The 55,440-nt window shown below is 70.2% G+C and carries 57 protein-coding genes and 2 pseudogenes (2 of these 59 only partly in view); 29 read left to right on the top strand and 30 right to left on the bottom strand.

Going from position 1 to position 55,440, the window contains the following annotated elements; genetic code table 11:
- Positions 1-164, top strand: partial view of an MMPL family transporter gene (locus KUM44_RS19410; RefSeq protein ID WP_217209383.1) — the end only. Its footprint begins 2,257 nt before the window's first position; only the last 164 of its 2,421 coding nucleotides appear in the window; its start codon lies beyond the left edge, outside the window; it ends in the stop codon at positions 162-164.
- A gap of 71 nt (positions 165-235) precedes the next feature.
- Here KUM44_RS19410 and KUM44_RS19405 read toward each other — a convergent pair whose 3' ends face one another.
- From KUM44_RS19405 to KUM44_RS19385, 5 genes are all read right to left on the bottom strand, one after another.
- Positions 236-1,027 (bottom strand): TetR/AcrR family transcriptional regulator, encoded by a 792-nt coding sequence (locus KUM44_RS19405; RefSeq protein WP_217209329.1) that lies wholly within the window; start codon positions 1,025-1,027, stop codon positions 236-238.
- 37 nt (positions 1,028-1,064) lie between these two features.
- A complete protein-coding gene (locus KUM44_RS19400; RefSeq protein WP_308402666.1) occupies positions 1,065-2,126 on the bottom strand; it encodes a peptidase in 1,062 nt (353 codons plus the stop codon).
- 216 nt (positions 2,127-2,342) lie between these two features.
- Positions 2,343-2,879: a DCC1-like thiol-disulfide oxidoreductase family protein gene (locus tag KUM44_RS19395; RefSeq protein WP_217209380.1), complete on the bottom strand. Its 537-nt coding sequence runs from the start codon at positions 2,877-2,879 to the stop codon at positions 2,343-2,345.
- Between the two features lie 121 nt (positions 2,880-3,000).
- The gene (locus KUM44_RS19390) at positions 3,001-3,408 is read right to left on the bottom strand and encodes a hypothetical protein (RefSeq protein WP_217209328.1); all 408 of its coding nucleotides are present in this window, start codon (positions 3,406-3,408) and stop codon (positions 3,001-3,003) included.
- A gap of 118 nt (positions 3,409-3,526) precedes the next feature.
- Positions 3,527-3,937 carry a VOC family protein gene (locus tag KUM44_RS19385; RefSeq protein ID WP_217209327.1) on the bottom strand — a complete coding sequence of 137 codons (411 nt, stop codon included), beginning with the start codon at positions 3,935-3,937 and terminating at the stop codon, positions 3,527-3,529.
- Between the two features lie 68 nt (positions 3,938-4,005).
- On the opposite strand from KUM44_RS19385, the gene KUM44_RS19380 reads away from it, so the two are divergent.
- Genes KUM44_RS19380 through KUM44_RS19370 form a run of 3 tightly spaced genes read left to right on the top strand, consistent with a single transcriptional unit; the run spans position 4,006 to position 7,378 of the window.
- Positions 4,006-4,398 carry a hypothetical protein gene (locus KUM44_RS19380; RefSeq protein ID WP_217209325.1) on the top strand — a complete coding sequence of 131 codons (393 nt, stop codon included), beginning with the start codon at positions 4,006-4,008 and terminating at the stop codon, positions 4,396-4,398.
- Positions 4,398-6,887: a DUF4132 domain-containing protein gene (locus KUM44_RS19375; protein WP_254389733.1), complete on the top strand. Its 2,490-nt coding sequence runs from the start codon at positions 4,398-4,400 to the stop codon at positions 6,885-6,887. The genes KUM44_RS19380 and KUM44_RS19375 overlap by 1 nt, the downstream gene beginning before the upstream one ends.
- The gene (locus tag KUM44_RS19370; RefSeq protein ID WP_217209323.1) at positions 6,884-7,378 is read left to right on the top strand and encodes a hypothetical protein; all 495 of its coding nucleotides are present in this window, start codon (positions 6,884-6,886) and stop codon (positions 7,376-7,378) included. The genes KUM44_RS19375 and KUM44_RS19370 overlap by 4 nt, the downstream gene beginning before the upstream one ends.
- Before the next feature lie 4 nt (positions 7,379-7,382).
- On the opposite strand, the pseudogene KUM44_RS19365 reads toward KUM44_RS19370, so the two are convergent.
- The 6 genes and pseudogenes from KUM44_RS19365 to KUM44_RS19340 all read right to left on the bottom strand — a co-directional run.
- Positions 7,383-7,654, bottom strand: a pseudogene (locus KUM44_RS19365) (hypothetical protein); the annotation flags it as partial.
- Between the two features lie 94 nt (positions 7,655-7,748).
- Positions 7,749-8,510 (bottom strand): succinate dehydrogenase iron-sulfur subunit, encoded by a 762-nt coding sequence (locus tag KUM44_RS19360; protein WP_062721897.1) that lies wholly within the window; start codon positions 8,508-8,510, stop codon positions 7,749-7,751.
- Positions 8,510-10,264, bottom strand: coding sequence for a succinate dehydrogenase flavoprotein subunit (sdhA, locus tag KUM44_RS19355; RefSeq protein WP_217209321.1), 1,755 nt, complete (start codon positions 10,262-10,264; stop codon positions 8,510-8,512). The genes KUM44_RS19360 and sdhA overlap by 1 nt, the downstream gene beginning before the upstream one ends.
- Positions 10,265-10,286: 22 nt before the next feature.
- Positions 10,287-10,781: a succinate dehydrogenase hydrophobic membrane anchor subunit gene (locus KUM44_RS19350; protein ID WP_217209319.1), complete on the bottom strand. Its 495-nt coding sequence runs from the start codon at positions 10,779-10,781 to the stop codon at positions 10,287-10,289.
- A 9-nt stretch (positions 10,782-10,790) separates the two neighbouring features.
- Positions 10,791-11,171 (bottom strand): succinate dehydrogenase, cytochrome b556 subunit, encoded by a 381-nt coding sequence (sdhC, locus tag KUM44_RS19345; protein WP_079056196.1) that lies wholly within the window; start codon positions 11,169-11,171, stop codon positions 10,791-10,793.
- 166 nt (positions 11,172-11,337) lie between these two features.
- Positions 11,338-11,907 carry a 2-oxo-4-hydroxy-4-carboxy-5-ureidoimidazoline decarboxylase gene (locus KUM44_RS19340; protein ID WP_217209317.1) on the bottom strand — a complete coding sequence of 190 codons (570 nt, stop codon included), beginning with the start codon at positions 11,905-11,907 and terminating at the stop codon, positions 11,338-11,340.
- Between the two features lie 190 nt (positions 11,908-12,097).
- On the opposite strand from KUM44_RS19340, the gene KUM44_RS19335 reads away from it, so the two are divergent.
- The 3 genes from KUM44_RS19335 to KUM44_RS19325 all read left to right on the top strand — a co-directional run bounded on the left by KUM44_RS19335 (position 12,098) and on the right by KUM44_RS19325 (position 15,059).
- Positions 12,098-13,735: a glycoside hydrolase family 20 protein gene (locus KUM44_RS19335; RefSeq protein WP_217209378.1), complete on the top strand. Its 1,638-nt coding sequence runs from the start codon at positions 12,098-12,100 to the stop codon at positions 13,733-13,735.
- Between the two features lie 88 nt (positions 13,736-13,823).
- The gene (locus KUM44_RS19330; RefSeq protein WP_217209315.1) at positions 13,824-14,327 is read left to right on the top strand and encodes a hypothetical protein; all 504 of its coding nucleotides are present in this window, start codon (positions 13,824-13,826) and stop codon (positions 14,325-14,327) included.
- A gap of 117 nt (positions 14,328-14,444) precedes the next feature.
- Positions 14,445-15,059: a hypothetical protein gene (locus KUM44_RS19325; protein ID WP_217209314.1), complete on the top strand. Its 615-nt coding sequence runs from the start codon at positions 14,445-14,447 to the stop codon at positions 15,057-15,059.
- Between the two features lie 29 nt (positions 15,060-15,088).
- Here KUM44_RS19325 and KUM44_RS19320 read toward each other — a convergent pair whose 3' ends face one another.
- Complete coding sequence (locus tag KUM44_RS19320; protein ID WP_217209312.1) at positions 15,089-15,583, bottom strand: DUF1877 family protein; 495 nt, start codon at positions 15,581-15,583, stop codon at positions 15,089-15,091.
- 166 nt (positions 15,584-15,749) lie between these two features.
- On the opposite strand from KUM44_RS19320, the gene KUM44_RS19315 reads away from it, so the two are divergent.
- Positions 15,750-16,145 (top strand): hypothetical protein, encoded by a 396-nt coding sequence (locus tag KUM44_RS19315; RefSeq protein WP_217209310.1) that lies wholly within the window; start codon positions 15,750-15,752, stop codon positions 16,143-16,145.
- A gap of 193 nt (positions 16,146-16,338) precedes the next feature.
- Here KUM44_RS19315 and KUM44_RS19310 read toward each other — a convergent pair whose 3' ends face one another.
- Positions 16,339-17,229, bottom strand: coding sequence for a septum formation family protein (locus tag KUM44_RS19310; RefSeq protein ID WP_217209309.1), 891 nt, complete (start codon positions 17,227-17,229; stop codon positions 16,339-16,341).
- A gap of 264 nt (positions 17,230-17,493) precedes the next feature.
- Here KUM44_RS19310 and KUM44_RS19305 point away from each other — a divergent pair, with 264 nt between their 5' ends.
- The gene (locus tag KUM44_RS19305; RefSeq protein WP_217209308.1) at positions 17,494-18,111 is read left to right on the top strand and encodes an RNA polymerase sigma factor; all 618 of its coding nucleotides are present in this window, start codon (positions 17,494-17,496) and stop codon (positions 18,109-18,111) included.
- 164 nt (positions 18,112-18,275) lie between these two features.
- Here KUM44_RS19305 and KUM44_RS47590 read toward each other — a convergent pair whose 3' ends face one another.
- Both KUM44_RS47590 and KUM44_RS47585 read right to left on the bottom strand, forming a co-directional pair.
- Positions 18,276-18,542 (bottom strand): hypothetical protein, encoded by a 267-nt coding sequence (locus tag KUM44_RS47590; protein ID WP_374202048.1) that lies wholly within the window; start codon positions 18,540-18,542, stop codon positions 18,276-18,278.
- A 296-nt stretch (positions 18,543-18,838) separates the two neighbouring features.
- Entirely contained in the window at positions 18,839-19,090 is a 252-nt protein-coding gene (locus tag KUM44_RS47585) for a pentapeptide repeat-containing protein (RefSeq protein ID WP_374202052.1), read from the bottom strand.
- A 519-nt stretch (positions 19,091-19,609) separates the two neighbouring features.
- On the opposite strand from KUM44_RS47585, the gene KUM44_RS19295 reads away from it, so the two are divergent.
- Positions 19,610-20,272: an RNA polymerase sigma factor gene (locus KUM44_RS19295; RefSeq protein ID WP_217209306.1), complete on the top strand. Its 663-nt coding sequence runs from the start codon at positions 19,610-19,612 to the stop codon at positions 20,270-20,272.
- The gene (locus KUM44_RS19290) at positions 20,272-21,339 is read left to right on the top strand and encodes a hypothetical protein (protein WP_217209305.1); all 1,068 of its coding nucleotides are present in this window, start codon (positions 20,272-20,274) and stop codon (positions 21,337-21,339) included. Before KUM44_RS19295 ends, KUM44_RS19290 begins: the two co-directional genes overlap by 1 nt.
- Positions 21,340-21,551: 212 nt before the next feature.
- Here the strand turns inward: KUM44_RS19290 and KUM44_RS19285 are convergent, their stop codons facing one another.
- Positions 21,552-22,448 (bottom strand): L,D-transpeptidase family protein, encoded by an 897-nt coding sequence (locus KUM44_RS19285; RefSeq protein WP_217209303.1) that lies wholly within the window; start codon positions 22,446-22,448, stop codon positions 21,552-21,554.
- 147 nt (positions 22,449-22,595) lie between these two features.
- On the opposite strand from KUM44_RS19285, the gene KUM44_RS19280 reads away from it, so the two are divergent.
- The gene (locus KUM44_RS19280) at positions 22,596-24,176 is read left to right on the top strand and encodes a methylmalonyl-CoA mutase (protein WP_217209301.1); all 1,581 of its coding nucleotides are present in this window, start codon (positions 22,596-22,598) and stop codon (positions 24,174-24,176) included.
- A 13-nt stretch (positions 24,177-24,189) separates the two neighbouring features.
- Here the strand turns inward: KUM44_RS19280 and KUM44_RS19275 are convergent, their stop codons facing one another.
- The 3 genes from KUM44_RS19275 to KUM44_RS19265 all read right to left on the bottom strand — a co-directional run bounded on the left by KUM44_RS19275 (position 24,190) and on the right by KUM44_RS19265 (position 27,882).
- A complete protein-coding gene (locus tag KUM44_RS19275) occupies positions 24,190-25,374 on the bottom strand; it encodes an acyltransferase (protein WP_217209300.1) in 1,185 nt (394 codons plus the stop codon).
- A 157-nt stretch (positions 25,375-25,531) separates the two neighbouring features.
- Positions 25,532-26,905 carry an alpha-2,8-polysialyltransferase family protein gene (locus tag KUM44_RS19270; RefSeq protein WP_217209299.1) on the bottom strand — a complete coding sequence of 458 codons (1,374 nt, stop codon included), beginning with the start codon at positions 26,903-26,905 and terminating at the stop codon, positions 25,532-25,534.
- On the bottom strand, positions 26,905-27,882 hold the full coding sequence (locus KUM44_RS19265; protein WP_217209377.1) for a glycosyltransferase family 2 protein: 978 nt from the start codon (positions 27,880-27,882) through the stop codon (positions 26,905-26,907). Before KUM44_RS19265 ends, KUM44_RS19270 begins: the two co-directional genes overlap by 1 nt.
- Before the next feature lie 198 nt (positions 27,883-28,080).
- On the opposite strand from KUM44_RS19265, the gene KUM44_RS19260 reads away from it, so the two are divergent.
- The 4 genes from KUM44_RS19260 (at position 28,081) to KUM44_RS19245 (ending at position 32,978) form a co-directional block, all read left to right on the top strand.
- Positions 28,081-29,394 (top strand): DUF6716 putative glycosyltransferase, encoded by a 1,314-nt coding sequence (locus tag KUM44_RS19260; RefSeq protein WP_217209298.1) that lies wholly within the window; start codon positions 28,081-28,083, stop codon positions 29,392-29,394.
- Positions 29,395-29,483: 89 nt separating this feature from the next.
- Positions 29,484-30,797, top strand: coding sequence for an N-acylneuraminate cytidylyltransferase (locus KUM44_RS19255; RefSeq protein WP_217209297.1), 1,314 nt, complete (start codon positions 29,484-29,486; stop codon positions 30,795-30,797).
- Positions 30,798-30,810: 13 nt separating this feature from the next.
- Positions 30,811-31,749 carry an N-acetylneuraminate synthase family protein gene (locus tag KUM44_RS19250; protein ID WP_217209296.1) on the top strand — a complete coding sequence of 313 codons (939 nt, stop codon included), beginning with the start codon at positions 30,811-30,813 and terminating at the stop codon, positions 31,747-31,749.
- Between the two features lie 158 nt (positions 31,750-31,907).
- On the top strand, positions 31,908-32,978 hold the full coding sequence (locus KUM44_RS19245; protein ID WP_217209376.1) for a hypothetical protein: 1,071 nt from the start codon (positions 31,908-31,910) through the stop codon (positions 32,976-32,978).
- Positions 32,979-33,053: 75 nt separating this feature from the next.
- Here KUM44_RS19245 and KUM44_RS19240 read toward each other — a convergent pair whose 3' ends face one another.
- Positions 33,054-33,797: a metallophosphoesterase gene (locus tag KUM44_RS19240; protein WP_217209295.1), complete on the bottom strand. Its 744-nt coding sequence runs from the start codon at positions 33,795-33,797 to the stop codon at positions 33,054-33,056.
- A 155-nt stretch (positions 33,798-33,952) separates the two neighbouring features.
- Here KUM44_RS19240 and KUM44_RS19235 point away from each other — a divergent pair, with 155 nt between their 5' ends.
- Positions 33,953-34,546: an ABATE domain-containing protein gene (locus KUM44_RS19235; RefSeq protein ID WP_217209294.1), complete on the top strand. Its 594-nt coding sequence runs from the start codon at positions 33,953-33,955 to the stop codon at positions 34,544-34,546.
- 115 nt (positions 34,547-34,661) lie between these two features.
- Here KUM44_RS19235 and KUM44_RS19230 read toward each other — a convergent pair whose 3' ends face one another.
- Positions 34,662-35,330 carry a class I SAM-dependent methyltransferase gene (locus KUM44_RS19230; RefSeq protein ID WP_217209292.1) on the bottom strand — a complete coding sequence of 223 codons (669 nt, stop codon included), beginning with the start codon at positions 35,328-35,330 and terminating at the stop codon, positions 34,662-34,664.
- Positions 35,331-35,346: 16 nt separating this feature from the next.
- Complete coding sequence (locus tag KUM44_RS19225) at positions 35,347-36,105, bottom strand: hypothetical protein (protein ID WP_217209290.1); 759 nt, start codon at positions 36,103-36,105, stop codon at positions 35,347-35,349.
- A gap of 410 nt (positions 36,106-36,515) precedes the next feature.
- Between KUM44_RS19225 and KUM44_RS19220 the strand changes: the two genes are divergently transcribed.
- The 9 genes from KUM44_RS19220 to KUM44_RS19180 all read left to right on the top strand — a co-directional run bounded on the left by KUM44_RS19220 (position 36,516) and on the right by KUM44_RS19180 (position 47,082).
- Positions 36,516-37,772, top strand: a complete 1,257-nt coding sequence (locus KUM44_RS19220; protein ID WP_217209375.1) for a M20 family metallopeptidase — start codon at positions 36,516-36,518, stop codon at positions 37,770-37,772.
- Positions 37,773-38,059: 287 nt separating this feature from the next.
- Positions 38,060-39,115: a BMP family protein gene (locus KUM44_RS19215; RefSeq protein WP_217209288.1), complete on the top strand. Its 1,056-nt coding sequence runs from the start codon at positions 38,060-38,062 to the stop codon at positions 39,113-39,115.
- Between the two features lie 251 nt (positions 39,116-39,366).
- On the top strand, positions 39,367-40,416 hold the full coding sequence (locus KUM44_RS19210; protein ID WP_217209286.1) for a BMP family protein: 1,050 nt from the start codon (positions 39,367-39,369) through the stop codon (positions 40,414-40,416).
- 171 nt (positions 40,417-40,587) lie between these two features.
- Complete coding sequence (locus tag KUM44_RS19205; RefSeq protein ID WP_217209374.1) at positions 40,588-42,222, top strand: ABC transporter ATP-binding protein; 1,635 nt, start codon at positions 40,588-40,590, stop codon at positions 42,220-42,222.
- On the top strand, positions 42,222-43,346 hold the full coding sequence (locus tag KUM44_RS19200; protein WP_217209284.1) for an ABC transporter permease: 1,125 nt from the start codon (positions 42,222-42,224) through the stop codon (positions 43,344-43,346). The genes KUM44_RS19205 and KUM44_RS19200 overlap by 1 nt, the downstream gene beginning before the upstream one ends.
- On the top strand, positions 43,343-44,620 hold the full coding sequence (locus KUM44_RS19195; protein WP_217209282.1) for an ABC transporter permease: 1,278 nt from the start codon (positions 43,343-43,345) through the stop codon (positions 44,618-44,620). Before KUM44_RS19200 ends, KUM44_RS19195 begins: the two co-directional genes overlap by 4 nt.
- Complete coding sequence (locus KUM44_RS19190) at positions 44,617-45,024, top strand: cytidine deaminase (RefSeq protein ID WP_217209280.1); 408 nt, start codon at positions 44,617-44,619, stop codon at positions 45,022-45,024. Before KUM44_RS19195 ends, KUM44_RS19190 begins: the two co-directional genes overlap by 4 nt.
- A gap of 98 nt (positions 45,025-45,122) precedes the next feature.
- Positions 45,123-46,400: a thymidine phosphorylase gene (locus KUM44_RS19185; RefSeq protein WP_217209373.1), complete on the top strand. Its 1,278-nt coding sequence runs from the start codon at positions 45,123-45,125 to the stop codon at positions 46,398-46,400.
- Between the two features lie 94 nt (positions 46,401-46,494).
- Complete coding sequence (locus tag KUM44_RS19180) at positions 46,495-47,082, top strand: Uma2 family endonuclease (RefSeq protein ID WP_217209372.1); 588 nt, start codon at positions 46,495-46,497, stop codon at positions 47,080-47,082.
- A gap of 67 nt (positions 47,083-47,149) precedes the next feature.
- On the opposite strand, the pseudogene KUM44_RS45530 reads toward KUM44_RS19180, so the two are convergent.
- A pseudogene (locus KUM44_RS45530) lies at positions 47,150-47,290 on the bottom strand (AEC family transporter); the annotation flags it as partial.
- Between the two features lie 217 nt (positions 47,291-47,507).
- On the opposite strand from KUM44_RS45530, the gene KUM44_RS19175 reads away from it, so the two are divergent.
- Positions 47,508-47,852, top strand: coding sequence for an STAS domain-containing protein (locus KUM44_RS19175; RefSeq protein ID WP_254389729.1), 345 nt, complete (start codon positions 47,508-47,510; stop codon positions 47,850-47,852).
- Here KUM44_RS19175 and KUM44_RS19170 read toward each other — a convergent pair.
- From KUM44_RS19170 to KUM44_RS19160, 3 genes are all read right to left on the bottom strand, one after another.
- Entirely contained in the window at positions 47,736-48,752 is a 1,017-nt protein-coding gene (locus KUM44_RS19170; protein WP_217209278.1) for a sigma-70 family RNA polymerase sigma factor, read from the bottom strand. The genes KUM44_RS19175 and KUM44_RS19170 overlap by 117 nt on opposite strands.
- Positions 48,753-48,954: 202 nt before the next feature.
- Positions 48,955-49,353 (bottom strand): ATP-binding protein, encoded by a 399-nt coding sequence (locus KUM44_RS19165; protein WP_217209276.1) that lies wholly within the window; start codon positions 49,351-49,353, stop codon positions 48,955-48,957.
- 138 nt (positions 49,354-49,491) lie between these two features.
- Positions 49,492-50,655 carry an adenosine deaminase gene (locus tag KUM44_RS19160; RefSeq protein WP_217209274.1) on the bottom strand — a complete coding sequence of 388 codons (1,164 nt, stop codon included), beginning with the start codon at positions 50,653-50,655 and terminating at the stop codon, positions 49,492-49,494.
- Positions 50,656-50,847: 192 nt separating this feature from the next.
- On the opposite strand from KUM44_RS19160, the gene KUM44_RS19155 reads away from it, so the two are divergent.
- Positions 50,848-51,603: an alpha/beta hydrolase gene (locus KUM44_RS19155; protein ID WP_217209272.1), complete on the top strand. Its 756-nt coding sequence runs from the start codon at positions 50,848-50,850 to the stop codon at positions 51,601-51,603.
- Positions 51,604-51,697: 94 nt separating this feature from the next.
- Here the strand turns inward: KUM44_RS19155 and KUM44_RS19150 are convergent, their stop codons facing one another.
- On the bottom strand, positions 51,698-52,648 hold the full coding sequence (locus KUM44_RS19150) for a LysR family transcriptional regulator (RefSeq protein WP_217209270.1): 951 nt from the start codon (positions 52,646-52,648) through the stop codon (positions 51,698-51,700).
- Between the two features lie 63 nt (positions 52,649-52,711).
- On the opposite strand from KUM44_RS19150, the gene KUM44_RS19145 reads away from it, so the two are divergent.
- Positions 52,712-53,986: an MFS transporter gene (locus tag KUM44_RS19145; protein WP_217209268.1), complete on the top strand. Its 1,275-nt coding sequence runs from the start codon at positions 52,712-52,714 to the stop codon at positions 53,984-53,986.
- Positions 53,987-54,044: 58 nt separating this feature from the next.
- Here the strand turns inward: KUM44_RS19145 and KUM44_RS19140 are convergent, their stop codons facing one another.
- The 3 genes from KUM44_RS19140 to KUM44_RS19130 form a co-directional block, all read right to left on the bottom strand.
- On the bottom strand, positions 54,045-54,251 hold the full coding sequence (locus KUM44_RS19140; RefSeq protein WP_217209266.1) for a PspC domain-containing protein: 207 nt from the start codon (positions 54,249-54,251) through the stop codon (positions 54,045-54,047).
- Between the two features lie 107 nt (positions 54,252-54,358).
- A complete protein-coding gene (locus KUM44_RS19135) occupies positions 54,359-54,910 on the bottom strand; it encodes a VanZ family protein (RefSeq protein WP_217209264.1) in 552 nt (183 codons plus the stop codon).
- A 351-nt stretch (positions 54,911-55,261) separates the two neighbouring features.
- Positions 55,262-55,440, bottom strand: the 3' portion of a protein-coding gene (locus KUM44_RS19130; RefSeq protein WP_217209262.1) for a hypothetical protein. The gene runs 418 nt beyond the window's last position; 179 of the gene's 597 nt are visible here — the last part of the coding sequence; the start codon falls outside the window, past its right edge; its stop codon occupies positions 55,262-55,264.

Raw genomic sequence — 55,440 nt, 5'->3', positions numbered from 1 at the left:
TGGCCGACGGCTCGTACATCGTCTCGGTGCCTGCGCCGGGGACGTATCTGCTGGCGGCCACCGCCGAGTCGTACGGGTCCAGGGCGGTGCAGGTGGTCGTGGCGGTCGGGCCGCTCGTGTACGACGTCGAGCTGGCCGACGGTGAGGTGGACGCTGTCAACTGACGGTCACTGGAGGCGTTTCAGGGGCACCCGCTCTCGGCGGGCGCCCCTTAGCCGTCCCCTTACTCGTCCCGTTACCCGTCCCCCCGAGCGCCCGTCTTCCCGCCTGACCTGCCGCTCGCCTTCTTGCTCGCCTTCTCCTTCGCCGGATCCGGCAACGCGTTCGTCATCCCGGGCAGGAAGTCCGTGAACAGCTCGTGCACCTCGCGCACCAGCGGCCGCAGCACCCGGAACCGCGCCAGCGCGACACCCCGCGCCGTCAGTCGGGCGCCCCGCTCGGCCAGCCGATAGCTGCGCTCGCGGCCCTCGGTACGGTCGAAGATCCAGTACAGGACGAGCCCCATCTGGGAGAGCCACATCAACTCCGGCAGCACATCCCGGAGTTCCTCGGGCACCTTCGTCTTCGTCGCGCCCGCCAGCACCTGCCGATGGACGTTGATGGCCTCCACGCGCGCGTGCTCGGACTCGGCCGAGAAGGGGCTGAGCGGGCTGTCGGGGTCGGCGGCGTTCTTGAAGAACTGCACGGCGAACTCGTGGTACGGAGTCGCGATGTCCAGCCACACCTTCAGCACGCCCGCGAGACGCGCCTCCAGGTCGGTCTCGCGGGCCAGGACCTCCCGGATCGCCGCCTGGTGCTCGGCGGCGATCCGGTCGTAGAAGCCCTGGATCAGGTGTTCCTTGCCCTCGAAGTAGTAGTACGCGTTTCCTACGGAGACCCCGGCCTCCTGGGCGATGGCCCGCATCGTCGTCTTGTCGTAGCCGCGCTCCTGGAAGAGCCGCATGGCGGTCTCCAGGATCAGCGCGCGGGTCTGCTCGGACTTGCTGGGCGCGTCGCCCTGCTCAGGGCTGTCGTTCTTCGAGGGCACGGAACGAGAGCCTAACGAGTGCTGATTCGGCCGACGGTCAGGAGGTCTGTGCCGTCTGGTACAGGTTCTGGGCGTCGGCGCCGAAGTACGGGCCGTACATCCGGTTCGGCAGGAAGTTGTACTTGAAGCTGTTCACCGAGGACAGCAGGCCCTTGCCGGAGGCCTCGTCGAACTGTGTGAACCAGGGGCCGCCGCTGGAGCCGCCGGTCATGTTGCAGTTCATGCCGTGGTCGTCGGACAGCAGGAAGTCCCGGTTGGTGGTGCCGGAGCAGTAGATGAACTTCTCGCCGTCGTACGGGGCGGCGGCCGGGAAGCCGAACGAGTACATGCGCAGGTTGTAGCCGGTGTTGAAGGCCAGCCCCTGCCCGCCCACGACGTCCGTCAGCAGTTTGCCGTCCAGCGGGGCGACGACCGCGGCGCCGACGTCGTAGTTAATGTCCTCGCTCGCCGTCCACTGCGGGGTGGACAGGGTCTTCGACGCGGTCCAGCGGCCGTAGGGGGCCTGTCCGTCGTGGTAGCCGGGCACGAAGACCCAGTCGGTGTGCCAGGCGCCCTCCAGTTTCACGCAGTGGCCCGCCGTGATGACGGTGCTCTTGTTGGAGCTGGTGACGGCGTTGCCGGAACAGGACGCCGTGCGCCCCTGGTAGGTGAAGAACACGCGGCCGGCCGTGGAGACGACCGCACCGCCGCCGGTCCACTGACCGCCGCTGTTCGGGAAGGCCAGCAGGCTGACGTCGGAGACGGCCTTTCCTGCCGCCCCGACGTCTCCGACGGCTCCGGCCGCCGGGGCGCTGGGCGCGACCTTGGTCGCGATGCCCTTGAGGGGTGCCGAACCGCCGTCGACGTGGCCGTCGACGGACACCAGGTCGAGCGGGGTCGCCGCGCGCATCCGTTCCGGTGTCCAGAACGCGCGGGCCTGCCGCTGTGCGTCGGCCGAGACCGAGCTGACGCCGGTCGAGGTGACGCCGGTCGAGGTGTCGGACCTCGGCGCGGCGCCCGCGGGTGTGGCGAGGGCGCCCGCGGTGAGCAGCGCGGTGACGCCGATCAGGGTGCCGAGGAGAGGGCGGGGTATGCGGATGACGCCGGGTATGCCTCTCACGCGTACTCCTTCTGCGATGGGGGGACCGGGCGACCATGCGTGCGCCGCCCGGCTGACGACAGACAGCCGATGCGAGTGCGGAGTGGAGAACCGGGAGGCAGCGTGCCAACCCGAGCACCGTTTTGGAAGGGCGCATGCCAAAACGCGGTTCCAAAGCGGGCTGTTCAGGGCGAATCGGCCGCCCCGGCTCCGCCCGGACGGCCGATTGACGCGGCCTCACTGTGTGGCGCAGGAACCGCTCTCGCAGCCCGGCGCGTTGTACGTCCAGCCCCGACTCGGGTCGTACGACCACCCGTCCCCGCGCCGATAGGCCCGACCGCCCCACTGTGCGCGGCTCGACTGCGCCGCACTCCACTGCGCCCCGCCCGGCCATGCCCCGCTCGACTGCGCCCCGCGCCACTTGGCGGCGGCGAGCGCCGCCCCCTTGGCGAGCCGCACTCCGGCCGGGGTGCTGAGGCGATGCGCGAGTCCCCGGTGCTCGCGCAGCGCCCACAGCGTGACGATCCAGGCGGCGCCGCCCCGGTAGACCTGCCCCGCGTCGCCGACGACGGTGATCTCGTCGAACGTGGACGCGTGGTCGAGGTCGGGGTGGCGTCGCCGGGCCTCGTCGGACCCGGCCGGGACCAGCTCCAGCGGCACCAACTGCGGCTGCCGTACGAGCCAGTCGCGCAGGAAGGCGCACAGGGAGCACCGGGCGTCGTAAAGGACGGTGAGCCGCCGGACCACGGCACGGGCCCCCTTGTCGGCTGCCACGCCGACCGCCCCGTCGGCTCCCGTGCCGACCGCCCCGTCGGCTCCCGTGCCGCTCACCCCGCAGGCTCCCGCCCCGACCGTCACGTCGGCCGCCCTGCCCGCTGTCGTGCCGGACACCCGCTCACACCCCGGCCGAGGGAGCGACCCAGCCCTGCGGTGCGACCGGTGGCACCTGTTCGCGCTCCATCACGCCGCGCCGCCGGATCTTGTTGAGCACATAGACGTTGCCCAGATGCATCACGCCGAGCACGAGCAGCACCACGCCGAGCTTGGTCGACAGGGCCTCGAAGATTCCGCGCGTGTCGAGGACGGTGTCGTCGTCGCCCAGATACAGCGCGACGAAGCCGAGGTTGACGAGGTAGAAGCCCACCACGAGCAGATGGTTCACGGCGTCGGCGAGCTTCTCGTTCCCGCGCAGCACGTCGGCGAGGAAGATCCGTCCGTTACGGCTGAGCGTGCGGGCCACCCAGACGGTCAGGGCGATGCTGACGACCAGGTAGATGACGTAGGCGATGACCGTGCGGTCCATGACGCCCCCTCCTTGAACGCGTTCAAAACGCTGACAGGGAGACTGTAGGCCCAGTCTTTGAACATGTTCAACTCAAGGGGGTGAGGTCTCCGTCACGCCCCCCCCGGCCGGGGCGGCGTCACGGCCGGCGCCCGAGCTCCGGCCGTTTGGAGTAGTCCGTGAACCCGGTGACGTTCCCCCAGGGGTCGGCGATCTCGACGGTCCAGCCGGTGGCGCCGGAGAAGGGCTCGTCGAGCGGCTCGACGCCCGCGTCGCGCAACGTCCGCGCCGCCGCCCTCGCGTCCGGCACCTCCAGCCATACGCGAGGGGAGGGCCAGGGCGGCGGCCGGTGCCCCATCGCGTCCTCGGCGCGCAGCAGGATCCCGGGTGTCTCGCCCCCGACCTTCAGCAGCGCGATCCCGGCCTCGTCGAGCCGGAACCCGACCGCGAACCCGGCGCGCTCGTAGAAACGGACGGCCTCACCCAGGTCGCCGACCGGCAGCAGCACATGGTCGAACCCGAGCAGTTCGTACGACTCGTCATCTGACATGCCGTCAGAGTAAGGCGATGATCGGCCGGATCCGGTGATTGTCAGTGGCGGCTCGTACTGTCGTCGTCATGGGAATCGTGACGTTCGTCGACGAGACGACAAGCGGGCGCCGAAGTGACGGCTGGGGGCTGGAGATCGCCGAGGAGCGGCTCACCGTGCGCGAGCTGATCCGGCGTCGGGTCTTCGAGGAGGTCGCCGAGTACAACGCGCGTACGCCGGAGGTCTTCCAGGGGCTCGTGCAGCCGCAGGACGCCGAGCGCGTGCTGAACGGGTACGCGATGCGCACGGCCCGCCGGCTGGACCCCGAGACACAGACCGAGCTCGCGCTGAGGGCCTTCGCGGGCAACGGCTTCCTCGTGCTCGTGGGGGACCGCCAGGCCACCGACCTCGACGACGAGGTCGAGCTCGCGCTCGGCACCGAGATCACGTTCCTGAAGCTCGTCGCGCTGGTGGGTGGCTGATGACCTCTTCGAAGTCCGAACGAGCCGAGCTGGTCCGGGAGGTCGTCGACCTCGTCGCCGCCGAGGACATCGGACGGCTCGTCCCGGAACTGCTCAGGCTCGCCGAGATGACCGACGGACACTGGAGCGGCGACCGCCAGAACGTCTTCCACGCGATCCTCGCCGCGACCGACGGGTTCCAGAAGGAGCTCGTGCACCGGCTGGCCGCCCGCTATCACGAACTGGAGCCGGGCACCCGCCCGCGTCGCCACATCGTGAGCGTGCTGACCTGCCTGAGGACGATGGGGTCCGCCGTCGAAGGGCAGCCGCCCGACACCAGGGCCGCGCTGATCGGCCTGGCCGCGGAGCAGGACGTGCACTACGACCCCGGTCAGCTGATCCGGCTCACCGAACTGGAGCAGGCCGACGGGCGTGAGCTGCCCGGCGAGTTCGTCGCCGTCGTCCGCCGCTCGTACCTGACGCTGTGGAACGGCAGGAAGACACTGGCGGCACTGGTCGCCCAGCTCGACGAGCCTGCGGTGAACCCGGGCGAGGCATGGTCCGACAGGGCTCTCGCCGAGGTGGCCGAGCTCGGCGGCGACTGGCGGCGGCTCCTCGCCCACGCGGCCACCGCGACCGCCGCCCGTCCCTCCGCGAAATGGGACAGGACCGGTCGCGCCCTGATCGGGTCACTCGATGCCGACGAGGTGCGGGAGCGGTTGCTCTCCTGGCTCCGGCTGGTGGGACGGCCACGCACCCGCCCGCTGCTCGCCCCGCGCTACGGGCCCGACCCCAACGCCACCTTCGACCCGTACAACGCCTACGCGCTGCGCGGCCTGGCCTGGTTGCTCTCCCTCCTGCCCGCGCACCCCGAGACCGCCCGCACCCTGGGCGCACTCGCCGAGACCTCCCTGCGCAAGGTCCCGGGCCTCGGACCGGTGAACCCCAAGGTCGCCAACGCCGCGGTCAACGCCCTGGCCCGCATCGACAGCGAGGCGGCCCTCGCCGAACTGGCCCGTCTCACCACCCGCGTGACCTTCAAGGGCACGCTCAAGCTCCTCGACACCGCGCTGGACGCCCGCGCGCAGGAGATGGGCCTCAGCCGCGAGGAGATCGAGGAACTGGCCGTACCGGCCTACGGCCTGACGGAGGTGGGCCGGGCGGAGCACCGGCTCGGCGAGGTCAGCGCGCTGATCGAGGTGCGGGGCACCAAGGCCGTGCTGAGCTGGCGCAACGCGAGCGGCAGGATGGTGAAGAGCGTCCCCTCCGCCGTACGGCGCGACCACGCCGACGAGCTGAAGGAGCTGAAGGCGGCGGTCAAGGACATCGACAAGATGCTCCCGGCCCAGAGCGAGCGTCTGGACCGCCAGTTCCTGGCCCGCCGCGACTGGCCGTATGCCGCCTGGCGCGAGCGCTACCTCGACCACCCCCTGGTCGGCACCCTGGCCCGCCGTCTGCTCTGGACGGTCGACGGCACGACGGCCGGGTACGCGGACGGTGAGCTGCGGACGCTGGCCGACGCACCGGTGAGAGAAGGAACCCGAGTCGAGCTCTGGCACTCGGTCGGCCGGGAACCCGCCGAGATCGTCGCCTGGCGCGACTGGCTGGAGCGGCACGGAGTGACCCAGCCCTTCAAGCAGGCCCACCGCGAGGTGTACCTGCTGACGGACGCCGAGCGGGCGACGGGGACGTACTCGAACCGCTTCGCGGCGCATGTCCTGCGTCAGCACCAGTTCCACTCCCTGGCCGCGATCCGGGGCTGGCACAACAAGCTGCGCCTGGCCGTCGACGACGAGGCGCCGCCCGCCGTACGGGAGCTGCCCCAGTGGGGTCTGCGCGCCGAGTACTGGATCGCGGGCGACGGCGGCGAGGACTACGACGAGGTCACCGACTCCGGCAGCTTTCTGCGCCTGCGCACCGACCAGGTCCGCTTCTACCCGGTCGACGCACCGCACAACTCGGCGCACTGCTGCGGCGGTGAGTACCGCATGTGGCTGCGCGACGGCGCCGACCCGGTCGAACCGGTGCCGCTGACGGACGTCCCGCCCCTGGTCCTGTCGGAAGTCCTGCGCGACGTGGACCTGTTCGTCGGCGTGGCGAGCGTCGGCAACGACCCGACGTGGCAGGACGGGGGCCCCGACGGACGCTTCCGGGAGTACTGGACGTCGTACGGCTTCGGCGAACTGGGCGCGAGCGCTCAGACCCGCCGGGGCCTGCTCGAATGCCTGATACCGCGGCTGACGATCGCCGACCGCTGCACGATCGAGGGCCGTTTCCTACAGGTGAAGGGCGAGCGGCACACGTACAAGATCCACCTCGGCTCGGGCAACATCCTGATGACCCCGAACGACCAGTACCTGTGCATCGTCCCCAAGTCCAACCCGGCCGCCCCGCAGGCGGGTTACCTGCCCTACGAGGGCGACCGGATGCTGGCGGTGATCCTCAGCAAGGCGATGATGCTGGCCGACGACACGAGGATCACGGACCCGACGATCCTGAGCCAGCTGTGAACGGGCCCGTCAAGCGGGGCGTCCCGCTGGCCGACGAGGAGATCTTCGAGGCGGACGGCGCGCTCCGCGACGTATGTGTCCTCTCCGCCGAGGCCGGGGACTGGGACCGGGTGATCTCCGCGCTGAGGGAGCCGGAGGCGGCGGAGCCGCAGTGGGAGGTCGAGTTCTCGACCACGCATCCCCTCGGGGACGCGCTGCTCCACTCCGGCGCCGCGGCGCTGTTCGCGGCGCTGGAGCGGAGCGGCGACTCGGCGAGCCTCTCCGTGCGCATCGACGGCATCTGGTTCACCAGCTACTTCTTCGACTGGTCGGAGATCGAGTTCACCTTCGATCCCGTGGATGTCGTGGGCCCGCCGGAGGTCGAGGTCGTGGAGGACTTCATGCGGCGGGTGGGCGACGCGTGCGGCCGGCGGGTCGTCATGACGATGGAGACGTCGACGCACCACGAGGGGCTGCCCGCCTTGTTCGAGTACACGCCGGGTCGCCGCTGAACCGTCAGCTCCCGCAGCCGCCGACCCGTCGCGTGCTCACCGCGATGTCGTCCATCCGGATGTCGTACGACGACGGCGCCGGGTCGGCCTGGTACAGCTGCCGGCCCAGCTTCAGCTCTGTCGAAGGCCGGGCAAGGCGAAGGGGTCCGACGTGCCGCCGTGCTGGTGCGTGGAGACGGTCAGGTCGGGCTGCTCGACGCCGTCGAAGTAGACCGTGACGCGGTTGTCGGTGGCGTCCAGGTGGAACTCCACGCAACTCCAGCGGGCGGCCGCGGCCGCGTTGAGAAAGGCGAGAGGCCCCGCCCCCGGTGCCGAACCGGGAGACAGGGCCCTCACAGCCGTGGTACGGGAACCCGTACCTGAGCCGACCTCAGAAGCGGCGCGTGATCAGCGCCTTCTTGACCTCGGCGATCGCCTTCGTGACCTCGATACCGCGCGGGCAGGCGTCCGTGCAGTTGAAGGTCGTGCGGCAGCGCCAGACGCCGTCCTTGTCGTTGAGGATCTCCAGCCGCTGCTCGCCGGCCTCGTCACGCGAGTCGAAGATGAAGCGGTGCGCGTTGACGATGGCCGCCGGGCCGAAGTACTGGCCGTCGTTCCAGAAGACCGGGCACGAGGAGGTGCAGGCGGCGCACAGGATGCACTTCGTCGTGTCGTCGAAGCGCTCGCGGTCCTCGGCCGTCTGGAAACGCTCACGCGTCGGCTCGTTCGTGTCCTTCGTGATGAGGAAGGGCATGACGTCGCGGTACGCCTGGAAGAACGGCTCCATGTCGACCACGAGGTCCTTCAGGACCGTGAGGCCCTTGATGGGCTCGACCGTGATCGGCTTCTCGGGGTTGATGTCCTTGATCAGCGTCTTGCAGGCGAGGCGGTTCTTGCCGTTGATCCGCATCGCGTCCGAGCCGCAGATGCCGTGGGCGCAGGAGCGGCGGAAGGTCAGCGTGCCGTCCAGGTCCCACTTGATCTTGTGGAGGCCGTCGAGGACGCGCTCCTTCGGGTCGATCTCCAGCTGGAAGTCTTCCCAGGTCGCCTCGGCCGAGATCTCCGGGTTGAAGCGGCGGACCCGGAAGGTGACCGTGATGTAGGGAGACGCGGCGGACTCGGCCTCCACCTTGTCCATAACGGGGGTAGCCATCAGTACTTACGCTCCATCGGCTGGTAGCGGGTCTGGACGACCGGCTTGTAGTCGAGACGAATGGACTCCGTGCCGTCGTCGCCGACCTCGCGGTACGCCATGGTGTGGCGCATGAAGTTGACGTCGTCGCGGTTCGGGTAGTCCTCGCGGTAGTGGCCGCCGCGGGACTCCTTGCGGGCCAGCGCGGACACGGCCATGACCTCGGCCAGGTCGAGCAGGTTGCCCAGCTCGATGGCCTCGAGCAGGTCCGTGTTGAACCGCTTGCCCTTGTCCTGGATCGAGACGTTCCGGTAGCGCTCGCGCAGCTCCGCGATCTTCTCGACCGCCGTCTTGATGGTCTGCTCCGTGCGGAACACCATGACGTTGGCGTCCATGGTCTCCTGGAGCTCCTTGCGCAGGGCCGCCACGCGCTCGGTGCCGGTGGAGGTGCGCAGCCGCTCGACCTGCTCGATCACCAGCTCCGCCGGGTTCTCCGGCAGCTCCACGTAATCGGCCTTCTGGCTGTACTCCGCGGCCGCGATGCCGGCCCGACGGCCGAAGACGTTGATGTCCAGCAGCGAGTTGGTGCCGAGGCGGTTGGCGCCGTGCACGGACACACAGGCGACCTCGCCGGCCGCGTACAGGCCCGGGACCACGGTCGTGTTGTCGCTGAGGACCTCACCCTCGACGTTCGTCGGGATGCCGCCCATGGCGTAGTGCGCGGTGGGCTGGATCGGGATCGGGTCCGTGTAGGGCTCGATCCCGAGGTACGTCCGCGCGAACTCCGTGATGTCGGGCAGCTTGGCGTCCAGCTGCTCCGGCGGAAGGTGCGTCAGATCCAGGTAGACGTGGTCACCCTCGGGGCCACAGCCCCGGCCCTCGCGGATCTCCGTGTAGATGGAGCGGGACACGACGTCACGGGACGCGAGGTCCTTCATGACCGGCGCGTACTTCTCCATGAAGCGCTCGCCGTCCTTGTTGCGCAGGATGCCGCCCTCACCACGGGCGCCCTCCGTCAGCAGGATGCCCATGCGCCAGATGCCCGTCGGGTGGAACTGGAAGAACTCCATGTCCTCCAGCGGCAGACCCCGGCGGTACACGGCCGCCTGGCCGTCACCGGTGAGCGTGTGCGCGTTCGACGTCACCTTGAAGAACTTGCCGCAGCCGCCGGACGCGTAGATGACGGCCTTCGCCTGGAAGACGTGGATCTCGCCGGTCGCCAGCTCGTAGGCCACGACACCGGCGGACTTCTTGACGCCGTCGACCTCGGTGATCAGCTGGTCGAGGACGTAGAACTCGTTGAAGAACTCCACGCCCTCCTTGACGCAGTTCTGGTACAGCGTCTGGAGGATCATGTGGCCGGTGCGGTCCGCGGCGTAGCAGGACCGGCGCACCGGCGCCTCGCCGTGGTTACGGCTGTGACCGCCGAAGCGGCGCTGGTCGATGGTGCCGTTCGGGGTGCGGTTGAACGGCAGGCCCATCTTCTCCAGGTCGAGAACGGAGTCGATGGCCTCCTTCGCCAGGATCTCGGCGGCGTCCTGGTCGACCAGGTAGTCACCGCCCTTGACCGTGTCGAAGGTGTGCCACTCCCAGTTGTCCTCCTCCACGTTGGCCAGCGCGGCGGCCATGCCGCCCTGCGCGGCGCCCGTGTGGGAGCGGGTGGGGTACAGCTTGGTCAGCACGGCGGTACGGCTGCGCTTCGTGGACTCGATGGCCGCGCGCATACCGGCGCCACCGGCGCCGACGATGACGGTGTCGTACTTGTGGATCTTCATGGTGGTTGCCTCAGCCCCGTGCCTAGCGGATGTTCGGGTCGAAGGTGAAGATCACCAGCGTGCCCAGCAGGATGGTGAACACCGTGGCGGTGTAGAGCAGGCCCTTCAGCCACAGGCGGGTGTTCGCGCGCTCCGCGTAGTCGTTGATGACCGTGCGCAGGCCGTTGGCGCCGTGCAGCATCGCGAGCCACAGCATCAGCAGGTCCCAGACCTGCCAGAACGGGGACGCCCAGCGGCCGGCGACGAACGCGAAGCCGATCTTGGAGACGCCGCCGTCCAGCACCAGCTGGATCAGCAGGTGGCCGATGACCAGGACGACCAGGACGACGCCGGACAGACGCATGAACAGCCAGGCGGCCATCTCGAAGTTGCCCCGGGTGGACCGGGGCGTCTTCTTGGTGCGCTTGCGGGGCGCCTCGATGTAGGGGGCCGGGTTGTCGACGTTGTAGAGGGACTCGCCCTCGACCGGGCCGATACCGGTGGCGGTCTTCTCAGTGGTGACTGTGTTGTTTGACATGCTTACGCGTCAGCTCCCGAACAGTTCCTGAGCGGCGTGGCCGAGGACGGGGTAGATCGCCCCGAGCATCAGCACCAGCCAGAGCCCGACGACGGACCAGAGCATCTGCTTCTGGTAGCGCGGGCCCTTCGACCAGAAGTCGACGGCGATGACGCGCAGGCCGTTGAGCGCGTGGAAGAGGATGGCGGCGACGAGGCCGTACTCCAGCAGCGCGACGATCGGCGTCTTGTACGTGGCTACGACCTTGTCGTAGTCCTCGGGGGAGACACGGACGAGGGCGGTGTCCAGCACGTGAACGAACAGGAAGAAGAAAATGAGGACGCCGGTGACTCGATGAGCCACCCAGGACCACATTCCTTCCCGGCCGCGGTACAGCGTTCCAGCCGGCACGGAAGTTCCTCCGGGAGCGGGGATTGGGGCCAGCCGGCTTGTGCTGTCGGTCGGGCCCGGCCGGGTACGGTCCACCGGCCCTCAGCATCGTATCCACGTTGCGCTGCGCGGCTTAGCGGGGGTGTGGGTATGTGATCAAAGTGGCACGCGGATGGGTGATGTGCGGCTAATGGGGTGGGCTGGCCTGTTTGTTGCCGGGTGCGGCGCCGTTTGCGCTGGTCGCGCAGTTCCCCGCGCCCCTCAGGGCGCGAACCAGCCGGCCCTTTGCCAGGCGCCGGAGTTCCTCTGCCGTCAGGACTCGTTCGTCGTCCGGATCGTTTGCCAATCGAGACCGGATGGCGTGCAGCACGTGGTCCAGGGCCTCGGCCGGCGCCAGATCGTCCAGGCAGATGACGAATACGTGCCCGAACTTGGCCTCGTATGCGGCATTCGCCGCATTGAGAGCTGTATGGGCGGCTCCGTAGATCCCCTCCGGCAGAACCGGCAACGTTTCTGCCGCCAGCGCCTCCGCCAGATCCCCCGGCGTCAGGTCGTATGCCGCCTCGTCGGATGCGGCCAGCAGGGAGTCGACGTCCGGGTACGGGCGGTGGCTCGCGAGGCGCTCGACCCAGCGGGGGCTGCGCAGGCAGTCGAAGAGGAGCGCGCGGGCCTCGTGGGCAGGCGCGCTGTTGAAGGCGTCCAGGACGGTGGGCAAGGACGGTATGGCGACTCGGCCAGGAAGGTGTGTGGGCGTCACGTGGTTTCGACAGGGGATTCTGGGGCAGGAGTGGCGCCACGTTACCGAGTGTGGACGTGACGTGTCCGACGGATGCCCGAATTTCAGTCGAACGGGAGAGTTTCAGAACGTTCCCTGGACGGCGGGCTGAGCTCGCAGGGCCTAGGTTGGCGATGTGAGCCAGCACAAGCACAGGCGCCGGGCCCCGGCCATGAGGGCGCTGAAGCAGACGTGGGTGCTGATCGTCGCCGTGGTCGTCGTGACGGTCGCGGCCGGGGTGAGCCTCGGGCTCCTGGCCACCGGCGACGACGGATCGCCGGCCGGATCGGAGCAGCGTCGGTCGGCACCGGGGATGTCCGAGGCCGCCTCTCCCTCCGCACCGAGACAAGCGCCCACTCCGACCCCGTCACCCACTCGGTCGTATCCGCTCTCGAAGGCGCCGCGGACCATCCCGGCGGTCACGTCGCACACCGCCGCCCGTGGTCCGGGCTGGCGTCCGGCGAAGGGCGAGCGGGTCGTCGTGAACGACAAGGAGCTCGCCGACGAGGGGCGGCTCATCGCCGGTGAGCTGGGGCTGACGTACGCGGGCGAGAAGGACGACGTGCGGGCCGGGGATGTGCGGCTGGCGCTGAACGACGACCAGGGCGCGGATCCGGAGTCGTACTCGATGACCGTGCGCGGTGGACGGGTGACCATATCCGGGCCCGGTGAGGCGGGGGTCTTCTACGGGACCCGGACGCTCAAGCAGGAGGTCCACGACGGGGGTACGGCGCCGGAGGGGGTCGTGCGGGACGAGCCGGCCAAGCCGGTGCGCGGGTTCATGCTCGACATCGCGCGCAAGCACTTCACCGCGGACTGGATCGAGGACCGGGTGCGGGAGCTGGGGGACCTGAAGTTCAACCAGCTGGGTCTGCACTTCTCCGACGACCAGGGGTTCCGGATCGAGTCCACCTCGCATCCCGAGATCGTGTCCCAGCAGCACCTCACCAAGGCGCAGGTCAGGAAGATCGTCGAGCTGGCCGAGAGCCGGCACATCACCGTCGTGCCCGAGATCGACTCGCCCGGGCATCTGGGGGCCGTCATCGCCGCGCACCCGGATCTGAAGTTGCGCAATGTGAACGGTGTCGCCACGCGAGGTGCCGTCGACATCTCCAAGCCCGAGTCCGCCGAGATCGTCGACGACCTGCTGAACGAGTTCGCCGGGCTCTTCCCGGGAAACCAGTGGCACCTGGGCGCCGACGAGTACCAGGCGCTGGTCGTCTCGAATCCCGAGGCGTCCTACCCGCAGCTCGCCGCCGCCGCCCGGGAGGCCTACGGATCCGGCGCCACCGTCGCCGACCTCGCCACCAAGTGGCTCAATGACCGCGCCGCCACCGTCCGCGCTCACGACCGCACGCCGCGGGCCTGGAACGACGGGTTCTTCCGGAACACCTCCGTCCAGCCGGACAAGGACATCCAGGTGGCGTACTGGACGGGCAAGGAGATCGGCGCGCGGGTGCCGCTGGAGTACCTGAGGGAGGGGCGGAAGGTCGTCAACTACAACGACGAGTTCCTCTACTACGTGCTCGGCGAGCCGCAGACCTTCGTCTATCCGACCGGTGAGCGCATCTACGCGCAGTGGACGCCGCGGGTCCTGCGCGGGACGACGGCCGTGCCGGCCACGTACGACGACCAGATCCTGGGCGGGTCCTTCGCGGTCTGGTGCGACCTGGCGGACTCGCAGACGCAGGACCAGGTCGCGGCCGGGATCCGGATGCCGCTGCGGGCGACCGTGCAGAAGCTGTGGGACGCGGGTGAGCCGGAGCTGTCCTGGGCCGAGTTCAGCACGCTCGCGGACCGGCTGAACTGAGCTGTGGATTGGCCGATACGGCTGCGAACCCCCGTGCGAATGTGGTGTATTCGGGCCTAGCCGTACCGAACAGCCAGGGGGAATCGGAATGGGCTACTGGGGGTACTTCGTCGTGGGCCGCGGGGAGCGGCCGTTGGCGGAGCTGGACGCGCTGGCCGGGGCCGAGGGGATGACCCTGCGCGAGGCGGCGCCGGGCGGCTGGCAGGTGTGGGAGTACCCGAGCGGGGACGGTGACGTCGGGAGCATGAACGCCCTGGCCGGCGAGACCGGGGCGCCCGCGCTCTTCGGGTACGTCATGGACAGCGCCTCCGTGGTGGTGGAGGCGGCGGCGCCGGAGAGCGGGGCGTGGACGACCTGTCTTGCGCGGGCCGCGATGGCCGGGTACCTCGGCGCCGGCGACGAGGGGCTCACGCTGGAGGACTACTTCCTCGAACCCTCCGACGCCGCCGAACGGGCCGTCGCCTGGGCCTTTGAGGCCGGGCACGAGGTGAACACCGAGTCCGTGATCGACGTACTCACCTCCGAAGCGGATCCTTTGGCCGAAAACCTCTTCTTTCGGCTGCTCGACCGGCTCGGTGTCGTACCCCTGTGACACTCGGGGGCCGTTGCGCGCAGTAAGGGGAGGTGCGGGCTCCGTTAAGGGAGGAGCCCTCCAGGGGCCTGTGCGGGGACCCCGACCCTCATGACTTACCCGCTTAGGGAGGCGTGGATGAGCCTGGTGGAACTGATCGCTCAGGCCGACGAACGCGGACTGGCCGCCAGCGGGTTGGCTTGTTTGGATCGGTGTGTGCCGCTGCTGGGCGGTGACGACGAGGTCCTGCGGCCGCTGTGGGCGAACCTCGCGGCGGGCGGGGAGCCGACCGCGTGGGGTGAACTGCTGGAGCAGGTACGCGGGAAGCTGGGCGTCGCCGAGATCGTGGACGACGAGGACGTCGAGGACGAGGCCGCCCTGCTCGCCCGGCGGATGCTCGCCGCCGCCCCCGCCGTACGGTCCGCCGCCGAGGCGCGGGTCTGGGCAGACGCCTGCTCCGTCGCCTCGCTCCAGATACACCGGCTCCTGGACCCCGCGGAGGACGACGTCACCTCGGCCGGCGCCCTCCCCGAGGCCCTCAGCTCGGCGCGCGCGGAAGGGCCCGCCCCCGTCGAGGGCCGCACGGCGGGCATGTCGCCGCTCGTCGCCGCCGAACTGCGGCGTCAGATCAGTGTCCTGGAGATCCTCTCCGGGCATGGCGCGGGCGGCCTGCGCCGGGCGCTGGAGGTGTCGACGGAGGGGCGCCGGGTGCTGCGGGCGGTGGTGTCGCGGCGGGCGCGGGGCAGGGGCTGACCGGCCTGACGGCCCCGGCACCCGGGCCGTCAGATCATCAGCCACTTCACCACCGCGTCGCCGTACTCGGCCGTCTGCGCGTAGAACGCGGTCAGGTCGCGGTGGGTCGCCGCGAACAGGCCGCGCACCTCGTTCTCCGCGTCCGTCGCGGCGTACGGCCGCAGCAGGTTCGTGCGTGCGTCGCGCCACAGGTCGTCGAAGTCGGCCGCCTTGAGGTACCCGGCGACCCCGGTCACCTGGGCCGCCGTGAGCAGCAGGAACGGCGGCAAGGGCGTCTCGGGGTGGAAGACCGGGCGGCCGCCGAGGACCACATGGGTGCGGGGGCCGTCCGGTGCGTGGTTCGGGGGGATGCCGGAGTAGAGGAGCTCGACATCGCCGTACTGCCGGTCGAGCACCTCCTCGCGATGCCGGCCGATCCGCTCCCGCACGGTGTCCCAGTCGTCCTCGAACAGGCGCTGGAACCAGGTCGCGCTGTTGCGCAGTGCCGGGGGCGGCACCGCTCGGAGATGGAGGTACATGCTCATCAGTGACTGGAGCGCACGGGAGCGGCGAAGCGTCACTCCCGCGTAAACCCGATGTCTGAGGGAGTCCTGTGACTGTCATGAGGTGGACGTGGGGCGGTCCTGCGCCGGTCCCGGGCAGCCCCCGGATCCGCGTGACGAAACGCTGTTCGACCACGCTCTCCAGGATGTGACGACTCAAGCGGAGACCAGGCCCTCGGCCGCGAGCAAGCCGGTGCGGTGGGCGGCGGACGCGGTGGCGACGATGCGCGAGGGGGCGCGGCTGCGACTCGACTACTCGGCGCAGAGCCTGTGGCGGGTCGACCGGATGATCGAGGAACTGCGCCGCGAACGGACGCCGTACGCCGCCGTGGAGAACACCCTGCGCGGTCTCGGCGCGTACGCCGGTGAGGTGATCGCCCGTCAGAGCGGCGCCGAGTGGTGGGCGTCGGGCGGCGACCACTGGATCCGCACGCCCGACGGACGGCTGTGGGATCCGATCGACGAGGCCCGGCGGTGTTTCGCGGGCGACGGGTCGCTGCGGTTGCTGTGCCGGGACGCGACGAGCGGGCAGTCGCGGCGGTAGGGCGACGGCGTGGACATGACCCGGCCGGGACCCCGTGAATGGGCGGGGTCCCGGCCGGGTCAGGTGCTGTCGGCGGTGACGGCGTCGGTGTCCGGCCCGGGTGGGCGGCCGCGGGCGTGCCCAGCGGTGTCCGGCTGCGGATCGCCGTCCGGCTGAAGTCCAGCCCCGTGCTGTGCCGTTGCCCGACGAGGCGTCAGCTCGCCCAGACCTCGGCCTCGTCGGCCGGGACGGTGGTGGCCAGGGCCAGTTCCTTGCGGGCGGCGACCGTCTTGTTCGGGTCGATGCCGGTGAAGGCCGGGTCGTAGGCGATGTAGAACGCGTCGGCGTCGGCGGCGTTCGCGGCCGTCTTCCAGTGCTCGGCCGTCTTCGTCAGCTGCTCACGGAGCTTGCCGACCTCCGCGCCCTCGATGCCCTTCAGGCCCGTGAGATGTGCCTCGAGGGCGGCCGCGACGGCCTTGGCCTGCGCCTTGTAGCCGGCCAGGTCCTCCTCGACGGTGTCCTTCTCGGACTGGTTCGCCCACAGCGCGTCGTAGACGGCGTTCGAACCCTTCAGGTACGTGCTCTGCGCGGGCTTCAACGTGTTCGCGTCGGCCTTCAGCGTGCCCGTGAACTTGCCCGACTCCTTGTTGTAGGTGCAGGTGACGGCACGGTCGCCGGTCGCCCAGCTCTCCTTGGTCGGGGTGTAGTAGAAGACCGAGACACCCTTGGGCAGCGCCCAGGTGTCCGGGGCGAACTTCCCCGCCTCGACCGGGCACCGCTTGTCGGCGATGGCCGTGATCGCGTCGTCGCCCGGGTACGAGCTGCCTTCGTCGATCTTGAAGTCGGCGACGACCTGACCCGTGTGCGCCTCGGCGCACGGCACGATCTCGACGAGGATCTCCTCGCCCTCGCCCTTGGTGTTGGGGTTGTAGCAGTCGCCGACGGCCAGCGAGAACACCGAGCGCTGGCGGGCCACCTTCTTCGCGCCGTCCTTGGCGCTGTCCACGGCGTCCGAGACGTCCGAGCACCCGGCCGCACCGAGCGCGAGCAGGGCGACGGCGGCGGTTATGCCACGAAGGGGACGGGAAGGTCGAACGATCGACATGGCGTGTACATCCTCTTATGTGATCTTTATGAGGGGCGCGCGCATCGTATGCCATCCCTGGGGTGTCGCTGTGCCAAGGCTCTTGCCTGGTCGCGGCGTCTGTGTGACTCCCGATGAGCCGCAAGGGTTGTATCCCCGGTCCATCCCGGCCGCCCTGTGACACTTCTGCGAGGCCGGGCGCTGTTGACCGTGGAGGGGCGTGCGAAAGGGGGCCGCATCGCGAGGTGCGGATTCGCCGCGAACCGGTACGGACGAGGACAGTTCTTGGGCCAGGGAGGGGAAACCCGCCGCGTGCGCGCGCACGACGGGGAGCTGAGCGCGGCCGTCGCGCGGGCTCAGGAAGGTGACGAGGCCGCCTTCGCGGTGGCGTACCGGCTGGTGCAGCCGGGACTCCTCGGGTACCTGCGCGGACTGGTCGGGGACGACGCGGAGGACGTGGCGTCCGATGCCTGGCTGGAGATCGCCCGCGACCTCGGCCGGTTCCAGGGCGACGGCGCCGGGTTCCGGGGCTGGACCGCGACCATCGCCAGACACCGGGCGCTGGACCATCTGCGCCGGCAGAAGGTACGGCCCCGGGCGTCGGCGCTGGAGAGCGACGTACTGGACCTGCCCGGGCCGCACAGCACGCACGACCAGGCGCTGGAGTCGATCTCCACGGAGCGTGCCCTGGCACTGGTCGGCGGGCTGCCGCGGGACCAGGCCGAGGCGGTGCTGCTGCGGGTCGTCGTCGGTCTCGACGGCCCCGCCGCCGCACGCGTCCTCGGCAAGCGCCCGGGCGCGGTGCGGACGGCCGCGTACCGGGGTCTGAAGCGTCTGGCCCAGCAGCTCGGCGTCTCAGGTGTGACGGATGACGGCCCCAGGACGCTGGGGGAATCGAAATGAACAGTGAACGTGACGGCGGCGACCGGAGCGGCACACCGGCGCCTCGATGAGGCGAAACGGTGAGTGTTCGGTGAGTCGTACGGGGCGTGAGGGACGTACAGGCTCTACGAGCTGGTGAGTCACAGCCGTCACGAAGGTCACGTAGACCACGTACGACACGTGCGTCACGCGGACCGGGTACAGGCCAGGTCGGACAGGAACAGGACACGGACATGGGTGAACAGCAGAGCGGCGGTGGGACCTCCGGCCGTCGGCGTGCGCACCCTGGCGGCCTCGTCCCCGGCCGGGCGACCGGCCCGCAGATGACGCTCGACGAGGCCGCGCTGGAGGCGCTGCTCTCCGCGGCCGTACTGCGCGGGCACCGCGCGGACCTCGACGGCGAGCAGCGTGCCGTGGCCGCGTACCGGGCCGCCCGTGCCGCGGGGGCGCACCGGGCGCGCACCCGGCGCCGGGACGACTGGCGGCCCCGCGAGCCGCGGCGACTGGCGCTGTCCGTGAAGACCACGCTCTCCCTCTTCGTCACGAGCCTCGCCCTGGGCGGCGTCGCGGTCGCCGCGATCGGCTCGTCCGGTTCCTCCGACCACCCCGCCGACGACAAGGTCGGCTCCACCCCGACGGCCGGTGCCCCCGACCGGCCGTCCACCGGGCCGTCCGCCGCCGAGCCCGGCACCGCCGGACGGCCCGGCCACCCCTCCACCGCCCAGGACGCCGAGGCCAAGTGCCGCGCCTATGACCAGGTCGAGGGCAACGGCAAGGCCCTGGACTCCACGTCCTGGCAGCGGCTCGTCACGGCGGCGGGCGGCGAGGACAAGGTGACCGCGTACTGCGCCGAGCAGCTGGCGCGGGCGGCGAGGACCGGGCCGGCGCAGACCGAACCGACGAGGTCCGAGCCGACGAGGTCCGAGCCGACGAGGTCCGAGCCGACGAGGTCCGAGCCGACGAATTCCGAACCGACGAAGACGGCCGGGGACGGTGCCACCGGCAGCGGCCAGGGCCCGAGCGGGAAGAACACGTCCGGCGAGAGCGCCGAGAGGCCCGAGAAGGGCGAGAAGACAGGCTGAGCTTCCCGCCCGAGAGGTCAGACGTCCGGCCGCCCTGCCACCTTCTCCAGAGGCTCCGGCGCACCGCGAGGACGGGCCGGCCGTGGGCGGTGCCGAACGGTTGGGCGGTGAGCGGCAGCGGCTCGAGTTCCCGTGCCGTACCCGTCGGCAGGGGCTGAACCGCGGAGACGACCGGGGCCGCCACCCCCCACAGGAGAGGCCCCGGCCGCCGCGCGGCACGGGCCGCGCGGCGGCCCGTACTTTCTACAGCGTCATGACTGCGTTTTCTGTCACACCTGGGTGGACACATTCGCGGAATCCCGGGTAGTTGCATGCTGTACGGACATGGACGAGCAGCGCTTTCAGGCCGTAACGTGCCTTTCGCGCCGGACGCGGAGGGCTAATGACCACCGCAACGACCTGCGGTCTCGGAACCGCAACCACCAATTGAGGTACCAGTGCTGGGGGACGACGCGGAGTTGACCGCCGCGGTGCTTGCCGCACAGGACGGGGACGAGAGTGCGTTCCGGACTGTGTACCGCTCCGTGCACCCGCGGCTGCTCGGGTACGTACGGACGCTGGTCGGCGACCCGGACGCCGAGGACGTCGCCTCGGAGGCATGGCTTCAGATAGCCCGTGACCTGGGCCGCTTCAGCGGCGACGCGGACCGCTTCCGTGGCTGGGCCGCCCGGATAGCCCGGAACAGGGCGCTGGACCACATACGCATGCGCGGCCGCCGCCCCGCGATCGGCGGTGACGAGACGGAGCTGACCGGGAAGGCCGCCGAGTCCGACACGGCGGGCGAGGCCATGGAGGCCCTGGCCACCGACGGCACCCTCTCCCTCATCGCGCGGCTGCCGCAGGACCAGGCCGAGGCCGTCGTCCTGCGCGTGGTGGTGGGGCTCGACGCCAAGACGGCCGCGGAGACGCTGGGCAAGCGTCCGGGTGCCGTACGGACCGCCGCTCACCGGGGTCTGAAGCGGCTGGCCGAGCTGCTCGGCGACGATCCGGAATCGGCCGGGGTGCTCGACGCCCTGCCTCCCCAGCGAGAACCGCGGGGCCGTGCGGTGACGTCCGCGAGTGTGACGCATATGCGTTCGCGGACGCAGAAGGATGTGTGATGGCCGACGAGCAGTACAGGTGGCTGGACCGCGAAACGGCGGAGCGTTTGCTGCGCGGAGAGTCACTCGAAGCTGTCGACACGGCCGACCGCGATCAGGCCGAACGCCTCGCCAAGACCCTTGAGGCACTGACCGCCGAACCCCCGCTGAGCAGCGCGGAACTCCCCGGAGAGGCCGCCGCACTGGCGGCCTTCCGCGCGGCCCGCGCCGACCGGGGCGACGCCCCCGTGAGCGTCGGCCCCGGCGCCGGACCCCACACCGACCGCGTCACCGACGTGGGGCTCGTCCGGATCGGCGGTCCCGCCCGCGCCGCCCGTCGCCCCCGCTGGGCCCGTCCGGTACGGCTCTCTCTCGCCGCCGCGTTGGCCGTCGGCATGGTCGGCGGGGTCGCCGTCGCGGCCGGAACCGGATTCCTGCCGACGCCGTTCGACGGGGACGAGGAGGGCCGCCCGGCCGCCTCGGTCTCGGCGCCGGCACCGTCGGACCGCCCGTTCGTCTCGCCCTCCCCGGAGAGCCGGGTGCAGGGCGAACCCACGCCGGACGACGACACGGAAGCCTCCGCCGACCCCGACGCCACCCACGACACGGCACCCGGTGGCCCGGCCACGGACCGTGAGTCCGCGGGCGACGACCGGGTCGACCCCTCCGCCGGCTGGTGGAAGGCCGTCACCTCGTACTGCCGCGACCTGCGCGAGGGCAAGCGGCTGTCGAACGACCACCGCCGCACCCTGGAGGGCGCGGCCGGTGGCTCCGACGGCGTGCGGAAGTACTGCAAGAACGTCCTGAACGCGTCCGGCGACGGCACCTGGAGCAAGCCGGGCACCGGCAAGGACAAGGACCAGGGCGGGCACCGGGACGAGGACGAGGGCCGGGAGCAGGACGACGAGGGCGACGGGGCCGACTGGCTCCGTGACGGCCGAGGTGGCCGGTACGGCGGCGACCACGGCACCCGTCACGGCAACGGCAACGACCATCGCATGGACGGCACCGCGGTCGCCCCGTCGGCCATGGCCGGCCTTCTGCCGGACCGGGTCCTCACTCCGCTCACTCCGCTCGCACGTCGATGACCTGCGGTTTTGTGATCCGTGGAAATTTCTTCGCGGCAGGAGTGACACTTTCGGCCGCCACGGCGCTGATCTGAGTGAGCCGACTGGTCATCGGCCGTCGCACAGAGCCGGGGTTCCCCCCGTACCTGCGGCTCGTGCATTGGCGCGGGCGGGACACGTTCCCCCGGTCCCGCCCGCGCCCCACACCCACCTCTCACTGCGCGCCCCGCGCCTCACCAGTGGACGACGACCTTGTCGCCGGTCCGCACCTGGGCGAACATCTCCGAGATCGCCCGCTCGTCCCGTACGTTGACGCAGCCGTGCGAGGCACCGGCGTATCCGGTGGCCGCGAAGTCGGACGAGTAGTGCACCGCCTGGCCGCCGCTGAAGAACATGGCGTACGGCATGGGTGAGTCGTAGAGCGTCGACACATGGTGACGGGACTTCCAGTAGACGCTGAACACACCCTCCCGGGTCGGTGTGTACTGCGACCCGAACCGCACCGGCGCCGTCACGACGGTCCGCCCGTCGATCATCCAGCGCAGGGTCCGGCTCGACTTGCTGATGCAGAGCACCCGGCCGGTCAGACACCGCGCGTCCGGCGCGTCGGCCGGCTGGCCGCCCATCAGGTACAGATCCCACTTGCCGGGTTCGCGGGTCATCTTCAGCAGCCGCTCCCAGGTGACCTCGTCGGTCTTCCCCGTCTTCGGCAGCCCGCGTTTGCCCTGGAAGCCCCGCACCGCCTGCTCGGTCAGATCGTCGTAGGCCCCGGTCGGGCCGTCGAAGAGCCAGGCGATCTGCCGCAGCCTGGCCTGGAGCTCGCGTATGTCACGGCCCTCGTCGCCCCGCGACCACAGCACGGCGGCGGGCGCCGCGGGCGCGGCCGTGGGGGTCCCGCCCGGCTTGTCGTCGTTGCCGTCGCCCTTGTCATCGCCATCGCCATCGCCATCGCCATCGCCATCGCCATCGTCCTCGGGCGGCGCGGACTTCGCGGACGGCGTGCCGCTCGGCAGCTCTATGCGCACCGGCGAGTGCCGGTCGTCCCCGGACGCCTGCACCGTGCAGCCGCACAGGACCGCGAGCGCGGCGCCCGCGGCTCCCGAGGCGAGTACGGCGGTAGATCTCCCCATGCCCCTGGTACGCATCCCGACCCCCGGCGTCTCACCGCGGCCGCCCCGGCGGCCCTGATGTCACCTGAGATGTTCCCCGCGAGTGACCGGTTGCGAACCAGGCGGCATGGTGGGAGACAGAAGTGAACCGGGACACGGAGGAACACCATGGCGCGTCAGTCGGAGTCCGGACTGCCCATCGAGCCGGTCTACGGGCCGGACGCGCTGGAGGGCTGGGACCCGGCCGAGAAGCTGGGCGAGCCGGGCGCCTACCCCTTCACCCGGGGCGTGTACCCCTCCATGTACACCGGCCGCCCCTGGACGATGCGCCAGTACGCCGGTTTCGGTACGGCCACGGAGTCCAACGCCCGCTATCGCGATCTGATCGCCCACGGCACGACCGGGCTCTCCGTCGCCTTCGATCTCCCCACCCAGATGGGCCACGACTCCGACGCGCCGATCGCGCACGGCGAGGTCGGCAAGGTGGGCGTGGCCATCGACTCGATCGAGGACATGCGGGTGCTGTTCGGCGGGATCCCGCTGGACCAGGTGTCGACGTCGATGACGATCAACGCCCCGGCAGCGCTGCTGCTCCTGCTGTACCAACTGGTGGCGGAGGAACAGGGAGTCGGCGCCGACCGGCTCACCGGCACGATCCAGAACGACGTGCTGAAGGAGTACATCGCGCGCGGCACGTACATCTTCCCGCCGAAGCCGTCCCTGCGGCTGACCGCCGACATCTTCCAGTACTGCCGGGCCGAGATCCCGAAGTGGAACACCATCTCGATCTCCGGGTACCACATGGCCGAGGCGGGCGCGTCCCCCGCGCAGGAGATCGCTTTCACCCTCGCCGACGGCATCGAGTACGTCCGTACAGCGGTCGCGGCCGGCATGGACGTGGACGACTTCGCGCCCCGCCTCTCCTTCTTCTTCGTCGCCCGTACGACGATCCTGGAGGAGGTCGCCAAGTTCCGCGCCGCCCGCCGCATCTGGGCCCGGGTGATGCGGGACGAGTTCGGCGCGAAGAACCCCAAGTCCCTGATGCTGCGCTTCCACACCCAGACGGCCGGCGTGCAGCTGACGGCCCAGCAGCCGGAGGTGAACCTGGTCCGGGTCGCCGTGCAGGGCCTTGCGGCGGTCCTCGGCGGCACCCAGTCCCTGCACACCAACTCCTTCGACGAGGCCATCGCCCTGCCGACGGACAAGAGCGCGCGGCTGGCGTTGCGGACCCAGCAGGTCCTCGCGTACGAGACGGACGTGACCGCGACCGTGGACCCCTTCGCCGGCTCCTACGTCATCGAGAGGATGACCGACGACGTCGAGGCGGCGGCCGTCGAGCTGATGCGGCGGGTCGAGGACCTGGGCGGCGCGGTGGCGGCCATCGAGCACGGCTTCCAGAAGGGCGAGATCGAGCGCAGCGCCTACCGGATCGCCCAGGAGACGGACGCCGGCGAACGGGTCGTCGTCGGTGTCAACCGCTTCCAGCTGCACGAGGAGGAGCCGTACGAGCCGCTCCGCGTCGACCCCGCCATCGAGGCCCGACAGGCGGAACGCCTCGCCAAACTGCGTGCGGAACGGGACCGCGGAGCGGTGGACTCGGCATTGGCGGCCCTGAAGAAGGCCGCCGAGGGTCAGGACAACGTCCTGTACCCGATGAAGGAGGCGCTGCGGGCTCGGGCGACGGTGGGGGAGGTGTGTGATGCGTTGCGGGGGGTTTGGGGGTCTTACGTGCCGAGCGATGTCTTCTGAGCGGTTGCCACGGCTACGGCTCCGGCTGCGCTCGTGGCCGTGACAGCGCCGCGCGCAGCTTCGGCGTGAACCGCTCCTCCACGAACCGGTTCAGCAGCCACGCCAGCAGCAGCATGGCGGCGACAGTCAGCAGGAAGGTGCCGTACGACGGGATGCCCAGACCGCGGTGCAGGCCCTCGATGACGACCCAGCCCAGGTGCTCGTGCACGAGGTAGAACGGGTACGTCAGCGCGCCGGCCACCGTCAGCCAGCGCCAGTCGGCCCGGCTCAGCCAGCCCAGTGCGATCGCGGCGACGGCCAGGAAGCCGAGGGTGACGACCAGGACGATGCCGAACGTGGTGCGGTACGAGAAGGCGTCCACGTTCCGTGGATGCCACAGGCTTTCGACCGCGGTGTGCTGGCCGATGAGCCAGCTGACGACCACGATGCCCCACGCGTAGGCGTCACGCCGGTCGCGGTGGACCAGGTACAGGCCGACGCCGCCGATGAAGAACGGCGCGTACTCGGGCATCAGGACGATGTCGAGGAGCGGCTGGTCGGCGCCCTGCGCGATCGCCGCCGCCAGCGTCCAGCACGCGCAGAACAGGATCACGCGCCGACGGCTGGCGCCGGGCAGCACGATGCACAGCGCGAACAGGGCGTAGAAGCGGATCTCCGCCCACAGTGTCCAGCACACGCCCAGCACGCGGTCCACGCCGAGGGGCATTTGCAGCATCGTCAGGTTCACCAGCGTGTCGCTCGGCGACACCGTCTTGTAGGCGACCACCGGCAGTGCGAACACCGCCGTCACGATGAGGATCGCCGCCCAGTAGGCGGGCAGCAGCCGGGACGCGCGCGAGGCGAAGAAGGAGCGCAGCGGACGGCCCCAGCCGCTCATGCATATGACGAACCCGCTGATCACGAAGAACACCTGCACGCCCAGGCAGCCGTAGGCGAAGTACGGCGACAGCGTGGGGAACTGCACGCGCGGGGAGGAGCCCCAGGCCTGGGCGACGTCGCCGTCCCGGCCGCCGTAGTGGTACGCCGCCACCATCAGTGCGGCCAGCAGGCGCAGGCCGTCCAGGGCGCGCAGCCGGGCCCCCCGGGGCTTCGCTGCTTTCGGCGCCTGCGGAGGCGATGCCTCGGCGGCGGGCGGCAGAGCGGCGCGGACAAGGGTGCCCGTGGAGGTCACAGGGGTGCCCTCGGGCGTGTCGATCACAGAGTTCTCCTCGCTGTGACGCAGCAGGATCACAGCACACTAGTCCGAATCCGAAGGCGACTTCGCTCGCCGAATAAAGGCTTTGCCCGGCCGTCCGTACGCGTTCACCTGGACGTCGCTCTCGCGTACGGACGCCTCGGGTCCCGTCACCTGCGCCTCAACGGCCCACCGCCCGCCGCAGCGAGCGCGCCCGCCGGGCCACCCGGCGAACCGTCGCGTTGCGGGGAATGAAGGCGAGCTGCGCCGGGACCGCTCCGGGCAGCGCCAGCGAGGTGAGGCGGCGGCGCTTGAAATAGCGCCAGGTGTGCTGGTCGAGATGGCTGCTCAGGTACTGCTCGGCCGCCGAGCGCAGATCGGGGTAGATCTTCGACTGCATGGCGTAGCCGACGGCCCGGATCAGCTGGGTGAGCATCTCCACATCCATGCCGCGCCGTTGGTCGGTGACCGCGGCTCGGTCCCCGAGGTCGGGCAGCAGCGCGTCGACGATGGTCACCGGCACGCGGTTGCTGTTCTCGTAGGGGGTCAGCCGCTCCAGGAGGGTGCCGGTGCCGATGCGGGCGACCGGCAGCTCGTACAGCGCCGAGGCGGTGAACAGGGCGGTGGAGAAGCAGCCGACGACCAGCGCGGGTTGCATCCGCTGGTAGAGCACCTCGGCGAGGACCGGCGTGTCGACGACGGTGAGGTCCGCGTCCAGTTTCCGGGCCTCCTGCTCCAGCAGTCGGGACCAGCCGTGCGGCGCCGAGGGGTGCGGCTTGAACACGACTCGGCGATGGCCGAGTGCGACCGCCCCCCGCAGCATGCGCACGTGGAGGTCCTCCTCCTCCTCGGGCGTCAGGATGCCGAGCGCGGACAGGTACTGGCCCAGCAGCAGGGCAGGGGCGTCGATCTCCGGCAACGCACCCCCCGTCGCGCCGAGTTCCGTGAGCACCTTCAGGAAGGCATCCGTCGGCACGATCTCCGGCTCGACGTCGAACTCGGTGAGCAGCAGCGGCTTCAGACCCGGCACGAGGTCGAGGTGGAGCACGCGCCGCACCCGGGTGCCGACCAGCGGGTCGATCTTGAAGCGGGTCGGGCCGTAGCTCATCAGCCCGTCCGCGTACACGTCGACCGGGGCGCCGCCGAAGATCTGGCAGATGGCGAGCGAGGGGTTGACCTGGATGGACTCCACCGCCAGCTCCACGCGGTCCTCGCCCAGGTCCCACAGCAGCCGCAGATAACGCTCGAACAGCAGCTGGTCGTCCGGACGCGGGGCCCAGCCACCGGGATGGAAGGGGGAGATGGCGTCGTTCCACGACAGCACCCCGTCGAACCGGTCGCGCAGCAGCTCGAAGCCGGGGGACTGGTCGAAGGCCCGGGACAGCTCCGGCGCCGAGCTGTTGTTGCTGATCAGCAGCAGCCGCCGGTCCGCGGGGCCGAAGCAGTCGGCGTCGATCGCGGCGGCCAGCGTGGCAGCGCCGTAGAGAGTGGACGCACAGAAGATCTGTGTGGTGCGGCGGACGCCGCCCGCGGCGGGCGTGGTGGTCGCGGTCATCAGGCGGCGGCCTCCCCGGCCGTGGAGGGCCTCCGGCGCAGCCGGCGCAGCTGGGAGGCGCGAGCGAGGTCCATGGAGTTCAGGGTGTCGTTGAGCAGGTCCTGGGGCATCCGCCGCAGGGCGGCGGCGCTCATCGAGCGGAGTTTGCGGGCCACCTGGGGCTCGAACTTCTCGATGGTCGCCAGGTGGTGGGTGATGATCGCGCAGTAGGTGCGCACCGCCTTGGGCAGGAACCGGTCGGCCTCGGGGTCCTCGGCGGTCTCCGCCAGCACCCGGTCGAACGAGCGGATGAAGTCGAGCTGCCTCGTGTCGCCGATCTGGGTGAGCGAGGAGGTCACTCCCCGGCGGTAGAAGATGCCGAGCAGGTCCGGCACCGCGAACGACTTGGCCTTGCGGTGCAGCGCCCAGATCCACGGCCGGTCCTCGGCCGTGCGCAGGTCCTCGGGCATGTGCAGCAGCCCCTCGTCGACCAGCCTGCGGTGGTAGGCGCCGGCCCAGGAGTACGGGTAGTCGACCGGTGTGGAGCGCTCCGCCGGAAGGATCACGCTGCGCGGCGGGACCACGACGTTCCGCGGGCCGAAGGGCACGCGGTGCACCGTGCGCTGCGCACCCGTGCACCGCACGTGGTCGGTGCGGACGAAGTCGCAGCCCAGGTGTTCGATGCTGTCGAGGAGCTGGGCGAAGTATCCGGGCGCCGCCCAGTCGTCGCCGTCCATGAAGGTCAGATACTCGCCCCGCGCCGCGTCGATGCCGGTGTTGCGAGCGGCCGCCACGCCGTTCTCGCTGCGCCTGATGAGCACCGCGCCCGGCAGGTCGCGTTCGGCTTGTTCGAGGATTTCCTTGGTCCCGTCCGTCGAACAGTCGTCGACAAGAATGAACTCGAAATCCTCGCGGGCGTTCGCGCGGAGGGATCTGATGGCGTCCGGGGCGTATTGCTGCACGTTGTAGAACGGCACGATGACGGAGAGCTTGACCACGCAGATGACGTTAGGCGGCGGTCCGGCTTTCGTCTTGACCATCTGCTTGATGCTGGGTGAACGGCACGTGGCGATACCGTGAACCAGGCCTTTTCCTGGGCCATATGAGGCTCGATTCGCCGTTCGTCGATCTGCTGTTAACCGTTTGTTGCATTCGGGTTGGGCAGAACCTCGGAATCGCTTCCTAGCGTCTTCGATGTGCCAGCAAGTGCGACGAATACCCGGCGAGTTGCCGTACTCGCGGATTCCGATACCCGGTGGAAATGGGGCGCGCTCACCGCGAACCGTATCGCCCCGGAGAATTCGGACATCCGTTTGGACGGATATCTTCTGCGTGGCCGGGCCACCCCCACCCCCCGCCAGCTCCAGGAAGTCGGCGTCCACGCCGACTCCCTCCGTGAGGTCACCGCGGTCGAGTTCCTGCGCGCCATGGCGCAGGGGTCGTACGACGTGCTGGTCCTCGCCCTCGTGGGCGGCGGAGTGCAGGCCGTGCTGCACGGCCTCAAGCGGGTCTGGGAGGGGCAGGCACAGCGGCCCGTGGTCGTCACCGGCTATGTCGGCGTCGTATACGAGAAGCTCGCCGACGGCCTGCTGCTGCGGCACGGCGCGGACCTCGTCCTCGCCAACTCCCGGCAGGACGCCGAGCGGTTCCGCGCGGTGTACGAGGGGGTCGGCGCCGACGCCTCGGCGGTGACCGAGGTGGCGCTGCCGTTCCTCGGCGGCGAGCCCTACGCCGGCGAGCGCGACCCGTACACGGTCGTCTTCGCCGCGCAGCCCTCGGTGCCGGACAGCCGCAGGGACCGCACGTACCTGCTGAACCGGCTGATCCAGCACGCCCGCAAGCACCCCGAGCGCGAGGTGCTGCTCAAGCTGCGCTCCAAGCCGGGCGAACACACCACGCACATCGAGGAGTTGCCGTACCAGAAGCTGGTGCAGCGGCTCGAACCGCCGGCCAACTTCAAACTGGTGTACGGCAACATGGGCGAGGTCCTCGACCGCACCGACCTGCTGGTCACCATCAGCTCCACGGCGGCGCTGGAGTCGCTGCACCGCCGTGTCCCCACCGTCGTCCTCACCGACCTCGGCGTGCGCGAGACGCTCGGCAACCACCACTTCGTGGGCTCCGGCTGCCTCGCCTCCTGGGACCAGCTCGACGAGGGACACCGCCCGACGCCCGACGAGGAGTGGGTGTCCCGGCAGGGCGTCTGCGCCGACGGCTCGTACGCCAGCGCCTTCGACGCGGCCCGTGAGCGCATCGCCAAGCTGCTTCAGCGGCCCGGCGGACTGCCCGCCCTCACGCCGTACTACACGCCGGCCACCGCCCCCGGCTATCTGCCCGGCATCCTCGCCCGCCACCACCTCGGCCCCGACGGCAGCGTATTGCCGGGGGCACCCACGGCCGACAAGGAACCCGGACCGGTCCGCCAGATCGTCCGCAGGGCGGCACGCGGCGCCTACCGCCACGGGGTGCAGCGGGTGGCCCCGGTGATCCGGCGGATGGGGGAGCTGTGAGCGCCTCGGGAAGCGCCGCTTCGGGTCCTCGAGCGGGCGGCTTCGCCGCCCTCCAAAGCTCTGCGAACTCTGCGCAAGGAGTGCAATCCATGTCTGACTCCCCGGCACACGAGGGTGCTTCGGTGCGACGCGTGCTCGCGGTCATCCCCGCACGCGGCGGCTCCAAGGGCGTGCCCGCGAAGAACCTCGCCCCCGTCGGCGGCGTACCGCTGGTCTCGCGTGCCGTGCGGGAGTGCCGGGCCTCCAGACTCGTCACGGACGTCGTCGTCTCCACCGACGACCAGGGCATCGCGGCCGCCGCCCGCCAGGCCGGCGCCGAGGTCGTGCTGCGCCCCGCCGCCATCGCCGGCGACACCGCCACCTCCGAGGCGGCCGTGCTGCACGCCATGGACGCGCACGAGGCGCTGCACGGCGCGCCGGTGGACGTGGTCCTGCTCGTGCAGTGCACCAGCCCGTTCATCGTCCGCGAGGACATCGACGGCGTGGTCAAGGCGATCGTCGCCAACGGCGCCGACACCTCCCTGACCGTCGCGCCCTTCCACGGCTTCGTGTGGCGGCACGGCGACGACGAGCCCACGGCGGCCGTACGCGCCGAGCGCCAGGCGGCCGAGGCCGGCGCCGACACCGTGGCCACCCGCACCACCACCACCACCGCCTCCGGCGGCGGCTACGGCGTCAACCACGACAAGTCCTTCCGCCCGCGCCGCCAGGACCGCCCCCAGGACTTCCTGGAGACCGGCGCCGCCTACGCGATGAACGCCGCGGGCTTCCGCGAGCACAAGCACCGCTTCTTCGGCCGCACCGAGCTGGTGCGCACCGACCCCGCCCGGGTCCTGGAGATCGACGATCCGCACGACCTGGCCCGCGCCCGCGCGCTGGCGCCGCTGTTCGACGCGGACCGGCCCGGCGCCCTCCCGACCACGGACGACATCGACGCGGTCGTACTGGACTTCGACGGCACCCAGACCGACGACCGGGTGCTGATCGATGCCGATGGAAAGGAGTTCGTCTCCGTGCACCGCGGAGACGGACTCGGCATCGCCGCCCTGCGCAAGAGCGGGCTGAAGATGCTGATCCTGTCCACGGAGCAGAACCCGGTCGTCGCCGCCCGCGCACGGAAGCTCAAGATTCCCGTGCTGCACGGCATCGACCGGAAGGACCTCGCACTCAAGCAGTGGTGCGAGGAGCAGGGCATCGCGCCTGAGCGCGTGCTCTACGTCGGCAACGACGTCAACGACCTCCCGTGCTTCGCCCTCGTGGGCTGGCCCGTGGCGGTCGCGAGCGCCCACGACGTCGTGCGCGGCGCCGCACGCGCGGTCACCACCACCCCCGGTGGCGACGGCGCCATCCGAGAGATCGCCAGCTGGATCCTCGGCCCCTCTCTCGACTCCCTCACCAAGTAAGGACATCTCTGCCATGAGCACCAACTCCCGTCTGCGCTCGTTCGGTTCGCGTGAGGTCGGCCCGGGCAAGCCCGTCTACATCTGCGGCGAGATCGGCATCAACCACAACGGTGAGCTGGAGAACGCCTTCAAGCTCATCGACGTGGCCGCCGAGGCCGGCTGCGACGCCGTCAAGTTCCAGAAGCGCACCCCGGAGATCTGCACCCCGCGCGACCAGTGGGACATCGAGCGCGACACCCCCTGGGGCCGGATGACCTACATCGACTACCGCCACCGCGTGGAGTTCGGTGAGGACGAGTACCGCCAGATCGACGAGTACTGCAAGAGCAAGAACATCGACTGGTTCGCCTCCCCGTGGGACACCGAGGCGGTCGCCTTCCTGGAGAAGTTCGACGTCCCCGCCCACAAGGTCGCCTCCGCCTCCCTGACCGACGACGAGCTGCTGCGCGCCCTGCGTGCGACGGGCCGCGCCGTGATCCTCTCCACCGGCATGTCGACGCCGAAGCAGATCCGCCACGCCGTCGAGGTCCTCGGCTCGGACAACATCCTCATGTGCCACGCCACCTCCACCTACCCGGCGAAGGCCGAGGAGCTCAACCTCCGCGCGATCAACACGCTGGAGAAGGAGTTCCCGAACGTCCCGATCGGCTACTCCGGCCACGAGACGGGCTTGCAGACCACGCTGGCCGCGGTCGCCCTCGGCGCCGTCTTCGTCGAGCGTCACATCACCCTGGACCGCGCGATGTGGGGCTCCGACCAGGCCGCCTCGGTCGAGCCGCAGGGCCTGACCCGCCTCGTCCGCGACATCCGCACCATCGAGGCCTCCCTCGGTGACGGCGTCAAGAAGGTCTACGACTCCGAGCTCGGCCCGATGAAGAAGCTGCGCCGGGTCGCCGGTGTGGTCGCCGAGGCGGAGATCGCCGCGGCGGCGGGCGAGCCGGTCCAGGTCTGATCCGGAACGCACCGAGTCCGAACGCGCGCCGACGTCCGAGTGCTCCGAGCAGGAGTGCTCGGACTCGGCGCCCTTCGAGTTCCTGTGCCGAACCCGACTGAGCACGAGCTGAATACGAGCGCCGCATGAGCGCCTTACGACGGGACGGTCGTACGTCGATGAGCCCCCGCGCCGGGAACACCGGCCCTCACACTCTCGCCTTCGTCGAGAGCCCGGTACAGCTCCTGAACGTGCTGGAGTGGGCGCACGCCCGCGAGCCCGCCGTCGGGGCGGGCCTCACGCTCGTCGTCCTGTCCCCGATCGACCCCATGACCCGCGGCCAGCTGCGCCGGATGGCCGAGCTGGCACGCAACGACGGGCACGAGGTCCGCTGGGAGGAGGCGCGGGGCGGCGCGGCAGCTCCCTTCCAGACGATCGGCGGCCTCACCGGCCTGCTCCGCCGGGCCGGCCGCGTGGTCCTGGGTGACCCCTTCTCCCGCTATGTGCAGCTCCTGCTGACGATCACCAAGGCCCGTGACATCGTCGTCGTCGACGACGGCACGGCCACGATGGAGTTCGTGGCCCAACTCGCCCGCGGTGAACGCCTGGTCCGCTGGCACCGCAAGGGCGGCCGCCCCGGCCCACGGGACCTGGTCTTCGCCCCGGTGTCGTCGGCGGCACGCAAGCGCCTCACCCCGAGTGAGCGTCGGACGGTCGAGATCTTCTCGTCCATGCCGATGGAGGAGACGCCGCACGGCGTGACCGTCACCGCCAACACCTTCGCCTGGACCCGCGACCGTTTCGGCCCGCCCCGCATCACCAAGGGCGCGGACATGGTCGGTACGTCGTTGGTCGAGACGGGCGTGGTGGACGGCGACCGCTACCTGGAGGCCGTGCGCACCCTGGCCAAGGCCCACGGCGCCACCCGCTACTTCGCCCACCGCCGCGAGAGCACGGAGAAACTGCACCGGCTGGCGGTCGAGACGGGCCTGGAGGTCGTACGCCCCGACCTCCCCCTGGAGCTGATCGCCCGCCGCGGCCCCATCGGCCGCACGATCCTCAGCTTCCCGTCGACGGTCGTACACACCCTGCCGCTGGCCCTGTCCGGCACGGAGGTCCGCGTCGCCGTCTGCGACATCGACCCGGCATGGCTGACGGAGAACGCGTCGCCTCGGGCGCAGGGGTTCCTGTCGGGGGTGACGGGGTCGGCTCGCGATGTGCATCGGCTGGCGGCGGTCAGTGCGGTGTAGGCCTGCGTCGCCGCGGCAGGGTGCGTGAGGCACGCCGGGCGAGGAAGGTCCAGGCGGTCGGGCGGTGACGTCGGATCAGAGCACGACGCGGTAGTGGGTGGTCAGGCGCCGGTCGTCGCCCAGGATGTGGAAGGCGAGGCCGGGCGGCTGGTCGCGGTCCGCGGGGCGGTCACCCTCCCAGGGCATGCGCAGGGTCCAGGTGACGGCCGGCCCGACGATCAGGGGACGGGCGGCGAAGGTCGAGACGGCCGCGGTGTGGGCGTGACCGGTCAGGACGGCGACGACCTGGGGGTGGGCGTCGAGCAGGGCGGCCAGTTGCTCGGGCTGTTCGAGCATTCCGGAGTCGGGCAGAGGGTGGTGGAGCTCGACCGGGGGCTGATGGAAGGCGATCAGTGCCGGGGTGTCCTGCGGCAGCCCAGTGAGCTGGGTGTCGATCCAGTCGAGCGTCCGGGCGTCGAGGCGCCCCTCGTCACGGCCGGGGATGGTGGAGTCGCACATCAGGACGGCGGCCCCGGCGATGTGGTGGATCCGGTTGACGGGGCCGTGGCCGGGTGCCTCTGCGAGCAGGGCCTTGCGGTAGGCGGGACGCACGTCGTGGTTGCCGGGGCAGGTGAGTACCGGGAAGGGAGCCGTCAGAATGCGGGCGGCCTCCTCGTACTCGGCTTCCGCTCCGTGATCGGCGATGTCCCCCGTGACCAGGAGCGCATCGACCGGACGAGGCAAGGCTCGCAGATGGTCCATGACGCGTTCGGCGCGCCGGGTGGCCCTCTCACTGCCGTCCAGGTGCAGGTCACTGATCTGGGCAAGCAGCACCGTCATGTTCAGTCCCCCTCCAGGCAGGGCTGTCCCCCACCTCGATCTCTCGTACCGATCCTTCGCGTCTAACGGTAAATCCAACTTTTCCGTTAGGACTTTAGGCTGTACGTGCGAGTGTGATCAAGAGGTCGACGACCGGGCAGGAAAGGAGACGCCGGATGGAGCGCTGGCCGGCACTGGAACTGGCGAGCACGATTCGCCACGACGGGAACGGCGGCGTCACCGACGACCTCGCCACGGCAGACGGAGTGACCCGCTGGATCCAGGCGCAGTCCGACCTGCTGGCCGGCCATGTCCCGGCCGGGGCCATGACAGCCGACGACGCCCTGAGGACGGAGATCATCGAGCTACGGCGTGCGGTCCGGGCCCTGTTCGCCCGAGCGGTCAGCCCCGCACCCCCCAGCCCGGCGGACGCCCGCCGACTGATGCCGGCCGACCAGGCGCTGGCCCACCTCAACACGGTGGCCGCCCGCGAAACGGTCGCCCCGCAGCTGGACTGGCCCTCGGACGGTGCCCCCACGGCCCGCCTGCTGTCGGCGGAGAGCGACCCCGACGTCCGCCTCGTGTCAGCCCTGGCCCGCGCCGCCATCGACTTCCTGAGCGGCCCGCAGCGCGAGCAACTGCGCGCCTGCACCGCGCCCCGCTGCGTGCGCTACTTCGTCAAGAGCCATGGCCGACAGGAGTGGTGCAAGCCGTCGTGCGGCAACCGAGCTCGGGCGGCTCGGCACTATCGGCGGCAGCGGATGGCGTGATCACTTGGCTGAAGGTGCCTGCGGATCGGGGCCTGGGATGCCGACCCCGAGCCGCCGAGGTTGACCCGGCACGGCAACCGGGGCGAGTACGTCTGGTGCGAACCGGCCACGTAGCTCACGGCCGCTTGCGGGCCAGGACGAACGCACGTGGCCGCTTCTCCTCGCCGGCCGGCTCGCGCAGGACGCGGGTCTGGAGCTGGAGGTCCGCCTTGGCGAGGTGGGCGGCGACCGCGTCCGGGGTGTGCCAGAAGTAGTCGAGCGAGATCTCGTGGCCGAAGCGTTCCGTGAGGTGGAGGTGCTCCTCGTCGCCCTCGGGCGAGCCGGACTGGAACCCGAGGAGTACGTGGCCGCCGGGCACCAGGACACGGTGGAACTCGGCGAACACCGTCGGCAGGTGGCCGTCCGGGACGTGGATGACCGAGTAGAGGGCGACGATCCCGCCCAGCGTCTCGTTCGGCAGGTCCAGGGACGTCATCGACCCCACATGGAACCGCAGCCCGGGATGGGCCCGCCGGGCCAGCTCCACCATGCGGGGCGACAGATCCACCCCGAACACGGGCACCCCCAGCACGTCCAGCGCGGCGCTCACCTGCCCCGGCCCACAGCCGATGTCGGCCACCGGGCCGCCGCCCCGCGCCGTCACCAGCTCCGCGAAGGCGCCGAGCAGGGCTCTGTCCGTCGGATGGACGCCGAGCCAGTCCGAGAACCGCTCGGCATAGGCGTCGGCGATCGTGTCGTACGAGATTCGGGTGGCCCGTATGAATTCCGGGTTCTCGGCGCTCACGGACTGCACCCTAACGTCACCTTGCCGGGGCGCGTGGCACCTCTCTGGCGTTCTCCCAGTGCCGGTCGAAGTACGACTTGAAGTACGCCGCGGCCTCACTGTCCTCGATCCGCATGCCCTGGACCCGGTCGCCGACGGTGAACGCGAGGAACACCGCGCTCGTGTCCATGATGGCCATGCTCATCAGGTCGGCCTTGATCGGCCAGGTCACCTCGCGAATGCTGTAACTGCGCAGATGGTGGGTCTCCTCCCGGTGCTGTGCCGTCCAGCCCGCGTACCCCCGGGACGAGCCCAGACAGAACAGCCGCCGCACCGATCCGCCGTTGTGCGTCCAGTCGAGTACCGCCTGGAAATATTCGGAAAAGGCCGGAGTCGACGCGCTGAAGTCATCCGGAGTTTCGAGCCGCATATACCAGGCGTCCATATGGCTGGGCCGACGATTGCGGAGATAGTCGATTTCCGCCTGATAGAACGCCGTCGCATCCGGATAATGCTCGATGCGTGAAGAGTTCACCTGGTCGAAGTCAGCCCGCAGCTTTTCGACCTCGGTGCGAAGGCCGGCCAGTTCCCGGCGCGACTCGGTCAGCGGGACGAGGGTGCGCAGGATCGCGTACAGGGCGCTGAAGAGAAACGGCATCTGCCAGGCGGCGGGCAGCCCGAAGAGCGCGGCGGCCGCGGATGCGCCGACGGCGACGACACAGGCGATGGCCAGCCCCCGCTGGTCCCAGCGCTCCAGCAGGTTCCCCGGCTCCGGAGTGGTACGCGAACCAGCCATGCACACCCCCACCGACTCTCGCGCACGTCCATGACGAGGCCAACTCCCCGCCGGGTGAGGCCTGTCCAAGCTCAATCCCCCATGCGCGCGGAGCTCAATCGCCCCGCCGCGGCCGGGTCGGCGCGAGGGGGGCGTGTGCGCAGCGTGACCAGCCGCCGCCAAGGGGTGAAGATGCCCGGATCCGAGGCTCTTCCCTGGCCGCGCCCCTCCGGGCGCGATCCCGTCCGGTGGACAGAACCGCCGAGGGAGCGCGGGACGTGGTATGCGTAGAGAAAAGAACTACCTACCCATCTCCATCCGCACCTATGCGTCGAGCGGCCAGATTTTCTTCCCCTGAGGGGTTGAACTTTTGTTGATCGAGGGGGAGTTGGCCACCCCGGCGTCCTACCCTGTAGAGGGTGAGCCAACTGATGTCCCAAGAGTCCGAGGTCGATCGCACCGGGGAAGCCGCACTTCCCGGCACCCTGCCGGAGGCGCTCCGTGCGGAACTCGTCGAGTTCCGACGCGACTTGCACATGCACCCGGAGCTCGGCAACCAGGAGTTCCGTACGACCGCCGCGATCAAGGGCCGCCTGGAGAAGGCCGGCCTTCAGCCCCGCGTGCTCGACTCCGGAACCGGGCTCGTCTGCGACATCGGGGAGATCGGGGAGCAGGACGGCGAGCGGCCCATGCTCGCCCTGCGCGCCGACATCGACGGCCTGCCCATCCCGGACACGAAGAGTGAGTGCCCGTACAGCTCCACCGTGCCGGACCGGGCGCACGCCTGCGGACACGACGTCCACACGACCGTCGTGCTGGGCGCGGGCCTGGTCCTCGCCGAGCTGCACAAGCAGGGCCGGCTGCCCCGGCCCGTCCGGCTGCTCTTCCAGCCCGCCGAGGAGGTGCTCCCCGGCGGCGCCCTCGACGTCATCAAGTGCGGGGGACTCGAAGGCGTGGGCCGGATCCTCGCCGTGCACTGCGACCCCAAGGTGGACGCCGGGAAGATCGGCCTGCGGCAGGGCCCGATCACGTCCGCCTGTGACCGGCTCGAAATCGCCCTGGACGGCCCCGGTGGTCACACCGCCCGCCCTCACCTGACCACCGACCTGGTCACCGCCGCCGCCCGCGTCGTCACCGACGTGCCCGCGATCGTCGCCCGGCGCGCCGACGCCCGCAGCGGCCTCTCCGTGACCTGGGGCCGCATCGAGTCCGGTCACGCGCCCAACGTCATCCCGCAGCGCGCCGAGCTCTCCGGGACCGTGCGCTGCCTGAACCTCGACACCTGGCGGCAGGCGCCCGACCTCGTCGTCGCCGCCATCGACGAGATCGCCAACCTCCACCGCGCCAAGTCGGAGATCAACTACGTCCGTGGCGTCCCGCCCGTCGTCAACGACCCGGAATCGACCGAACTGCTGCGCGGCGCCATGACCGCCCGCCGCGGTGCCGACTCCGTCGAGGGCACCGAGCAGAGCCTCGGCGGCGAGGACTTCTCGTGGTACCTGGAGCAGGTCTCCGGCGCCATGGCCCGCCTCGGCACCCGCCACCCGGGTGACCGCATCGGCCGGGACCTGCACCAGGGCGACTTCGACGTGGACGAATCGGCCATCACGGTGGGCGTGGAGCTGTTCACGGCGGCCGCGTTGCTCGACGGCGCGGCTCAGCAGCCGGCAGGAGCGGTCTCGCCTTAGGGGACGCCCGCCCCAGGGGATGCCCGCACGGCATTGAATGGGGCCGTCGTTCATTCCTCCGCCTGCCTCCGCTTGCGGCACCCCCCGCCGCGGGGGGAGTCTGGCCCCATGGTTGGTGCGGTTGCCCCCATGCGTGCCGTTCGATCCGATGGTTCACAAGGACGTAACCGGCCATCGGCACGAATGGATAACGGCAAGACGAAACCCCGTTCCCAGGAGTGTCTACGCGCGTTAATGTGCGCCGAACTCAGCACCCACTGCGGGGCTTGGAGAATGGGGACTTCACGATGCGTCGGACATCCAAACTGACCCGTGTCGCGGTGGGGGTCGCGTCGATCGCGCTCGCTGCCACGGCGTGCGGTGGTACCAGCAGCGAAAACGGCGGCGGCAGCGACGGCGGCGGCGACACCAAGGGTCTCGCCATCGCGTACGACATCGGCGGCAAGGGCGACCAGTCCTTCAACGACGCCGCGTACGCGGGCCTACAGAAGGCCCAGAAGGAGTTCAACTACAAGACGGCCGACATCGAGCCCACCGAGGGCGAGACGGACGCCGACAAGGAGCAGCGCCTGGCGTCCCTCGCCAAGCAGGGCTACAACCCGGTGATCGGCGTCGGCTTCGCCTACGGTCCCGCGATGGAGGCCGTGGCCAAGAAGTACCCGAAGACCACCTTCGGCATCGTCGACTCGGTCGTCGAGGGCGACAACGTCGCCTCCCTCGTCTTCGCCGAGGAGCAGGCCTCGTACCTGGCCGGCGTCGCCGCGGCCAAGGCCACCAAGACGAACACCGTGGGCTTCGTGGGCGGCGTGGACATCCCGCTGATCCACAAGTTCGAGGCCGGCTACAAGCAGGGTGTCCAGGACACCAGCGGCGGCAAGGTCAAGGTCGTCTCGCAGTACCTGACGCAGACCGCCGAGGAGGGCGGCTTCTCCAGCCCCGACAAGGGCAAGGCCGCCGCCGAGGGCCAGATCGAGAAGAAGGCCGACGTCATCTACCAGGCGGCCGGTCTGTCGGGCCAGGGCGTCATCGAGGCCGCCGCGAAGGCCAAGGTGTGGGCGATCGGCGTCGACTCCGACCAGTACAAGCAGGCCGCGCTCGCCAACTACAAGCAGTACATCCTGACCTCCGCCCTCAAGGACGTCGGCGGCGCCGTCTACGCGCTCGCCAAGTCCGTCGAGGACGGCAAGCCCCTGACCGGCACCCAGACCTTCGACCTGAAGGTCAACGGCGTCGGCCTGTCCGAGTCCAACCCGGAGTTCACGAAGATCGCCGGCCTCTCCGAGGCCGTGGCCAAGGCCAAGGAAGGCATCATCGACGGCTCGATCAAGGTCAAGACCGAGTAGTCACGGTCGTACACCTGGTACAGCGGGCGGGCATCCGAGGATGCCCGCCCGCTGTGGCGTTCCCGCCTCCAGGTCAAGACCTGACGTGCGGTTGGCCACGGCCGGATAACAAGGTGGACAGAAGGGGTTTTCAGGCTTGTCTACGCGCGTTAATCTGCGACGAAAGCCAGCGCCGTAGCTGTGAACCTGTTCTGTGAAGCAGTACCTGTGTAGCAGTACCGTCCGGCGCTCGTACGACAGGAGCTCTACACATGCGCCGGATTTCCCGGATCACGGTCGCAGGCGCAGCGACCGCCTCTCTGGCCCTCGCTCTCTCCGCCTGCGGCGGCACCTCGACTTCGGCCTCGTCGTCGGACTCGAAGGGCGACAAGGGCCTCGCCATCGCGTACGACGTCGGCGGCAAGGGCGACCAGTCCTTCAACGACGCCGCGTACGCCGGTCTGGAGCAGGCGAAGAAGGAGTTCCAGTACGACACCGCCGACGTCGAGCCCACCGAGGGTGAGACGGACGCGGACAAGGAGCAGCGACTGGTGTCGCTGGCCAAGCAGGGCTACAACCCGGTGATCGGCGTCGGCTACGCGTACGCCGCCGCCGTGAAGGGTGCCGCGGAGAAGTTCCCCAAGACCACCTTCGGCATCGTGGACGACTCCACCGTCGAGTCGAAGAACGTGGCCGACCTGGTCTTCTCCGAGGAGCAGGCCTCGTACCTGGCCGGCGTCGCCGCCGCCAAGAGCACCAAGACGAACACCGTGGGCTTCGTGGGCGGCGTGGACATCCCGCTGATCCACAAGTTCCAGGCCGGCTTCGAGCAGGGCGTCAAGGACACGAACCCCAAGGTCAAGGTCCTCACCCAGTACCTCACGCAGACCGCGGAGGAGGGTGGCTTCTCCAGCCCGGACAAGGGCAAGTCGGCCGCCGAGGGCCAGATCGAGAAGAAGGCCGACGTCGTCTACGCGGCCGCCGGTCTGTCCGGCCAGGGTGTCATCGAGGCCGCCGCAGCCAACAAGGTGTGGGCCATCGGCGTCGACTCCGACCAGTACAAGCAGGAAGCCCTTGCCAAGTACAAGGACTCCATCCTGACCTCGGCGATGAAGGACGTCGCCAAGGCGGTGTACAACCTGGCGCAGTCGGTCGAGGACGGCAAGCCCGAGACCGGTATCGTTCGTGGCGATCTGAAGACGGGTGAGGTGAGCCTGTCGAACTCCAACCCGAAGTTCGCGGACGACACCGAGCTCCAGGACGCCATCAAGACGGCCAAGGAGAAGATCATCAGCGGCGAGATCAAGGTCAAGTCCAGCTGAGTACAGCTACACCCTGAGCAGCGGTAACCCCGGGGTTACGTCCGCTCAACGGGGTACGGGGAGGCTTTCCCAGGGCCCTCCCCGTACCCCGTTGGTCGCGGTGCGTCGGCCCCTTTCAGGCCATAGGGGCGCTACGCGCGTAGACGACCCCCGTCCCCAGGAGAGTGCGCCATCAACGCGTCCAGCAGCCCTCCGGCCGGCGCGGCGGTCAACGGTCAGGCGACCGCCGTCGAACTCGCCGGGATCACCAAGCGATTCCCCGGTGTCGTCGCCAACCACGACATCCACCTCACCGTCCGCAAGGGCACCGTCCACGCCCTCGTCGGCGAGAACGGCGCCGGCAAGTCGACGCTGATGAAGATCCTCTACGGCATGCAGAAGCCGGACGAGGGCACCATCGCGATCGACGGCGAGAAGGTCACCTTCTCGTCCCCGGCCGACGCCATCGTCCGCGGCATCGGCATGGTCCACCAGCACTTCATGCTCGCGGACAATCTGACGGTCCTCGAGAACGTCGTGCTGGGCAGCGAGAAGCTGTACGGCATCGGCGCCAAGGCCCGCCGCAAGATCAAGGAGATCTCCGAGCGCTACGGCCTGGGCGTGCAGCCCGACCGCCTCGTCGAGGAGCTCGGTGTCGCCGCCCGCCAGCGCGTCGAGATCCTCAAGGTCCTCTACCGCGGCGCCACCACGCTGATCCTCGACGAGCCCACGGCCGTCCTGGTGCCGCAGGAGGTCGACGCGCTCTTCGACAACCTGCGCGAGCTCAAGGCGGAGGGCCTGTCGGTCATCTTCATCTCCCACAAGCTGGGCGAGGTGCTCTCCGTCGCCGACGAGATCACCGTCATCCGCCGCGGTACGACGGTCGGTACGGCCGTCCCCGCCGAGACGACCCCGCGCCAGCTCGCCGAGATGATGGTCGGCAGCGAGCTGCCGACGCCGGAGACCGCCGAGTCCACGGTCACCGACCGCCCCGTCATCACGGTGGACAAGCTGCGCCTGGAGGCCGCCGGCGGCAAGGCCCTGCTGGACGACATCACCTTCACCATCCACGCGGGCGAGGTCCTGGGCATCGCCGGCGTCGAGGGCAACGGCCAGACCGAGCTGGTCGACGCGCTCATCGGCCTCAAGCACGCCGACTCCGGCACGATCAAGCTGGTCGACGAGGAGATCACCGGCTGGGTCACCCGCAAGCGCCGCGAGCAGGGCATCGGCTACATCCCCGAGGACCGCCACCGCCACGGCCTGCTCCTGGAGGCCCCCCTCTGGGAGAACCGCATCCTCGGCCACGTCACCGAGAAGCCCAACGCCAAGGGCGTGTGGCTCGCCCCGAAGGCCGCGCAGGCGGACACGCGCCGCATCGTCGAGGCGTACGACGTCCGTACCCCCGGCATCGACGTCACCGCCGCCTCCCTGTCCGGCGGCAACCAGCAGAAGCTGATCGTCGGCCGCGAGATGAGCCACAAGCCGCGCTTCCTGATCGCCGCCCACCCGACCCGTGGTGTGGACGTCGGCGCCCAGGCGGCGATCTGGGACCACATCCGCGAGGCCCGCCGCGAGGGCCTGGCCGTGCTGCTGATCTCCGCCGACCTGGACGAGCTGATCGGCCTGTCCGACACCCTCCGCGTGATCTACAACGGCAAGCTGGTCGCGGACGCCGACCCGGCCACCATCACGCCCGAGGAACTGGGTTCGGCCATGACCGGTGCCGCGACCGGCCACCTGGAACACGACGAGAACGCCGAGCCCGGCGCAGACACCCCCGAGATCCGCAAGTCTCCCGAGGCTCCGGAAGACGAGGCCCGCTGATGAAGAAGTTCGACAAGGAGCGCGTGCTCCTCGCGGTGGCCGGACCGGTCATCGCGCTCGCCGTGGCCTTCGTGCTCAGCGCGATCGTGCTGCTCGCCTCCGGCAAGAGCCCGGTCGAGCCGTACACCCTGATGTTCGAGCAGATCGGCTTCTCCGACATCCAGGTGCTGGTCATCAACCAGGCCTCGATGTACTACATCGCGGCCCTCGCGGTGGCCATCGGCTTCCGGATGAACCTGTTCAACATCGGCGTCGACGGCCAGTACCAGCTCGCCGCCATGATGGCCGCCGTCGTCGGCGCCCACATGGACCTGCCCGCCGCGATCCAGATCCCGCTGCTGCTCCTCACCGCGGTCTGCACCGGCGCCTTCTGGTCCGGTATCGCCGGTGTCCTCAAGGTCACCCGCGGCGTCAGCGAGGTCGTCGCGACGATCATGCTGAACGCCATCGCCACCTCGGTCATCGCCTACCTGTGGCTGCCGAGCGTCTTCGGCGTCAAGGTCGGCAACAACAACACCACCGGCGAGATGCACGAGTCCGGCTGGGTCCCCGGCATCGACATGGGCGACGCCGGCGAGATCTACGGCCTGGTCTTCCTCGCCGTCCTGCTCGGCATCGCCTACTGGGTCGTCCTCAACCGCACCCGCTTCGGCTTCGACCTGCGCGCCTCCGGCGCCTCGGAGAGCGCCGCCGCGGCCTCCGGTGTCGACCCCAAGCGCATGGTGCTCACCGCGATGCTGCTCTCCGGTGGCATCGCCGGTCTCGCGGGCCTGCCGATCCTGCTCGGCGACACTCACACGTACAGCCTGAACTTCCCCACCGGCATCGGCTTCCTGGGCATCGGCATCGCCCTGCTCGGCCGCAACAGCCCGGTCGGCATCGCGTTCGCCGCCCTGCTGTGGGCCTGGCTCGACAAGGCCTCGCCCGAGCTGGACTTCCACGGCTACGACAAGGAGATCGCGGTCATCATGCAGGGCCTGATCGTGCTCTCGGTCGTCGTCTCCTACGAGGCCGTACGCGAGTGGGGCCTGCGCCGCCAGCAGCGGCGGGTCGGCGCGGAACTGGCCGCCGGTCACGTGCTCGGCGCCGACAACAACACCACGAAGGAGGTGGCCGGCCGATGACCACCCCCCAGACCTCAGCGGTCGACGTCAACCAGCCCACGCTCCAGCCCGCGGCACCGACGGGCCGCCGCCTGTCGTGGTCCGTCCTGCTGCTGGTCATCGCCGGAGCCCTGGCGCTGACCTCGATCGTCCGCATCATCACCGGCGCCGACGGCATCACCAACGTCAGCCAGATGTCCACCGCGCTCCAGCTCGCCGTGCCGATCGGTCTCGCCGGTCTCGGCGGCTTGTGGGCCGAGCGGGCGGGCGTCGTCAACATCGGCCTCGAGGGCATGATGATCCTCGGCACCTGGTTCGGCGCCTGGGCCGGCTTCCAGTGGGGCCCGTGGACCGGTGTCGTCGTCGGCATCATCGGCGGCTGCATCGGCGGCATCCTGCACGCCATCGCGACCGTCACCTTCCGGGTCAACCACATCGTCTCCGGTGTGGCGATCAACATCCTCGCCCTCGGCATCACCCGCTACCTCGCGCCCCTCGCCTTCGAGGGCCACGCGGGCGGCTCCGCCAAGCAGTCCCCGGCGATCGACTCCCTCGGTCACTTCACCGTGCCGGGTCTGTCGGACGGGCTGCGGGACCTGAACAACCAGGGCTGGTTCTTCATCTCGGACATCGCCGGTCTGCTCGGCGGTCTGGTCACCAACGTCTCGTGGCTGACCCTGATCGCCGTGGCGCTGATCCCCGCCACCTGGTGGATCCTGTGGCGCACCGCCTTCGGTCTGCGGCTGCGCTCCTGTGGTGAGAACCCGGTCGCCGCCGAGTCCCTCGGCGTCAACGTCTACAAGTACAAGTACATCGCGGTGGTCATCTCCGGCGGCCTCGCCGGCCTCGGCGGCGTCTTCCTGTCCATCGTCGCCAACCCCTTCTATCTGGAGGGCCAGGTCAGCGGCCGTGGCTTCATCGGCCTCGCGGCGATGATCTTCGGCAACTGGATGCCGGGCGGCCTCGCCCTCGGCGCCGGCCTGTTCGGCTACACCGACAGCCTCAACCTGCGCGGCGGCTCGGAGAACGTCCACGCCCTGCTGCTGCTCGGCGCGCTCCTGCTGATCATCGGCGCCATCTGGCTGGTGATCCGCAAGAAGTACGCCCCGTCGATGATCACCGCGGTGATCGGCGCCCTGGTGTTCGCCTGGTACGCCACCACCAACGAGGTCCCGAACCAGGTCGTGTCCGCCACGCCGTACGTCATCACGCTGGTCGTCCTCGTCCTGTCCGCGCAACGCCTGCGGATGCCGAAGGCGGACGGCCTGCCGTACAAGAAGGGCGAGGGCAAGTGACGTCGGCCGCCTCCCACGACGTCGACTGGGACAAGCTGCGCGCGGCGGCCCGGGACGCCATGTCCCGCGCCTACGCCCCGTACTCCGGCTACCCGGTCGGCGTCGCGGCCCTCGTCGACGACGGCCGTACGATCACCGGCTGCAACGTCGAGAACGCGTCGTACGGCATCGGCCTGTGCGCCGAGTGCGGACTGGTCTCCGAGTTGCAGAACTCGGGAGGCGGCCGACTGACGCACTTCACGTGCGTCGACGGCAAGGGCGACATCCTCGTCCCGTGCGGCCGCTGCCGCCAGCTGCTGTACGAGTTCGGCGGCCCGGATCTGCTGCTGGAGACCCCGGCGGGCATCCTGCCGCTCTCGGAGATGCTGCCCCAGGCCTTCGGGCCGGGCCACCTCCGCAAGTAAGTCGTAACCCCCGTGCGGCCCCTCCGAGTTGCTCACGCGACCGGCTCGGAGGGGCCGTACGGCTTCTGGAACCCTCGGAAGGAAGCCAAGCCATGGCCATGGACGCCATCTCCGTCATCCGCACCAAGCGGGACCGCGGTGAGCTCAGCGACGAACAGATCGACTGGGTCATCGACGCGTACACCCGCGGGGAGGTCGCCGACGAGCAGATGTCCGCGCTCGCCATGGCGATCCTGCTCAACGGCATGAACCGCCGTGAGATCGCCCGCTGGACGGCCGCGATGATCGCCTCGGGCGAGCGCATGGACTTCTCGTCCCTGTCCCGCCCGACGGCCGACAAGCACTCCACGGGCGGCGTCGGCGACAAGATCACCCTCCCGCTGGCCCCCCTCGTGGCGGCCTGCGGCGCAGCCGTCCCCCAGCTGTCGGGCCGCGGCCTCGGCCACACGGGCGGCACGCTGGACAAGCTGGAGTCGATCCCCGGCTGGCGCGCCCTCCTCTCCAACGAGGAGATGCTGTCGGTACTGGAGGGGACGGGCGCGGTGATCTGCGCGGCCGGCGACGGCCTGGCCCCCGCGGACAAGAAGCTGTACGCGCTCCGGGACGTCACCGGCACGGTCGAGGCGATCCCGCTGATCGCGTCCTCGATCATGTCGAAGAAGATCGCGGAGGGCACCGGCTCCCTCGTCCTGGACGTGAAGGTCGGCACGGGCGCCTTCATGAAGACCATCGAGGACGCACGTGAGCTGGCGTCCACGATGGTCGGCCTGGGCACGGACCACGGCGTCAGGACGGTCGCGCTCCTCACGGACATGTCCACCCCGCTGGGCCTCACGGCCGGCAACGCGCTGGAGGTCCGCGAGTCGGTCGAGGTCCTGGCGGGCGGCGGCCCGGCGGACGTGGTGGAACTGACCATCGCCCTGGCCAGGGAAATGCTGGAAGCGGCCGGTGTGCGTGACGCCGACCCGGCGAAGGCCCTGGCCGACGGCTCGGCCATGGACGTCTGGCGCCGCATGATCGCGGCCCAGGGCGGCGACCCGGACGCGGAGCTGCCGGTCGCCCGCGAACAGCACGTGATCACGGCCCCCTCCTCCGGCGTCCTGACCCGCCTCGACGCCTACGACATCGGCGTCGCCGCCTGGCGCCTGGGTGCCGGACGCGCCCGCAAGGAGGACCCGGTGCAGGCCGGCGCGGGCATCGAGATGCACGCCAAGCCGGGCGACACGGTGACCGAGGGCCAGCCCCTGCTGACCCTGCACACGGACACCCCGGAGCGCTTCGAGTACGCGCTCCAGTCGGTGGAGGGCTCGTACGACATCGCCGGGGCGGGGACGGACTTCACGGCTTCGCCGGTGGTGCTGGAACGTATCGCCTGACCAGGGGTTTCCTCGTACGGGTGAACGGGATCGGTGGACCGTCGCCGGTCCCGTTCGGCATGCTGGGATCGGTGACGACCGATTGGAGACCGCCATGAGCGCACTCGCTGCCGAGTCCGGCTCTCCCGAGAACACGGACTGGGACGAGATCGTCCGTGTCTGGGAGGAGACGGACGCCCCCGAGGGCAGCAAGGTGGAGATCATCGAAGGGATCGTCACCGTGTCGCCGCCGCCGTCCGAAGAGCACAATGACACTGCTGAGCTGGTTCAGCGTCGCCTGTACACAGCGATTCCAGACGACTGGGGCATCTATCAGACACTCGGCCTCACGTGCCCGGAGACGGGCGGTCTCTTCATGCCCGACCTGTGTGTGGTGCCGCGGGCTGCCCTGCGCCGCGGCACGCGCGTGCATGCCGGCGAAGCCGAACTTGTCGTCGAGGTCACGTCGAAGAGCAACGCGAACCACGACCGCATCAAGAAGGCCCATGGCTACGCCGTGGCGGGCGTGCCGCTCTACCTGCTCTTGGACGCCTGGCAGTCGGGGCGTCCCACAGCGACGCTTTACGGAGAACCGCAGAGCGGCACTTACCGGGTCCTCGCTTCGGTGGAGTACGGCGAAGAACTCACGCTACCCGCACCGTTCAAGCTGGTCCTCGACACCGGCATCTTCCCGCTGAGCTGACCCGCAGCGACTCATCAAGGCCGCCACCACGGCCAGGGCCTGTCCGGCGGATCATGTCGGCCTCGTGGGTGGTGAACAGCAGGGCCGGGGACGCCACATGGAAGGCCAGGTTGGTGAGGACCTCACGGCCGTGGACGCCGAGGTGGCCGAGGCGGCCGATCGCGTAACCGACCCCGATGACGACCGCGATCACAGCGAACCCTGTCAGCCCCCTGCACGGCGCCCCTTCACGGGCGGGAGGCAGGCTGTCCGGGAGGCGCTGATACGTGGGGCGTACAGCAAACCCTCCGGGGGAGGAGGGGAGCGGGTCACTGTGATCCAAGTCGGCGGACACCCGCGCAAGCACGATGAACAGCGGAAACCGGCGACCGGCGCCCGGCCCGATGAGTTACGCCCGCCCGTTCGGTCTACCGATCGTGGATCACATGACACCCGCTGTACTCATGCTGGCCGGCCCCGTCACCCGGGAAGAGGTGGCCGGGCTGTGCGACGACGTGCGGGCACGGCTGGAGGCCACCGGGACGAGAGTCGTGGTGTGCGATGTGGGTGGTCTCGGTCCGCCGGGACTGGGCGTCGTGGACCTGCTGGCGCGCCTCCAGCTCGCCGCCCGGCGGGCCGGGGGCCGGATACGGCTGCGCGACCCGGACCCCGCGCTACACGCCCTCCTCGACCTGGTCGGCCTCCGCTTCGAGGTGGAGGGGGAGGTCGAACAGCGGGAACCAGCGCTTGGTGTCGAGGAAGCAGTGGAACCCGGTGATCCGGCCGTCTGAGATCTCCAGCACCTGCACCGCCCACGGGCTGAAGCCGCCCGCCTCCGGATCCGGCTTGTACTGGGCGAAGCCCGGCAGCCCGTTGACCTGGACCGGCACCAGACGCGATCCCGCACAGGGGGCGCCGAGGGTCGTCATGAAGCCCGTGATGTCCCGGACGCCGGTCAGCCACAGGTCGAACGGCGGCATCGTCATGACGGCGTCCTCGTGCAGCAGGGCCGTCAGCGCCGTCATGTCATAGCCCTCGAAGGCCGCGACATACCGCTCCAGGAGCTTCTGCTGCTCCTCGTCCAGCGGATCGGAGGCGGCGGCGTCACTGCCCGGCTGCTGCTGCTCGGCGAGCGTCGCGCGCGCCCGCTGAAGGGCGCTGTTGACCGACGCGACCGTCGTACCGAGCAGCTCGGCGACCTCGCTCGCCTTCCAGGCCAGCACCTCGCGCAGGATCAGCACCGCGCGCTGCTTGGGCGGCAACTGCTGGAGGGCCGCCATGAAGGCGAGCCGCACCGACTCCTTGGCGACCGCCGCCTCCGCCGGGTCCTCCGTGGTGGGCAGCACCCGGCTGTCCGGCATCGGCTCCAGCCAGGTGTTGTCCGGCCGGGGCGAGAGCGCCGCCTGCGCGAGCGGCGTCGACTCCGTGAGGTCCATGGGCCGCGCCCGTTTGTTGCCCGCGGTCAGCATGTCCAGGCACACGTTCGTCGCGATCCGGTAGAGCCACGACCGGAGACTGGAGCGCCCCTCGAACTTGTCGTAACTCCGCCAGGCGCGCACCATCGTGTCCTGCACCGCGTCCTCGGCCTCGAAGGACGAACCCAGCATGCGGTAGCAGTACCCCGTCAGTTCGACGCGGTGTTTCTCCAGCCTGATGTCGAGGTCCGTCGTCGTCGCCGTGCCGTCGCTCATCGTCCACCCACCCCTGTGGCCGTATCTCCCGTCGCGCGCCTCATCGCGCCCAACACCTCGGAAGCTACCGCAGCCCACTGACAATGGCCCCCGGAGCGGGCAAAGCAGCAGGTCAGAAATGCCGGCCACGGGACGGACACGCCGCTGGGGCGCACCCGTGTCCCAAGGGTGCGCCCCAGCGGCGCGATGCGGGCGAGGCGGATCAGGCGCCCGGAAGGCCGTTCACGGGCAGACCCTGGGTGGGCAGACCCTGCACCGGCAGACCACCGAGCAGGCCCTCGGCCCCGGCGGCCGGACCCCCGGCCAGCACGGCCGGGCCGCCGGCCAGCGCCTGCTCCGCAGCCGGCTGCGCGGCGGTCAGTCCGGCACCGAGCGCTTCCTGACCCTGGGCCAGCCCCGCACCACCCTGGGCAAGGCCCGCACCGGCGGCGGGGCCCGCCTGGGAGAGCTGCTCGGCCGGGAGCGCACTGGTGACGGTGCCCAGCGCCGCGCCTGCGGCGTCCGGGGAGACCGGTGCGGCGTTCGCGGCACCCGCGCCCGCGGCGGCGAAGGCGGCACCGAGGGCGGCGACACCGAGGGTCTTGGCAGCAGACTGCTTCATGAAAGTAAGTCCTCGAAATTCGTTACGGGGTTGTGAGCGGTTCTCGACCGTAAACACGCCCCGCATGCCACCGCAAACATCGAAATGCGGACGGATTGTGAATGCCGTCCGCATTCCGTGTGCACAGGGGATCCCCGGTCAGCCCTCCTCGGCCTCAGAATCGCTGGTAGAGGTGGCCTGCCGGAACAGCCATTCGGACTTGAGTTCGGCAAATCCGGGCTTGATCACGTCATTGATCATCGCCAGTCGTTCATCGAAAGGGATGAACGATGATTTCATCGCATTGACGGAGAACCACTGCATGTCGTCGAGCGTGTAGCCGAATGCGTCGACAAGGTGCTCGAATTCCCGACTCATGCTGGTGTGGGACATGAGGCGGTTGTCGGTGTTCACGGTGGCCCTGAAGTGCAGACGGCGCAGCAGGCCGATGGGGTGGTCCGCGTAGGACTCGGCGGCGCCCGTCTGGAGATTGGAGCTGGGGCACAGCTCCAGCGGGATGCGCTTGTCCCGTACGTACGAGGCGAGCCGGCCGAGCTTCACCGAGCCGTCGGCGTGCACCTGGATGTCGTCGATGATGCGCACCCCGTGCCCGAGCCGGTCGGCGCCGCACCACTGAAGGGCCTGCCAGATCGACGGCAGGCCGAACGCCTCACCCGCGTGGATGGTGAAGTGGTTGTTCTCCCGCTTGAGGTACTCGAACGCGTCCAGATGCCGGGTCGGCGGATGGCCTGCCTCGGCGCCCGCGATGTCGAAGCCGACGACGCCCAGGTCGCGGTAACGGTTGGCGAGTTCGGCGATCTCCAGCGCGCGGGCGGCGTGCCGCATCGCGGTGAGCAGCGCGCCCACCCGGATGCGCTGGCCGTTGTCCCGCGCGATCCGCTCGCCCTCCCGGAAGCCCTCGTTGACGGCCTCGACGACCTCTTCGAGGCTGAGCCCGCCTTCGAGATGCTGCTCGGGCGCGTACCGCACCTCGGCGTAGACGACCCCGTCCTCGGCGAGGTCCTCGGCGCACTCGCGCGCGACCCGGACCAGGGAGTCGCGGGTCTGCATCACGCCGACGGTGTGCGAGAACGTCTCCAGGTACCGCTCCAGGGAGCCGGAGTCGGCGGCCTCGTGGAACCACACGCCGAGCTTGTCCGGGTCGGTCTCGGGGAGTTGGGAGTAGCCCGACGCGCGGGCGAGCTCGACGATCGTGCCGGGGCGGAGCCCGCCGTCGAGATGGTCGTGCAGCAGAACCTTCGGCGCCCGGCGGATCTGGTCCGAGCTCGGGATGTTCGCCTTCTGGGCAGTCTGGCTCGTCATTTCCGCACTCTAACGTCCACGCGCGTAGAGAGCTCGCTTCCTCGCTCGTCAGCCGCTCGTCCGTCGCTTGTCGGTCCTTCGGCCGTCGTTCGTTTCCCGCTCGTCTCGTTTTCTGCTTTACGCATCCGTCGATACGTAACGGTGACCCCACGGACGGGTCGCGTACACCGTCGCTTCTGACACTGTTCTGTCATGGCACAGCAAGCGACGCCGGTGCGCAGGGTCCGGCTGGGCAAGGCGATCGGGTCGGAGCCGACGGCGGTGAGCGGAGTGGTCCTTCTGCTCCCCGGAGGTGACGAAGTATCACATCGCAAGCCGACGGCGCTGTTGGCGCCCTCCTACCTGCGGACCCTGGGGCGCCGGCTGACGCGCGCCGGGCGCGGGGAGGGGCTCGCCGCGCATGTCGTCCACTACCGGTTCCGTGGGTGGAACGGCAGCGACGCGAACCAGGTGAGCGACGCTTTGTGGGCCGCGGACGAGGTCGTACGGCGCTATGGGGACGTTCCCGTGTGCCTCGCCGGCGTCGACATGGGCGGGCGGGCGGCCCTGCGGGCGGGTGGTCACGAGGCCGTCAACTCCGTGCTGGCGATCGCGCCCTGGCTGCCGGAGGAGGACGTGGCGGCGTCGCCCGAACCGGTGAAGCAGCTCGGAGGGCGGCGGGTGATGATCGTGCACGGCACGAACGACGAGCGGACCGATCCCGAGTTGTCGTTCCGGTTGGCGGCGCGGGCGAAGAAGGCGAACCGGGATGTGTGCCGGTTCGAAGTGCACTCCGATCGGCACGGGTTGCAGCAGCATCGGGAGGAAGTACTGGCGTTGGCCGAGGACTTCGTGATGGGGGTGCTGTTCGGCAGGGTGCTTTCGCGGCCTGTCCGGGACGCGTTTGCGGCTCCGCCGCCTCTGGGGCTTCGGATGCCGTTGGCCTCCGGCTTCGGGCGGAGGCGGTAGCGCCGTAGGGGGTGCGCTTGTTTCCGGGTGCGGGTGGTGTGTGGTTGCTCGCGCCCACGCGGCGGAGCCGCATATCGATACAGCCCCGCGCCCCTTAGGGCAACAGGCTTCCCCTTCTTGAGAGCAGGAACTTCTTGAAGGCTGCCACCGGCGGGGTGTCCGGGCGGTCCGCCATCCATGCCACGCCGATTTCTCGTGCCGCTCTCGGGGCTGTCACCGTCAGTTCCGCGACGCCCGGGCGAGGCACCGCCGGTGGCGGTAGGAGAGCGACTCCCAGGCCCGCCGCCACCAAACCCCTCAGGGTCTCCGCCTCCTCGCCCTCGAAGGCGATGCGGGGCTTGAAGCCGGCTTCCTGGCAGAGGTCGTCGGTGATGCGGCGGAGGCCGTAGCCGGGTTCCAGGGTCACGAAGATCTCGTCGGAGGCCTCCGCCAGGCGGATGCGTTTGCGGGCTGCCAGGCGGTGGTCGGCGGGGACGACGAGGCGGAGTTTTTGTTCGTCCAGGCGGCGGGCGACCAGGTCGGGGGCGTCCGGGACGGGGGACGTCAGGCACAGGTCGAGCTCGCCCGCTCGCAGGCGTTCGAGCATGGCCTCGCCGTAGTTCTGGACGAGGCTGAAGCGGACGCGGGGGTGATCGGCGCGGAAGGCGTGCAGGAGGCCGGGGACCGTTTCGGCGCCCATGGTGTGCAGGAAGCCGAAGGCGACCTTGCCGGTGGCCGGGTCGGCGTCGGCGCGGACCTCGTCGGCGGCGCGCGCGATCTCGGCGAGGGCGCGTTCGACCGAGGTGAGGAAGGTGCGGCCGGCGGGGGTGAGGGAGACCGTACGGCCGTGGCGGGCGAACAGGTCGACGCCGAGGTCGTGCTCCAGACGGACCATGGCCCGCGAGAGCGTGGACTGCGGGACCCGCATCTCCTGGGCGGCCCGGGTGACGTGCTCGGTACGGGCCACGCCGGCGAAGTGGGCGAGGCGGGGGGCGAGCAACATCGTCATGTCTTCTGTGTCACTGGACGGTGACAGCCAAGGCTGTGAGCTGTACTGATGCGACATGGGAACGATTATGGCCAGTCCATGCATTGGACGGAACAGTGGGGGCGTACGTAGCTTCGAAGCATGTCTCCCGCAAGTACCGGGGCGTCCACCCTCGTGGGCGCCGCACCCGCAGTCCCTGTCGTCGACTCCCGCATGGCCCCGGGCGGCCCCGGCTACCGCCGGATGAGCTTCGCCCTCTTCCTCGCCGGTGTCGCGACCTTCGCGCTTCTCTACTCCACACAGGCCCTTCTGCCGCTGATCTCAGGTGAGTTCGGGGTGGCGGCGAGCGAGGCGAGCTGGACGGTGGCGGCCGCGACGGGCGGTCTGGCGCTGTTCGTCCTCCCGATGAGCGCGCTGTCGGAGCGGTACGGGCGGCGTACGGTCATGACGGGCTCGCTGGCGGTCGCGGTGATCGTGGGGCTGCTGGTCCCGCTCGCCCCCAACCTGACCGCCCTGGTCGTGCTACGGGCGGTCCAGGGGGCTGCTCTGGCGGGTCTTCCGGCGTCTGCGACGGCCTACCTCGCCGAGGAGGTCCGGCCGAAGGCGCTGGTCACGGCGATCGGCCTGTTCGTCGCGGGCAACAGCGTCGGCGGCATGAGCGGCCGGGTCATCACCGGCTGGGTCGCGCAGGAGTGGGGCTGGCGGGTCGCCCTCGGTGTCATCGGCGTGATCGCGGTCGCGTGCGCGGTGGCCTTCCGCCTGCTGCTCCCCGCGCCGCGCCACTTCAAGCCGGGCTCGCTGCGGCCGCGGGTGCTCGCGCGTACGGTCCGTGACCACCTGGGCAACCCGCTGCTGTGCCGTCTGTACGCCATCGGCGCCCTGTTCATGACGGTCTTCGGCGGCGTGTACACGGTGATCGGCTACCGCCTGGCGGAGGCGCCGTTCTCGCTGCCGCAGGGCATCATCGGCTCGGTCTTCCTCGTGTACCTGGTCGGCACGGTGTCGGCGTCGACGGCCGGCCGGCTGGTGGGCCGCCTGGGCCGGCGCGGGGCGCTGTACGCGGCCGGCGGCACGACGGCCGCGGGGCTGCTGCTCTCCCTGGCGGGGTCCCTTCCGCTGGTCCTGCTCGGCCTGGTCCTGATCACCGGCGGCTTCTTCGCGGGGCACGCGGTGGCGTCCTCGGCCGTCAGCAAGACGGCCACACAGGGCCGCGCCCAGGCCTCGGCTCTCTACCAGTCCGCCTACTACATCGGCTCCAGCGCGGGCAGCACCGTCGGTGCCGTCGCCTTCCACGCGGGCGGCTGGGCCGGGACCGTCGGGGTGGGTCTGCTGGCGGTGCTCGGCGTCGTGACGATCACGGTGTTCGGGACGCGGGCGGCCCGGGTGCGGCGGCGGGAGCTGGCTGCGGCTGCCTGAGGAGCCGGAACGACAGTGCGCCCCGCCGGGATGGCGGGGCGCACTTGTTTTTCGTGGGTTACCAGGCTGCGCGTGTCTTCGCCTTGTCCTCCGAGGGCAACAGGGCCCAGAGGGCTATGTAGAGGAGAAACTGCGGGCCCGGGAGCAGGCAGGAGATCAGGAAGATCACGCGCATCGTCGTCGCGGAGGTGCCGAAGCGCCGTGCCAGCGCGGCGCACACTCCGCCGATCATGCGGCCGTGGGTGGGTCGGGCGAGCGCGGTCATGGTGCGGCTCCTTCGCGAGCGTCGGTCTGAGGCTCCTTGTGGGGCCTCGTGAGGAGGTTCCTCAACTGACATCAACGCTACGGCGGCGAACCGGGCAAAGCGTCACTCTATGGGGCTATCCCGACCCTGGGAATCGTCGGGGTCCGACCCTGAGTGGGCTCCTCCTGGGGGACGGTCGACCGGTGCGCGCGCTCGGACCTGCGGCGGAGCCAGGCTCGGGTGGCGGGGACGATCGTGACGTGGGCGAGGCCCACACCCACGGTGTTCAGCAGCAGTGAGTCGACGTCGACCATCTGGCCGGGGACACCGGTCTGGAGCAGTTCGATGGCCAGGGAGATCAGGGCGCCGGCGGCGATCGTACGGACCAGGGAGCCGAGAGGGGAGGCGTCCGTTCTGCCGTGTGCCATCGGGATCAGCACGCCCAGGGGGGCGAGAAGCGCGAGGCCTTCGATGATGCGGCGGGCCGCCTCCTGCCAGCCGAGGGCCAGGTCGGCTCTGATGCCGGCGAAGGGCTGGAGGTTGGCGGGCATCACCCAGGGGACGTCCAGGGGGCGCAGCGTGAGCCAGGCGACGAACGCGAGGTGCGCGACCAGGAGGACACCCCCAGTCGCACGGATGCGGATCGCGGCGCTGCCGCCGATGGAGCCTTGACGCTGCACGCCTCCCTAGACGCGTTGTCCGGCGGGATCGGTTCCGGGGGTGGGGGTGATGGGGTGAGGCGTGCACCACAGGTGCCGTGCCTCCGGCGGTTGGACCGGGATGCCTGCGGGTTGCCTCCGGCGGTTGGGCCGGGATGCCTGCGGCGGCCTGCTGGTGTTCGGTGGGGGTTCGCGTAGCGCCTTGCGGTGCGTTGGGGGGCGGGGCCGCGCCGGGGGGTGTCCGTCCTCGGTCGGGCGGCTCGGTGGGTTCGAGATGTGCTCTGCGTTGACGCCCGCCGCTGCGGGCGGACACCCCCCGGCACGGCCCCTTGCCGCCGTGCGCGGGTGCTGCGCCGTGGGGTGTCAGGCGTCCTATACGTCTGTGGACGGGGGCTCGTTGCTGCCCGGTCTGGTGCGGACCTCGTCCGTGCACTCGTAGCGGCGTGGGGGAGTGGTGGTGGGGCCGCCCAGGATGACCGAGCCGTCGCCTTCCGCGGCCGTGGAGTCGGAGAAGGTGCAGACGATCTGGGCCAGGGCGTAAGAGGTGAGGT

This window comes from Streptomyces sp. AC550_RSS872 (assembly GCF_019049285.1).
Lineage (GTDB): Bacteria > Actinomycetota > Actinomycetes > Streptomycetales > Streptomycetaceae > Streptomyces.
The sequence above is the reverse complement of the archived record's forward strand: the minus strand, read 5'-3'. Positions and strand labels throughout refer to the sequence as shown.

Coding starts and splice junctions, on each gene's coding strand:
- KUM44_RS19360 (WP_062721897.1), bottom strand. CDS start 8,510: ATGGCTACCCCCGTTATGGACAAGGTGGAGGCCGAGTCCGCCGCGTCT.
- KUM44_RS19375 (WP_254389733.1), top strand. CDS start 4,398: ATGACCTCTTCGAAGTCCGAACGAGCCGAGCTGGTCCGGGAGGTCGTC.
- KUM44_RS19145 (WP_217209268.1), top strand. CDS start 52,712: ATGTCTCCCGCAAGTACCGGGGCGTCCACCCTCGTGGGCGCCGCACCC.
- KUM44_RS19290 (WP_217209305.1), top strand. CDS start 20,272: ATGGCCGACGAGCAGTACAGGTGGCTGGACCGCGAAACGGCGGAGCGT.
- KUM44_RS19180 (WP_217209372.1), top strand. CDS start 46,495: ATGAGCGCACTCGCTGCCGAGTCCGGCTCTCCCGAGAACACGGACTGG.
- KUM44_RS19140 (WP_217209266.1), bottom strand. CDS start 54,251: ATGACCGCGCTCGCCCGACCCACCCACGGCCGCATGATCGGCGGAGTG.
- KUM44_RS19220 (WP_217209375.1), top strand. CDS start 36,516: ATGTCCCAAGAGTCCGAGGTCGATCGCACCGGGGAAGCCGCACTTCCC.
- KUM44_RS19320 (WP_217209312.1), bottom strand. CDS start 15,583: ATGAGCATGTACCTCCATCTCCGAGCGGTGCCGCCCCCGGCACTGCGC.
- KUM44_RS19380 (WP_217209325.1), top strand. CDS start 4,006: ATGGGAATCGTGACGTTCGTCGACGAGACGACAAGCGGGCGCCGAAGT.
- KUM44_RS19335 (WP_217209378.1), top strand. CDS start 12,098: ATGAGGGCGCTGAAGCAGACGTGGGTGCTGATCGTCGCCGTGGTCGTC.
- KUM44_RS19175 (WP_254389729.1), top strand. CDS start 47,508: ATGACACCCGCTGTACTCATGCTGGCCGGCCCCGTCACCCGGGAAGAG.
- KUM44_RS19240 (WP_217209295.1), bottom strand. CDS start 33,797: ATGACGGTGCTGCTTGCCCAGATCAGTGACCTGCACCTGGACGGCAGT.
- KUM44_RS19160 (WP_217209274.1), bottom strand. CDS start 50,655: ATGACGAGCCAGACTGCCCAGAAGGCGAACATCCCGAGCTCGGACCAG.
- KUM44_RS19210 (WP_217209286.1), top strand. CDS start 39,367: ATGCGCCGGATTTCCCGGATCACGGTCGCAGGCGCAGCGACCGCCTCT.
- KUM44_RS19285 (WP_217209303.1), bottom strand. CDS start 22,448: ATGGGGAGATCTACCGCCGTACTCGCCTCGGGAGCCGCGGGCGCCGCG.
- KUM44_RS19225 (WP_217209290.1), bottom strand. CDS start 36,105: ATGGCTGGTTCGCGTACCACTCCGGAGCCGGGGAACCTGCTGGAGCGC.
- KUM44_RS19245 (WP_217209376.1), top strand. CDS start 31,908: ATGAGCCCCCGCGCCGGGAACACCGGCCCTCACACTCTCGCCTTCGTC.
- KUM44_RS19250 (WP_217209296.1), top strand. CDS start 30,811: ATGAGCACCAACTCCCGTCTGCGCTCGTTCGGTTCGCGTGAGGTCGGC.
- KUM44_RS19270 (WP_217209299.1), bottom strand. CDS start 26,905: ATGACCGCGACCACCACGCCCGCCGCGGGCGGCGTCCGCCGCACCACA.
- KUM44_RS19195 (WP_217209282.1), top strand. CDS start 43,343: ATGACCACCCCCCAGACCTCAGCGGTCGACGTCAACCAGCCCACGCTC.
- KUM44_RS19185 (WP_217209373.1), top strand. CDS start 45,123: ATGGACGCCATCTCCGTCATCCGCACCAAGCGGGACCGCGGTGAGCTC.
- KUM44_RS19155 (WP_217209272.1), top strand. CDS start 50,848: ATGGCACAGCAAGCGACGCCGGTGCGCAGGGTCCGGCTGGGCAAGGCG.
- KUM44_RS19235 (WP_217209294.1), top strand. CDS start 33,953: ATGGAGCGCTGGCCGGCACTGGAACTGGCGAGCACGATTCGCCACGAC.
- KUM44_RS19385 (WP_217209327.1), bottom strand. CDS start 3,937: ATGTCAGATGACGAGTCGTACGAACTGCTCGGGTTCGACCATGTGCTG.
- KUM44_RS19330 (WP_217209315.1), top strand. CDS start 13,824: ATGGGCTACTGGGGGTACTTCGTCGTGGGCCGCGGGGAGCGGCCGTTG.
- KUM44_RS19215 (WP_217209288.1), top strand. CDS start 38,060: ATGCGTCGGACATCCAAACTGACCCGTGTCGCGGTGGGGGTCGCGTCG.
- KUM44_RS19165 (WP_217209276.1), bottom strand. CDS start 49,353: ATGAAGCAGTCTGCTGCCAAGACCCTCGGTGTCGCCGCCCTCGGTGCC.
- KUM44_RS19280 (WP_217209301.1), top strand. CDS start 22,596: ATGGCGCGTCAGTCGGAGTCCGGACTGCCCATCGAGCCGGTCTACGGG.
- KUM44_RS19150 (WP_217209270.1), bottom strand. CDS start 52,648: ATGTCGCATCAGTACAGCTCACAGCCTTGGCTGTCACCGTCCAGTGAC.
- sdhA (WP_217209321.1), bottom strand. CDS start 10,264: ATGAAGATCCACAAGTACGACACCGTCATCGTCGGCGCCGGTGGCGCC.
- KUM44_RS19350 (WP_217209319.1), bottom strand. CDS start 10,781: ATGTCAAACAACACAGTCACCACTGAGAAGACCGCCACCGGTATCGGC.
- KUM44_RS19170 (WP_217209278.1), bottom strand. CDS start 48,752: ATGAGCGACGGCACGGCGACGACGACGGACCTCGACATCAGGCTGGAG.
- KUM44_RS19390 (WP_217209328.1), bottom strand. CDS start 3,408: ATGGACCGCACGGTCATCGCCTACGTCATCTACCTGGTCGTCAGCATC.
- KUM44_RS19200 (WP_217209284.1), top strand. CDS start 42,222: ATGAAGAAGTTCGACAAGGAGCGCGTGCTCCTCGCGGTGGCCGGACCG.
- KUM44_RS19325 (WP_217209314.1), top strand. CDS start 14,445: ATGAGCCTGGTGGAACTGATCGCTCAGGCCGACGAACGCGGACTGGCC.
- KUM44_RS19255 (WP_217209297.1), top strand. CDS start 29,484: ATGTCTGACTCCCCGGCACACGAGGGTGCTTCGGTGCGACGCGTGCTC.
- KUM44_RS19310 (WP_217209309.1), bottom strand. CDS start 17,229: ATGTCGATCGTTCGACCTTCCCGTCCCCTTCGTGGCATAACCGCCGCC.